Source organism: Anaerobacillus sp. CMMVII (genome assembly GCF_025377685.1).
Taxonomy (GTDB): Bacteria; Bacillota; Bacilli; order Bacillales; family Anaerobacillaceae; genus Anaerobacillus.
In genome coordinates this window covers 57,672-104,236 of the sequence record NZ_JACEHK010000012.1, presented here as the reverse complement: position 1 = coordinate 104,236, position 46,565 = coordinate 57,672, and the positions used below count along the sequence as shown (strand labels likewise).

The window sequence follows — 46,565 nt, the reverse complement described above, 5'->3', positions numbered from 1 at the left end:
GTCATCTATTCCGAGCATAGATAAAATATACTGTGCGTCATCATTAAAAAAATCGTAATCAGGGTCTTCTTCGTCTTGGCCCATTAACAAATGTTGCTTCACATTTAAATATGGAATTAAGCAATCTTCACTTGTTAAAAAGCCAATATGCTTTAGACGCCAGTCAGTTCTTCTTTCAATTAATAACAGATTTTCACCAAACACCTCAATTGTTCCATGATTAGGTGGTGTCATGGCAGCAATCATTTTAATAAGGTTGTTCTACCGCTTCCGTACTCCCCACTTATATAGACAACCTCACCTTCATGCACATGCAATGATAAGTCATTAAATAATACATTTTTTTTCGATCCTGTTATATATTTTTTGGATACATTTTTTGCAGTTATCACATACACGGACATCACCCCTCTCGATAGTAAATAATATGATTTCTAAACTACTCCCATAACTATATTTAATCATTATTTAGGATGAAAATAAATATGAAGTGTTATAAAAGTATGAATATTATAAGAAAAGTAGGAGGTGGTGCTACGGAAAAAATGCTTTGATACAATACTTTATTTGTTGCGCATTAAGCACTCCTCAGTATATGATTTAAATAAAATACTGTTTGGAAAACTGTGTTACTGTTACGATTTATTATGGTCTATTGAAATGGTAAATAATAGAGCAAGGCGAATACTATTTTACGCCGTTAGCTCGTTTGTAAGTAAGTAGGAGGTAAGCAATGTTAGATGAATTAATTTCTCGATATAGTTGGTTTACTGAGTGGCAGTGGGAGGATATCGGGATTGCATTTGGAATTTTAATTATTTTTCATGTGTTTCGGAAATCTTCACGAAGTACATATATAAACTTTTACTACGTATGGCAAAAAAAACGCCAACTGATATCTTAACGAATATTTTTGTTGCTTTTGAAAGTCCATTACGATTATTTTTTGTTGGAATAGGTTTTTATCTTGCTTTTATGTACCTGCCATTTGAAGAAAAGTCAAACGAGGTCATTATACAAATATATCGCACGTTCATTATTTTCCTAATTGGATATGGTTTGTTTAATTTATCTGCCACTACATCAGTGATTTTTCAAAAAGTTGGAGCTAAGTTAGATTTAGAAGTAGATGAAATTTTGTTACCATTTCTATCAAAGCTTGTTAGAGTTATAATTGTTGCCTTAATAATTAGCATCATTGCAGGTGAGTGGGGCTATGATGTGAATGGGTTTATAGCCGGATTAGGTCTAGGCGGTCTGGCATTTGCTCTAGCAGCAAAAGATGCGATTGCAAACCTTTTTGGTGGTGTCATTATTATTACTGAAAAACCTTTTTCGATTGGAGACTGGATTAAAACGCCAAGTGTAGAAGGCACTGTCGAGGATATTACATTTAGAAGTACAAAGGTTCGTACATTTGCTCAAGCAGTTGTTACGGTTCCAAATTCAACACTCTCAAATGAACCAATTACCAATTGGACTAAAATGGGTAAACGGAGGATTTCTTTTCATTTAGGTGTCACTTACACAACATCAAAAGAAAAGCTAGAAGTCTGCTCGAAAAAAATAGAAGACATGCTCAGAAATCATCCAGATATTGATCAGGAAACAATTTTTGTTCGTTTTGATCTTTTTAGTGAAAGTAGTTTAGATGTCTTTATTTATTTCTTTACGAAAACCACACTATGGGGTGAGTTCTTAGCTGTGAAAGAAGATGTAAATTTTAAGATAATGGAAATTCTTGAAGAAGAATCTGTTTCTGTGGCCTTTCCAAGTCGAAGTATTTATATTGAAAAAGAAGCAAGTTTTAATTAGATGAAAGGTTCTTACAATTACTAGCCAATCATTCGTATATTTAAATCTTTTCTAAAGATTGTTGCGGTTGATAGCGAAAAACTCTGCTCTTCAGTCCTTTACGTAAAAGAAAAATTAGCCGTTGTGATCATTCATTCAACGGCTTACTTTTTTAAGGAGACGTTCTAGACGACCTAAAAAGTAACATTGTTTACGATAAATAATCATGTAAACTAACTTGAAGATTATGTTCTCTGGATTCTTTTCTAACTAAAACACATACAACAGAAAAGACCTTACATACTTAAGAATGGCTCTTTTCTAAAAGATTGTTGCTATTAGCTTTTGCTTTTAGGTCGTAACCAAGCGAATGCTTGGTTCTTCACGCTTTGCCTGAAGCTTTTGGGTATAAATTAGCCATTGGGACAAATAAATTTGTCCCAAAAAGCTTATTTATTCTCAAAAGACGACCTAAAAGCTACAATGTTTACGAAAAGAGCCTTAAGAATTAACTGATAATAATAATCAATCAATGATTTTTTTTTTACAAGTGACTAACTCAACCATCTATGGTTGGGGAGGATAATTATACTATTTTAACTATGAAAATGGATTTTAATAAAAAATACAAGTTTACATTGAAGGTTTTATTTGTAGGTAATAGAATAGAATTGTATGGGTTTATGTTAAACTAGATTACAATAATTATTAATTTATTTGAGTATAATTAAGGGTTTTTTATATAGGCAAGGGAAAAGTGGAGGGATAATCGATGTCTTCTTTTGAAGTAGTTGTTTATATTAGTCAAGGCTGTCCATATTGTGAAAAGGTAAGAACTCAACTAAACGATTGGGGGATAGAATACGAAGTTCGTAACGTATCATTACATAAAGAGTATTTTAATGAGCTGAGAGCAAAGAAGGTTTTGGAACTCCTGCTACATATGTAAATGGTAAGCTTATTTTAGGTTTTCAAGAGAAAAAATTCAAAAAAGCCTTTGGGTTTGAGGAAGATGAAGAAAAACTAGAAGATTCGAACACAGGCGGAAATAGTGTAGATGAAGTTTTTGTAAAAATGAGTTCAGATATCCTAAATAAGGTTTATGATCTTGTGATCGTCGGTGGAGGAATAGCAGGAGCTTCTGCAGCAATTTATGCTGCTAGAGCTAAACTATCCACTCTGGTCATTGATAAGGTTCAAAATGTAGGAACCTTGTCGGTAACAGATAAGATTGCGAATTATCCTGGCTTAAGAGAAAGTGTTACCGGGTTAGAATTATTAACTAGAATGCAAGTTCAAGCGAAATCTTTTGGTGCGATATTCGCTCAATCAAACATTCTTACGGTTGATTTTACAAAGGAAACAAAAGAGATTACAGTAACAGAGGGAATCGTAAAGGCGAAATCGGTCTTTATTGCCGTTGGTGCTAAAACTCCGACTAATATGATTAAAGGTGAAGAAGCGTTTTTGGGACGTGGTGTTAGTTATTGCTCAACATATGACCCAGCATTTTATCATGATAAGCTTGTGGTCATTATTGGAGATACCGATAAAGTTATTGAAGAAACAGCTACTCTATCGAAGTTCTGTAAAGAAGTACGGCTCCTAGTACCTAGAACACTTCATGTTGAAGCTGGTTTAGCTATTCTAGAAGAAAAAAGAAATGTAGTCATCTTACTAGAGCATTCAATTAAGGAAATAAAAGGTACCAATTTATTAGAAAAAATTGTCGTTTTGAACGAAAATCATGAAGAATTAGAATGGGATATTGATGGTCTGATTTTAAATGTTGGTCGAATGAAACCAGAAACCGATTTTCTTAAGAATTCAGTTCAGCGTGATGAGGAAGGTTACATTATAGTTGACGAACATTTACGTACAAATGTGCCTGGAGTTTTTGCCGGTGGTGACTCAAGACATTCACAAATAAAACAACCAGTTATATCGGCAGCAGATGGTGCAATAGCTGCTCTCGCTGCGGACGGATATATCAATCGTAAGCCACAATCCTAACGAGAGGAAGTCGTTTCACCAGTTTATAAGAAAGTCTCTTTTCGTAAGCAATATGGCTATTTTATAAAAAGGTAATTTGAATTGTAAATTAGAAAAGATGCCAATCACATAATTAAAATGCAGGCGTTTAATAGGTGCAAGAAAAAGTCAGTTTCTTTTTGAAACTGGCTTTTTTTATATGTTGTTTCTCAAAGAATTTGCTTTGACATTCATACACGAACTAGTTTGGGTTGGAAGAGCATTTGCTTGGCGGGGCCAAGCAGGGAAAAGCACACTGCTTTCTTTTAGTAATCAATAAAATTATGTTATTTTAAATTTTACAAATTTTTTCCTTTAAAGTAGTTGCAAATATGTAAACCCTGTTATAGTATAGTGTATATAAAAAATAACTGTAATAAAACAGTTTATACTACAAATAAACAGGAGATGAGTAAACATGGTTAATTATCAAGAGGAACTTAGAAAACTGGAGACGAGTTGGGACACAGATGAAAGATGGGTAGGAATTAAGAGGAACTACACAGCTGCAGATGTCATAAAGTTAAGAGGATCTGTGCAAATTGAACATACTTTAGCTCGTCGTGGTGCGGAGCGTCTATGGAAACAATTACAATCAATGGATTTTGTAGCAGCACTAGGAGCATTAACTGGAAACCAAGCAATTCAGCAAGCAAAAGCTGGTTTACAGGCTGTTTACTTAAGTGGATGGCAGGTAGCTGCTGACGCGAATCTTGCAGGCCAGATGTACCCGGATCAAAGCTTGTATCCAGCCAATAGCGTGCCGATGGTTGTTAAAAGAATTAATCAAGCATTACAACGAGCTGACCAAATACAGCATATGGAGGGAAATGGAGATATTGATTATTTACTTCCGATCGTCGCAGATGCCGAAGCAGGTTTTGGTGGACAATTGAATGTATTTGAACTGATGAAAGGGATGATTGAAGCAGGTGCTGCTGGAGTTCACTTTGAAGACCAACTTGCATCGGAGAAAAAGTGTGGTCATCTTGGAGGTAAGGTTTTAATTCCAACACAGACAGCGATCCGTAATTTGACAGCTGCTAGACTTGCCGCAGATGTTTCGGGAGTTCCGACATTAATTATTGCGAGAACTGATGCTGATGCTGCCGATTTAATAACAAGCGATGTTGATCCTTATGATCGTCAATTTATTACAGGAGAAAGAACACCAGAAGGATTTTTCCGCACAATGGCAGGTATTGAACAAGCGATTTCGCGAGGTTTAGCTTATGCCCCATATGCAGACTTAGTTTGGTGTGAAACTTCAAAACCTAGTCTTGAAGAGGCAAAGGCATTTGCTGATGCAATTCATGCGGAGTTTCCTGGAAAAATGTTGGCTTACAACTGTTCACCATCATTTAATTGGAAGGCGAACTTGGACGAAGAGACAATTGAACATTATCAGGTTGAATTAGGGAAAATGGGCTACAAATTTCAATTTGTAACTTTAGCAGGTTTTCATGCACTTAACCATAGTATGTTTGAGTTAGCTCACGCTTATAAAACACGAGGAATGGGGGCATATTCTGAGTTGCAACAAGCTGAATTTGCTAGTGAACCAAAGGGTTACACAGCAACACGCCATCAACGCGAGGTCGGGACTGGCTACTTTGATGAAGTTTCTCAGGCAGTTTCAGGTGGTACCTCCTCAACGACAGCTCTAAAGGGTTCTACTGAAGCAGCACAATTCTAATTTCTTTATCTAAACGTTACGTCACCTCAGGCGTAACGTTTTTTTTCTAGTATTCTCTGAAAAATAATGAATTGCTTGCATATCTCTTGTCACTTCGACAACTTTTTGTTAGAGTAAAGTATAATTTGTATATATTAATACATATTTAAAAAGAGTAAATGTACATAAGTATAGGAGGACTAATAATGAAAATGATGGATGCAAACGAAATTATCTCATTTATTTCAAACAGTGTGAAATCCACACCTGTAAAGGTTTACGTAAAAGGGGATCTTGAAGGGATTAACTTTGGTGAGAACACAAAAACGTTTATTTCTGGTCCTACTGGAACATTGTTTGGTGAGTGGGCTGATATTGAAGCAGCTTTGAAAGCAAATGAAGAAAAGATTGAAGACTATGTCGTTGAAAATGATCGTCGTAACTCGGCCATTCCGTTATTAGATATGAAGCATATTAAAGCTCGAATTGAGCCAGGTGCAGTTATCCGTGATCAAGTTGAAATTGGTGACAATGCAGTAATCATGATGGGTGCTTCAATTAATATTGGTTCTGTCATCGGTGAAGGTACAATGATCGATATGAACGTAGTATTAGGTGGAAGAGCTACTGTAGGTAAAAACTGCCACATTGGTGCAGGTTCTGTGTTAGCTGGTGTTATTGAGCCACCTTCAGCTAAACCAGTAGTTGTAGAAGATGATGTAGTTGTTGGAGCGAACGCAGTTATTTTAGAGGGAGTAACAGTTGGTAAAGGAGCAGTTGTAGCTGCTGGAGCAATTGTTACAGAAGATGTACCACCGAACACGGTTGTAGCAGGAGTTCCTGCTCGTGTAATTAAAGAGATTGATGAAAAAACAAAAGGAAAGACAGAAATTAAGCAAGAATTACGCCGTTTAAACGAAGATAGATAAATTTCTTTAGTGCTGAAAAATGCCTGCTAGCCTGTTATCGGTAGTAGGCATTTTCTTTATACTACCCTGTAAATCCACTTACGTATATAAGAATTGGCTGTTTCTAATAGGCTGTTTTCGCAAAGTTTGTTGCTTTCGTAAAAATCCCAAAAGTCCGATTTTTATACAAAAATACTAAGATTTTACAACTTATTTAGTAAGTATTTCTTACTCAATTTATTGAGTGATATCTTCATCTAAGGGATTTTTCCAACTATTTTACGTTAAAAAGCCACAATGTTTACGAAAAGAGCCTTCTAATAAGATGATAAATGTAGCAGTCGATTAAGAAGCCCTAATAATGCTACAATAGAATATAGATTCTAAACCAAAAAAGAGGTACTTATTATGGAATATTCTCAGTTTATTGAAGTTAGAAGACAATTGCATCAAATTCCTGAGCTTGGTTTTGAAGAATATAAGACACAGGAATATTTACTTAACTTTATTAAAAATTTACCGCAACAGTACTTACAAATAACCACCTGGAAGACAGGTGTTTTTGTTAAGGTAATCGGTTATAATCCTTCAAAAGTAGTCGGCTATCGTGCTGATATTGATGGGTTACCGATGAAAGAAGAAACTAACTTATCCTTTGAATCAAAGCATGAAGGTAGAATGCATGGTTGCGGTCATGATTTTCATATGAGTATTGCGTTAGGGATACTTTCTCATTTTGCCTCATTTCAACCTAAGGAAACTTTGTTGTTTATTTTTCAACCAGCTGAGGAAGGGCCGGGTGGCGCACAACCGATGCTCGAAAGTACCTATTTAAAAGAAAATCGACCAAATATGATGGTAGCCTTGCATATTGCTCCAGAATATCCAGTTGGTACAGTTGCAACAAGAAAAGGACTACTATTTGCTAATACATCAGAATTGTTTATTGATCTATTAGGTAGAGGGGGGCATGCCGCTTATCCACATACAGCAAATGATATGGTCTTAGCTGCTAGCCATTTTGTCACCCAACTTCAATCTATTGTTGCGAGAAATATAGATCCTCTTGACTCTGCCGTTGTAACAATTGGGAAAATTACAGGTGGTACAAAACAAAATATTATTGCAGAGCGAGCTAGAGTGGAAGGTACAATTCGAACATTATCTATGGACTCTATGGAGAAAATTAAAGCTCGTATCTTAGCACTTGCTCATGGAATTGAAGTGGGATTTGAATGCAAACTATCGATTGACTTTGGAGCTAATTATTGTCAAGTTTATAATGATGAAAAAATGACAGAACCATTTATGAATTTTGTTAAAAATCGAGCAAATTGTAACCTTATTGAATGCAAGGAAGCGATGACTGGTGAAGACTTTGGGTATTTCCTAAGAGAAATTCCAGGCTTTATGTTTTGGCTTGGTGTTGATTCAGAAAATGGACTTCATTCAAATTATTTAAATCCAAATGAAGAGGCTATTCCATTCGCTATTGAACTTCTAATCGATTATTTAAAATCACTTTAAGTGGTTGTACTATAGCTATTTCATTCCTTCTGCTTTTCTTATTGTAGGCAGAATAATCTTCCATTTAGTTGGACAAATTATCTTTGTAGAGAAATGTATCTTTACATATTTAATGGATGATTTGGAAGGAGGAACTTTTATGGCTAAGATTGGTGTCGAACAATCTTTAACAGATGTTCAAGAAGCGTTGCAATCTAGAGGTTACGATGTTGTACAATTAAAGCAGGAAAATGATGCTGCGGGGTGCGACTGCTGCGTAATTACAGGTCAAGACCAAAATATGATGGGCATTCAAAATGTTGTGACGAAAGGCTCCGTTATTAATGCTCACGGCTTAACGGCAGAAGAAGTTTGTCAACAAGTTGAGACAAAAGTTCAATAAGTATAAGTATTTTCAAATGGACAAGGAAAAGTTAGCCCTATCTTTCTAAGGAAAGGGCTAACTTTTTTACATTACGCTGTTTTCGTAAAGTTTGTTGCTTGCCTTTAAGGCAATAATCTTTGAAAAAAAGTCTTTTCTATTGGTCATTAAATGTTTCAAGCAAATAGCTAGCTGAGATAGATTTGAAAGGAATTGCATCACTTTCATAACAGAACATTACTTTTCTTATTTTTTCTCAATATACACTTGATGTGGGAAAGGAATTTCTATACCATGGCGATCAAGTGCTTCTTTCAATGCTTTTCGAAGCTTTCTTTCAATTTCCCATTGCACCATATTTTCGGTTTTAGCAATAATACGAATCACGACATCAGAGTCACCAAGACTTTGTACGCCAACTACATTAGGCCCTTCTTTTATCGCAGGTTCTTGTTGTGCGATGGAATCACAAGCTGCTTGTAAAACCATGATTGCTTGATCGATATTTTCATCGTAGGCTATACTAATATCCACTAACGCTCTCATATTTCCACGGGAATGATTACTAACATTTTTAATTTCTCGATTAGGAATAAAATGCAATGTGCCATCAAATCCTCGAAGTCGAGTTGTACGTAAACCGACTTCTTCTACTATGCCGTCTAATCCTGCCATCGTTACGTAGTCGTCCACTTCAATTTGTTTCTCAAGTAAGATAAAGAAACCTGTAACTACGTCACTTACTAAACCTTGAGCCCCAAAACCAATAGCAAGACCGATAATACCTGCACCAGCAATCAATGGTGCTATTTCATAATCGAAGATGCCGATAACAATCGTTAATAGAAAGAAGATTAGAAAATAGGTAAATACATTAAGTGCCAGCTTTTCTAAAGTTTTTGTTCGACCAGGATGCATTCCTCTTTGTTCTTGTAACTTTTTAAAAGAACTATAAATAATCCTAGTTCCTATGTTCTTAACGATCATATATAACAAAAATATTCCTAATAACTGTATTACGATAACTGAAACACCTACTATTAGCTCGCTCCAATCGTAGGTTTCAAGCCATTCAAAGTACATGATATCTCCACTCCTTTTTATTATAAGTATTTCCTTTGAGCAAAAGAAACTAAACATAAACAAGAGTCTATCATAATTAGTATCATTCTTAAACTAATATGGTATAAATGAAAAACTTTTCTTTAATAAGTGTTATGATTCGTTAATTTCGTTTCGGTGAGGGTATAATATTCATTAGTTACTATTATAAAAGGATGAATTTACTAATTACGTTGACTGTTAATATTAATTCTTTTATAGTCGTAATTACAACATAAAGATAAAACCCACTACATGGGTAATAATTTAGGAGGTTTTACATATGAGTGACAAAAGAATGGTAGCAAAGCAAGCACCTAGATTTGAAATGGACGCAGTAATGCCTAATAAGGAGTTTGGTAAAGTTAGTCTAGAGGAAAATATGAAAAACGACAAATGGACTGTTCTTTTCTTCTATCCAATGGATTTCACTTTCGTATGCCCAACAGAAATAACAGCAGTTAGTGACCGTTTCGATGAGTTTGAAGATTTGGACACCGAAGTAATAGGTGTATCTACAGATACTATTCATACACATTTAGCATGGATCAACACTGACAGAAATTCTAATGGGTTAGGAGAGCTAAAGTATCCTTTAGCAGCGGATACTAACCATGTTGTCTCCAGAGAATATGGTGTACTAATCGAAGATGCTGGAATTGCTCTACGTGGGTTATTCATTATTAGCCCAGAAGGAGAGTTAATGTATTCAGTAGTTAACCACAATAATATTGGTCGCGATGTTGATGAGACCTTGCGTGTGCTTCAAGCACTTCAAACTGGTGGGTTATGTCCAGCAAACTGGAAGCCCGGCCAAGAAACACTTTAATTAGAGATTTAATGAAAGGTCTAGCAAATTGTTAGACCTTTTCTTACACTATTTAGGAGTTGATGTTATGAAGTTAAGATCACAAATGCCTGAACTAACTGGTGCTACTGAGTGGTTAAATGGTGAAGTAACAAGAGAAGACTTAGTTGGGGAGAAACCAACATTATTTCACTTTTGGTCTATAAGTTGTCATCTATGTAAAGAAGCAATGCATAGTGTCAACGAGTTTCGAGATCAATATAAGGACCAATTAAATGTCATTGCGGTCCATATGCCACGTTCAGAAAAAGACCTTGATATGGAAGAAATAAAAAAAGTAGCTCATGAACATGACATTACACAACCGATCTATATTGATAGTGCTCATAAACTGACAGATGCTTTTGAAAATAAATATGTACCTTCATACTATGTATTTGATAGTGAAGGACAACTTCGTCATTTTCAAGCTGGTGGTGGAGGAATGAAGATGCTTACTAAGCGTGTGAATCGTGTGCTAGGGATAAAAGAAGAATAATAGTTTAGAGTGTATAGTTGAAAGTTTTTTCTGTAAAGCTGCGAAGCATTACTTTTAAACAACTCAACACTCAACACTTTAAACTCTCAACTTAAAAAAAGTCACCTATTTCTGGATTATTTTGTATATATAGAAAGAGGTGATTTTTTTATGAATATAAATGATAAACGAAATAGTTTAGTTAGACATCCAAGCAAAAGGTATCGAAGAAGGGCAATTTCAGAAATTCGTAATATTGCCATTCACCACAGCGCAACAACATCTGGTAGTGCAGAGGCATTCGCCAGATATCATGTTAATTCACTTGACTGGCCTGGTATTGCCTACCATTATGTTGTCAATAAAGATGGCTCGATAGACCTTTGTCATGATCCTGAGGTAGTGAGTTATCATGTTGGTAATAGTAATGGCAGAGCCTTAGGGATTTGTATGGTCGGTGACTTTCGAACTCAAACTCTCGAAAGAGCGCAAAGGAATGCAACGCTTAAGTTGGTGAGGAAGTTATTGAATGATTTTAATCTATCAGTTGAGGATGTTTGGGGGCATATTGAGTTTCCGGGGTATGCTTGGAAACCATGTCCTTCTATTAGTATGGAACAATTTAGAGCGTCACTTAGAGAAGGTAGGGCTATTCCTACTAGTTCACCTATTGTTATTCCTTCACAACCAACGAATCGAACAATTTTGAGCCAAGGCGACCGTGGAGATGATGTAAGAGCAATTCAACAAAGACTAAATAATTTAGGATTTGAACCAGGTCCTATCGATGGGATATTTGGGCCGTTAACTGTCGATGCAGTACAGAGATTTCAACGAAGTGCTCGAATAGTTGTAGATGGAGTAGTTGGTCCTGAAACAAGAAGAGCATTAGACAATTTTAATGCTTCAGGAGAACAGATTGAGCATGGAGCACCTTCAGATGAGCCTGATGCACGTGAGGAGCAATTTAGTGGTGAAACTCGTAGAATGTTGCGTTTGATGCAACCGATGATGCGTGGGCAAGATGTTGCTGAAGTTCAAGAAAAGGTTGGTGCATTAATAGATGGGATATATGGGCCGGGTACAGAAAATAGAGTCATGGAGTTTCAACGGAGAAACAATTTAGCTGTTGATGGGATCGTAGGTCCGATTACTTGGAGAGCTCTTGATCGGCTGGCAGGTAACCAACCAACATATGAGAGGTTATTATCAGTTCAAAGTCCAATGCTGCGTGGTGAGGATGTCAAACATGTTCAACGAGCGTTAAATGTTCAGGTTGACGGGATTTATGGTCCTAACACAGAACGAGCTGTTAGAGACTTTCAAAGAAGATCGGGAATAAGAATTGATGGTATTGTTGGACAGCAAACTTGGAACCGATTGTTTTAAATTAAGTTTTCCCTTCAATTTTAAACTTCAATTACTATAACATTTTAAATATTATGATATGATAATAACAAGATAAGCTAATTGGAAGTTTTTCAATGAATGGGGGAAATACGGCTCTATGAAAAAACAGTTTGCGGTTATTGGATTAGGTAGATTTGGTGGAAGTATTTGTAAATCATTAAGCGATCAAGGGATGGAAGTTCTTGCGATAGATACAGACGAAGATAAAGTTAATAACTTTTCCTCCATAGTTACTCATGCTGTAGTTGCCGATGGGGCTGATGAAGGTGCTTTACGAAGTCTTGGTATCCGAAATTTTGATCATGTTATCGTAGCAATTGGTGATAATATACAAGCAAGTATCCTGACAACACTAATTCTAGATGAACTTGGAGTCAAGCATATAACAGTAAAAGCTCAGAATGATTATCATGAGAAAGTGTTAAACAAAATTGGGGCCCATAAAGTGGTTCACCCAGAGAGAGATATGGGGATCCGTATTGCCCATAATATTGTCTCAAAAAATGTCCTAGATTATCTAGAGTTATCGAAGGATTATAGTATTGTTGAGCTAATTGCAGGAGAGAAGATGAACAATAAATCATTGGTTGAGTTAAATATTCGAGCCAAATACGGAGTAAACATCATGGCGATTAAAAGAGAAGGTATCATTAATGTCTCTCCTTATGGGACAGAGAAAGTTTTAAGTGGCGATATCCTAATTGTCATCGGAGCCGTGGTTGATATAAATAAATTAGAAGATGCCCTATTTGATAAAGATTAAAACTACAAAAAAAGACGACAAGGATTTTTAGCCCTTTCGTCTTTTTTTGGCTTTAAAATATTATAGGCTCTATCTAATAAATCACCAACAAGGAAGGGAGTTCAAATGTATTATACTTCCATAATAATTGGTAAGATCATTGGTTTACGCTTCGTTTTTTCATATAGAAACGGTCCTAATACATCGGTAATTTCATTTTTAATTTCAGACCATTGAGATGTTTTACGGTCCATTATTGCCTGAAGATGTTTTGCGAGTAAAGCTTGAGCATCATTTATTAAGTCCCCAGATTCGCGCATGTAGACGAAACCTCTTGAAATAATATCAGGTCCTGCTGTTACCTTAAATTCTTTCATATTCAAGCTAACGACAACGACAACCAGTCCTTCTTCAGATAAAATTCTTCGATCGCGTAAAACTATGTTACCAATGTCACCAATACCATTCCCATCGACATATACAGATCCGGAAGGCACTTTACCCGCTATAGCGGCTTCGTCTTGACCTAAAGCTAAAACTTCTCCATTATCCATCACAAAACAATTTTCCTCCGGAACATCACAATCAACAGCAAGTCGTACATGCATTTTTAACATTCTATACTCGCCGTGAATTGGCAGGAAGTACTTTGGTTTCATTAGACGAAGCATCAGCTTTTGCTCTTCCTGACCGCCGTGACCAGAAGTATGAATGTCGCTTAAAGAACCGTGAATTACTTCTGCTCCAGCGCGATATAATTGATTTATTGTTTTGCTTACACTTAGTGTGTTTCCTGGAATAGGTGACGAAGAGAAAACAACAGTATCTCCAGGGATAATTTGTATTTGACGGTGAGTGCCAAATGCAATTCTGGATAATGCAGCCATTGGTTCACCTTGGCTTCCAGTACACAATATAGTAACTTCATTTGCTGGTAATTTATTTAACTGATTATGTTCTATAAAGGTACCTTTGGGTGCTTTTATATAACCTAATTCCTGCCCAATAGTAATTGCATTTTCCATACTTCTTCCGAAAACGGCTACTTTACGGTTATTAGTAACAGCTGATTCGACAACTTGTTGAAGACGGTGAATATTTGATGCAAAGGTAGCAAATATTAATCTACCATCAACTTTGCGGAAGATGCTATCGATGCTTTCTCCAACTTTACGTTCTGACATTGTAAAGCCAGGGACTTCACTATTAGTACTGTCAGACAAAAGGCAAAGTACCCCTTCTTGTCCAATTAGAGCCATCTTCGTTAAGTTTGCCGGCTCTCCAACAGGTGTAAAATCAAATTTGAAATCGCCAGTATGAACGACATTACCAGGAGGAGTTTTTACAACTATCCCGTATGAATCAGGGATACTGTGGGTTGTCCTAAAAAATGATACCGATACTTTTTGGAATTTTATGATGTCCTCTTCTTTGATCTCATACATCTTTGTTTTTCTTAATAAACCATGCTCCTCTAATTTCCCTTTTAATAAGCCAAGCGCTAATTTCCCTCCGTAGATTGGAATGTTAACTTGTCTTAGTAGGTAGGGAACACCACCTATATGATCCTCATGTCCATGGGTTATAAATAATCCTTTGATTTTATCGACATTTTTGACTAAATAAGTGTAGTCAGGGATTACATAATCAATTCCAAGTAACTCATCCTCTGGAAATTTTATCCCGGCATCAATTAAAATAATTTCATCTTGGAATTGCACTGCATATGTGTTTTTTCCGATTTCGCCCAGTCCACCTAGAGCAAAAACGGCAGTTTGATTGTTTTTTACCTGCTTCATAATTTTACACATTCTCCACTTTAAAATTTTCGTTCTGTTTTTCGTATTCTAAGTAATCCCCATCTACTGGTAAAACGAATTCAATATTATATGGCCTTTGGGCTAACATTTGCCTTACTTCCATTTCAGAACTAGCTTCAACGTAAAGGGATTGTGTTTTTTCTCTTACTGGAACTTCAATAAGTCTTTCTTGGTATAGTACTTTGTAAATCATTTAAACCTCTCCTTAAAAATCGTTAATTTATCTTTCATTATTATAAATGATACTGGTTATTTTTTCATGTTTTTCTTTTTGAATGCTAAAATCAATAATTTTGGTGTAGTTTCTCAGAAACTTTACTCAATCATTTAATTGGATAAGCTTATAATTATGAAGAAAGAAAACAATGATAATTAGCATCATACATTATTTTTCATTAGATAACAAATTTAGGTAGAAAAAAGAATAGTATTACGATTCTAATAGCCGTTTTTGTGGTAGAAGATCCCGACATTTTTTCAATAATTTTTCACGCCATCTTTTTAACACTATTGTAGCCTCCTTTATAACCGAAAGTTTTCTTTGAGTTAGTATGTGTTAGATAGGAGAACTCATGAATGGAAAAAACTGAAGAACATAATTTTTTATGATTTTTAAGTCACTTAAAAGTTTAGGTTTTAAAAATACGCTCTTTTCTAAAGGCTCTTTTCTAAAACATTGTTGCTTTTTAAAATCCATAGATGAAGATATCACCGAATACAATAAGTAAGAAAAGAGCAGTGCTTACTTAATAAGTTGTGAAATCTTAGTATTTTTGTGTAAAAATCCGACTTTTGGGATTTTTACGAAAGCAACAAACTTTACCAAAACAGCCTTTCTAAAAGATTGTTGCTATTAGCTTTTAGGTCGTAACCAAGCGTGAAGCTTTCGAGAATAAATAAGCATGGGGAAAAATAAATTATTCCCAAAAGCTTATTTATTCTCAAAAGACGACCAAAAAATAAAAACGATGAAACATAGTAGTTTTTAACCGCTATATATTTTCAATAGCTAGCAATAAAAAATAAAAAAAGAGATAGACATTTTTGTCTATCTCTTACTGTTATTTTACTTAAATGCTTCTGGGACAGGTTGCTTAAATGGGTCCTTTGCTTCTTCAATTCTATCGTAAAACATAACACCATTTAAGTGGTCGATTTCATGTTGAAAAACGATTGCTGGAAGTCCGCGTAGACGGATCGAAATTCCTTCCCCATCAATAGTTGTACCTTGAACAGTAATTCTTGCATATCGTGGTACGAGACCAGGAACATCTCTATCGACAGATAAACACCCTTCGCCATTTTCTAATTCTGTCATCTCTACTGAATGACTAACAATTTTAGGGTTGAATAAAGCATACTCATATAAATTTTCGTTTTGGTCTGTAACTAAAACCGCGATCATTCGTTTTGACACATTTATCTGTGGTGCGGCAATTCCAACGCCTGGTCTGAGGTTAAATTTCTCTGCAATTTCCGGGTTTTGGCTATTATGTAAAAAGTCCATCATTTTTTTTAGAGTTTCTTTGTCTTCGTGAGACGCTGGTATAGAAACTTCTTCAGCAATTTTTCGTAAGGTTGGATGACCTTCTTTTATGACGTCTTTCATAGTAATCATTTACACACAACTCCTTACAATTCCCTAGGTATTTTTTATTAGTAAATATATTTAATGTTAATACTATACTATTCATTGGAAAAAAAAGAAAGAAAACGAGAGCAGAAGACTCTCGTTCTTTCATAAGATAATACTAAGCTCTAGGATACCAAGCTGCACCTACAATGATTAATAAAATGAACAGTACTACGATTAAAGCGAAGCCTGCTCCACCTCTGTGTACTGGTGCTGCAACTGGAGCTCCATAGCCCATACCACATGGGTCCCAACATCCGTGTCCGTACATATTAAATTCCTCCTCATAAAAGTTTAATCGCTTTTTGCTTGCGATTTAATAATATGCTATGCAGTTAAAATATCTCTGGTTGGATGTTTACCCAATTTTACGATAGTTTTTTATATAAAAAAACATGTAATAAACAAAGGTAAAGGAAATATATATAAGATAGGGATTGTCCATTTAACTGTTGTCAAACGTTATTATTTAGTATAATGTTTTAAGGAACACCCTAAATGGAAAAGTTTTGATAAAGGGGGAAATTAGAGATGTTTACATTTAAAAAAATTAGACTTGGGAGCATACTAATCCTTTTTTTAGTAGTGGTTGGCTGTACAAAAGTTAATCCGGCCGAAGAGATCTATCATCATTTAGAAAAAGCTGTTAGTCTAGAAGCTCCATTTGAAGAACAGCAAGAGCCGCTATCAAAAGCAGAAAATGATGAATATGAATTATACGACCAAATTTTAGGGTTAGCTGATTTAGATGAAATTAAAGCGTTAGCAACTCAAGCTGAGGAAATAGCTGTCACAAGAAAATCAATGATCGAAAAAGAACGAGAGAGTATTGATGAGGCATATAACGAATTTTTGCTAATTACTACTATTTTAGAAACCATCGAGGATGAGGATTTAAAGAAGGCTGCAGAGGAATTAGTAACCATAATGGAAAACAGGTATGAAACCTATATTGAATTATATAATGAATATAAATTTGCGATTGAGTTGGATCTAGAGCTTTATAATTTAATTCAAAAAGAAGATCTAACTATCGATGAACTTGAAACACAACATGATAAAGTAAATGCTTCTTATGAAAGGTTAATAGTCACAAAGATTTGTTTAACCAGTTCACAATCCAATATAATGACCTCAAACGAAATTTTTACGAGCTTGCAGAACTTGAAGTAGTCTATAATTAAGGCTTTATTCGTAAATATTTGGGTTTATGGTAAATAATTCAATATTTTTAAGGGGATTTTTTTAGTCAATTTCGAGAAAATTTATTTTTTCGATTTTACTATAAGGAATTTCCTTTTTTATTTTTATTTTTTTTGTAAATTTTACTTGCCCAGGAAAATATAACAGCTTTATGTGTATTAACACTGTGAGAATGTTGTTATACTAAGGGATTTCAGCTATTTATAATACAGTTATAAAATAATATTATAACAGACGTAATCGTAATTGGTCTTTTATTTGATTTTAAAAACAGGTAAAGCCTATTAAAACAGGATTAATTCGTTGACAACTAATTTAGACTTATTGTAAACTAAGCTCAGAAGGAAATAGTTGTACCATAAAGAAAATTTCAAAACTGATACAGATCGTTAAAAAGGAAAGCGTTCTTAAAAAAAATCGTTAGAACTGATTATTTTGCTAATTAACGGTTGTATTGACTTGAAATATGGGCAACCTAAACTAGAGTTTATTCCGTAAATTATTATTTCTTTTTATATGAAAGGAAGAGGTGAACGTACGATGATGAAAAGTAAAACGTTAGAGCAAGTTGAAAATCAGTTTGAGACCTTCCAAATTTTAAATGAAGAAGGGGAAGTAGTGAATGAGGCAGCAATGCCGAATTTAAGTGACGAACAATTACAAGAATTAATGAGACGTATGGTTTATACAAGAATTTGGGATCAGCGTGCAATTTCTTTGAATCGACAAGGTCGTTTAGGGTTTTATGCACCAGTTGCTGGTCAAGAAGCTTCAATGCTTGGATCACATTTCGCATTAGAGAAACAAGATTGGATCTTACCGGGATATCGTGATATTCCTCAAATAGTTTTCCATGGTGTTACTTTAGAACAGGCGTTTTTATGGTCTCGTGGACATTTTAAAGGTGGACAAATGCCCGACGGTGTAAATGTATTGATGCCGCAAATTATCATTGGTGCTCAAATTATTCAAGCTGCAGGTGTAGCACTAGGACTAAAACGTAAAAATACAAATACTGTCGCGATTACTTATACGGGTGATGGTGGAGCTTCTCAAGGTGACTTCTATGAAGGAATAAACTTTGCAGGTGCATTTGCGGCTCCAGCAATTTTTGTAGTTCAAAATAACCGCTTTGCGATTTCTACTCCAGTAGAAAAGCAATCTGCAGCGAAAACAATTGCGCAAAAAGCCGTTGCAGCAGGTATTCATGGTGTTCAAGTTGATGGAATGGACGTCTTAGCCGTTTATGCAGCAACTCTAGAAGCTCGTGAACGTGGTTTAAGAGGTGATGGACCAACATTAATCGAAACTCTAACGTATCGTTATGGCCCGCATACGATGGCAGGCGATGACCCAACTCGTTACCGTACTTCTGACCTAGATGATGAGTGGGAAAAGAAAGATCCGTTAGTACGATTCCGTAAATTCTTAGAAAAGAAAAGCTTATGGTCTGAAGCACAAGAAAATGAAGTAGTAGAACAAGCGAAAGAAGATATTAAAGTAGCTATTAAGAAGGCAGACGGAGCACCAAAGCAAAAAGTGACTGACTTAATCGGATTTATGTACGAAACGCTTCCACAAAACCTTCAAGAGCAAATGGAAGAATACAAAGCAAAGGAGTCGAAATAAACTATGGCACAAATGACAATGATTCAAGCAATTACAGATGCCATGCGTGTAGAACTTAAACGCGATGAAAATATCCTACTTTTCGGGGAAGACGTTGGGAAGAATGGTGGAGTTTTCCGTGCAACAGAAGGTCTACAAGCTGAATTTGGAGAAGATCGAGTTTTTGATACTCCACTAGCTGAGTCGGGAATTGGTGGACTTGCAATTGGTCTTGGTTTAACAGGTTTCCGTCCAATTATGGAAGTTCAATTCTTTGGTTTCGTATTTGAAGTTTTCGACTCAATTGCTGCTCAAATGGCTAGGATGCGTTACCGTTCAGGTGGAAAATATCATTCACCAGTAACTATTCGCTCACCATTTGGTGGTGGAGTAAAAACACCAGAACTACATGCGGACAGCTTAGAGGGGTTAATGGCACAGACACCTGGTGTAAAAGTAGTTATACCCGCAACACCTTATGATGCAAAAGGTTTACTAATCTCAGCAATCCGTGATAATGATCCAGTTGTCTTTCTAGAGCACATGAAGCTTTATCGTTCTTTCCGTGGCGAAGTTCCAGAAGGTGAATACACAATTGAACTAGGGAAGGCTGATGTGAAACGCGAAGGGAAAGACATCTCTATTATTACTTATGGCGCAATGGTTCACTCTTCTCTTAAAGCTGCAGAAGAATTGGCCAAAGAGGGTATTGAGGCAGAAGTAATTGATTTACGTACTATTAGCCCTATCGATATCGATACAATCCTTGCTTCTGTAGAAAAAACAAATCGTGCGATTGTTGTACAAGAAGCTCAAATACAAGCTGGGATTGCAGCGAATGTAGTAGCTGAAATTACTGAAAGAGCAATCCTAAGCTTGGAAGCACCTGTACTTCGTGTAGCTGCACCTGATACTGTATTCCCATTCGCTTCTGCAGAAGACGTTTGGTTACCAGGGTACAAAGAAATCGTAGAAAAAGCGAAAAAAGTTATTAATTTCTAAGGGGAAAAGAAGCGCTTTTGCTTCTTTTTCGGACTATACACATAAATGAAAAGATAAGATAGGGAGGCGTTTTAAGTGGCTTTTGAATTTAAACTTCCTGATATCGGTGAAGGTATCCACGAAGGTGAAATCGTTAAATGGTTTGTTAAACCTGGTGACGAAGTAAAAGAAGATGACATTCTACTTGAGGTTCAAAATGACAAAGCAGTTGTTGAAATCCCATCACCAGTTGAGGGGAAAGTTTTGGAACTGAAAGTTTCTGAGGGAACGGTTGCAATCGTAGGTGATGTTCTACTAACAATTGATTATGATGGTGAAATTCCTGCTTCAGCTCATGGACATCATGACGAAGAAGAAGCAACTCCAGTGCCGGTAGTGACTGAAGATGTAGCTATAGAAGAAGCGGTAATTGAGGTTGATGAATCTCGAAGAATTATTGCAATGCCGTCAGTTAGAAAGTATGCACGTGAAAAAGGGATTGACATTCGTAAAGTTAATGGAACAGGTGATAACGGCCGCATCCTAAAAGGTGATGTTGATAATTTTGGTACGATTTCAGTAGAAGAAACGAAAGTGGAAGAAACTACTAAGGCGACAGAAGTAGCACAAACTGCTCCTATAACATCAGCTGCCTCAGAGAAAAAGTCTGTTAAGCCTTATGAGGCTGTTCATGGTGAATTAGAGACTCGTGAGAAAATGAGTGGAATTCGTAGAGCGATTTCAAATGCTATGGTGAATTCTAAGCATACTGCTCCACATGTAACGTTAATGGATGAAGTGGATGTAACGGATCTTGTTTCACATCGTAAAAAGTTTAAGGATGTTGCTTCGGCAAAAGGTATTAAGTTAACCTACTTACCTTATGTTGTTAAAGCACTTACTTCTGCTTTACGTGAATACCCAACTTTAAATGCTTCTATTGATGATGTCAATGAAGAGGTTGTTTACAAGCACTACTTTAATATCGGTATTGCAGCAGATACTGAAAAAGGATTACTAGTCCCTGTAGTAAAAGATGCTGATCGTAAGTCAATCTTTAAAATTTCAGCTGAAATTAATGAATTAGCAACGAGTGCCCGTGAAGGTAAATTATCACCTGATAAAATGAAGGGTGGTTCTTGTACAATTACGAATATTGGATCAGCTGGTGGACAATGGTTCACTCCTGTAATTAATCATCCTGAGGTTGCAATTTTAGGTATTGGTCGAATTGCTGAAAAGCCTGTAGTAAAAAATGGTGAAATCGTGGTAGCACCAGTGCTTGCCTTATCTTTAAGTTTTGATCACCGCTTAATTGATGGAGCAACTGCACAAAATGCGTTAAATCATATCAAACGCTTACTGAACGATCCACAATTATTAGTTATGGAGGCGTAAAAAATGGTAGTAGGAGATTTTGCGGTAGAGGTAGATACACTTGTTATTGGGGCAGGTCCTGGTGGATACGTGGCAGCTATCCGCGCTGCTCAACTAGGACAAAAGGTAACAATCGTTGAAAAAGAAAACTTAGGTGGAGTTTGCTTAAACGTAGGTTGTATTCCGTCAAAGGCTTTAATTGCAGCGGGACATAAATATCATGATGCAACTAATTCAGAAGAAATTGGAATTACAGTTGGAAATGTAAGTTTAGATTTTTCTAAAGTACAAAAATGGAAAGCATCCGTTGTTAATAAACTTACGAGTGGGGTTGAAGGTTTATTAAAAGGCAACAAAGTAGACATCGTAAAAGGTGAGGCTTACTTTGTTGATGAGAGCACAGTACGTATTATGGATGAGAAGTCTTCACAAACGTATAAGTTTAATAATTGTATTATTGCTACAGGCTCAAGACCGATTGAATTACCAGCTTTTAAGTGGAGCAAACGTGTAATTTCTTCTACTGGAGCATTGGCTTTAAAAGAAGTTCCTAAAAAAATGATTGTAATAGGTGGCGGCTACATTGGTGTTGAGTTAGGTTCTGCTTATGCTAACCTAGGAACTGAATTAACAATTCTAGAAGGTGGTAAACAAGTATTACCTGGTTTTGAGAAGCAGATGAGCCAATTAGTAACTAAGCGTTTAAAGAAAAATGGAGCGGACATTCACACGAATGCACTAGCTCAAGGTGTTGAAGAAACTGCTGATGGAGTAAAAGTAACGGCTGAAATTAAAGGTGAAGTTAAAACATTTGAAGCAGACTACGTACTTGTTACAGTAGGGCGCCGTCCTAATACAGAAGAGCTTGGTTTAGAGCAAGTTGGAATTGAGATGACAGAACGTGGCCTAGTGAAGGTAGATAAACAATGTAAAACGAGTGTGAAAGGAATTTACGCTATCGGAGATATTGTAGATGGACCTGCGCTTGCTCATAAAGCATCTTACGAAGGGAAAGTTGCTGCTGAAGTGATTTCTGGTCATCCTGCAGAGGTTGATTACTTAGCTATTCCAGCAGTTGTGTTCTCTGGACCTGAACTTGCTTCAGTTGGTTTGACAGAAGCTGAAGCAAAAGAAGCTGGTTATGAAGTTGTTGTTTCTAAGTTCCCGTTTGCAGCCAATGGTCGAGCGTTATCATTAAATGAAACAGACGGCTTCATGAAAATGGTTACTCGAAAAGAAGATGGTTTAGTACTTGGGGTTCAAATAGCTGGTTTAAATGCCTCTGATATGATATCTGAAGCTTGTGTTGCAATAGAAGCTGGTATGACAGCAGAAGATATTGCAATGACCATTCATGCACATCCATCGTTAGGAGAGATTACGATGGAAACAGCAGAAGTTGCAATTGGAATGCCAATTCATATTGTAAAATAAAGCTGGACTGAAATTAGATAAAAAACTGAGAGGGTGACTTTATAGTCATCCTCTCAGTCTATTTTTTGCACGAGTGCCTTCTCGAGTAATTCTAGGATTTCAATTTTTTTTAACGGTCCTTCCACTCTGATGGTTATATACTCATTATGTATAACAAGTAAAGTAGGGTACTCTTGGATATTGTAATGTCGAATTAGATCTCGGTCTGATGAGTGTATAATATTAAAAGACCTTATTTTTTCAGGGTATCTTCTTTTAACATCCAAAAGAGCATCGTAATAATTTCCTTCAGCACTAATGAAATGATCATCTGAAAAAAGCAATGTGATGTTTTCGTCTTTTTTTTGCAGAAATGGATAGTTCGTAATGACTTCTTCGTTGTTGGTGCAGCTTATTAAGAAGATTAGGAAGATCGGTATTAAAGAAATCGCTACTCTCATTTTCAACACAAGACCATTCACATCCTTTTTCAGCGGATATATACAAACCTTTCTAAACATAGTTTACCACGGAGATAAGAGATTTTTTTGTTCGTAATGAAACTGTTACATAATTGAAAAGATAATCACTAAATAGGTCTAGTTAGAGGGTTGTTTTCGTACTAAATGAGCCGTTCGGAAGAATTGTTATTTTCCAAACGGCTCATTTTTTCATTGAATTTAATCATATTGAATTTGCTTTGCGAAAATATACGCAGGATAATTTTTATTGGCTTCAGAGAAAGTTTGTTCTTCAATGGTGTCTTTTTGTAAAATAGATAAACTCTCTAGTATGGATAAAAGTTCATAAAGGAGAGCCTCTTTTTGTGTGCAGTTTTTGTTTTCTTTCACTTCGTTTTTTAATAGGTAGTAAAGTTCTTGTTGGGAAACGGTGATATTTTCTTCACTTGCGTATAATATATTTGTACATAGTTTATTTATGAAATTAACTGAATGAAGTACTATTTTTTTTTCACTGTTAGAAAGTTTTTGCTCTAGACTAATGTAACTCAGGTTTCCAACATGAAAAAGAATTTTCTGTAGTTGAGCTAACTTTTTCTGCAGGTAATGAAAGGACCTTTCTTCTAACTCATTGCTTTTTCGGTACTGCCATTCTGCTTCTTGATATTCAGTCAGTTGAAATGCTTTTTCAAGCTCTTGATGTAGTTTACGTTGTGTTAAATAGATGTCATTCTTTTTTTTCTCGATAACTTCTGGTACTAGTTCATCTAAATGCTCTGCCGTATGACAATAAAGTTCATTAACTTTGTCAACAAGTAATGGTCCGAACTTAGGTGGTAATACAGCAAAATTTACTAAAGTGGAAATAATTATTCCTAGTGATGTGCCGGATAATCTAAATATGAATTCACCAATTATACTTTCATTGCCGCCGGGAATCATTGCCACAGCAGTAAGGGTAGCTACTAACGTTCCGTTATCTAATTTTAAGTGGTGGCAAAAAAGAATTGTAAAGATGCTTACAAGTGCGAAGGTAATAGCTGCATGTCCGAGAAATAAATCAAAAAACAATGCAAAAACAGCACCTATTGCGGCTGCAGGTAGACGAATTAGTCCTCTTTTGAGCGAATCGGCTGCCGTTGGTTCGGTTGTTACAATCGCCGTAATAACAGCAAAAATAACAGGTAATCCAAGTTTAATGCATACTAATGCAGTGATGAATACTGCGATTCCGGTTTTAATCACTCTTCGACCAACAAATTTTAAAGGGTTCATATTTTTCACCTATCAAGTTATCATTATGTAGAGTATTTGTTGAAATTGGAAATAGTATGCAAATAATGCGAAGGTACATAAAGACGACCTAAAAGCCACAAAGTTTACGAAAAGAGCCTTTCTAAAAATGTGTTAAAGTTAACATACTAAAAAAAAATAAACTAGGGTGATATTGATGAAGAAAATAACGATCGTGCTCATGGTCATATTCATTCCACTTTTATCTGCTTGTTTTAATGAGAATGGTGAACAAGTGGAAATTGAACAAGAAGTCAGGCAAAAGGACATAGACGCATTCCAACCTGATACTGAAGAAGAGGAAGTTAGTGTCATAGAGGAAGAAGTTCAAGAAGAGCTAAAAGAGGCGGAGGTTCCTCGTTATCTATTACAAAGTGATCATACTATTAAACCTGCAGATGATTTCGGGAATGAGCAGGTTGTTCTCTTAACGATTGATGATGCTCCGAATCGCTATTCGGTGGAGATGGCTACCTTATTGAAAGAGAAAAATATAAATGCTATCTTCTTTGTAAATGGTCACTTTATTAATAATGAGGCTGGTAGAGAGAAGTTAAAAGCGATCTATGAAATGGGTTTTGAAATAGGGAATCATACGATGTACCATCCTAACTTACGGGGATTATCAGAAGAAAAACAAAGGCAAGAGATAGTAGAATTAAATGACTTAATAGAAGAAATTACTGGAGAAAGACCACGTTTCTTTAGAGCTCCGTTTGGAGTCAATACTGATGTGTCTCGTCGAGTAGTTACAGAAGAAGGTATGCAATGGATGAACTGGACTTATGGTTATGATTTTGAAAAAGATTATATGCAAAAAGATGCATTAGCAGAGATAATGGTTAATACGAATTTGCTTAGACCTGGAGCTAATCTACTTATGCACGATCATGAGTGGACTTTAGAGGCATTGCCATTAATTATTGAAGGATTAGTTGAAAAGGGATACGGTTTTGTCGATCCTAAAGCTATTGAGTAATGAAAAAGGTTCTTTAGTAAAACTAACTTTCAATTCAGTAAGTTTGTTTTCAGTTGAAGAGATCTTTTTATTACGCTCTTTTCTAAAAGATTGTTGCTTTTAGCTTTTAGGTCGTAACCAAGCGAATGCTTGGTTTTCCACGCTTTGCGTGAAGCTTTTGAGAATAAATAAGACATTGGGACAAAAAAATTGTCCCCAAAAAGCTTATTTATTCTCAAAAGACGACCTAAAAGCAACATAGTTTACGGAAATAGCCTTTTATTATTAGCCTATATTCCTATATGATTATTCAGTAAATTAGTAAATTATTATGTAATTTGACCGTTTATGAAACCAAATGAGCCAGAGGACAAGTGCACTTGTCCCCTGGCTCATTTAGGTTTCAAAGCTTCAAGCATCCCTTGCCAACATGTAATAGAATTCAATACCTATTTTTATTCACATATAATCAGTCCCTAAAACGAACCAAACATAAAACATTGAAATATTATAGAAGCTCTATATTTTCTATGTGTTTAATGAGGGTATCAGTTGGTGAGAATAGTGAAAAGCAATTTACGAAGGGGGAATGAAAGTGAAAAAGATCCTTGTAGTTATTCTATGCTTTCTTGTACTAACAGCATGTGAAGTTATTAATCAGTATGGCAAACCTGAAAATTTTAAATACTTTAGTGGAAAAACCAGTATGAAAGAAATAGATATAAAACAAATAAATGATCAACAATTCATACCTGTAAATGACTTGATAAGTAGTGTAGACGGTAGTTTTACCTATGATCGATTGCACCGGACCTTGAAGATGGAAATCGATAATCAAGGCTATAAATTGATTTATGGAATACCTGTAATCGAGAGGAATGGAGTTTATTTACCTATTGATACTGTGAAGCTATTAGAATACGAGGGGGAAGTTTACTTACCAGTACATTTTCTAGAAACGGTTCTTGGCCTTGATGTTAGTTTATTAGATGCCAAAGTAAAATTTCCTTGGACAAATGAAACTTTAGTAGTTAGTACTATAGAGTCGATTAGTATTCTCGAAAAAGATTGGACTGTTGGTGAAATGATTGATTATTTATCCTTTCTCCAAAAACCGCTAGAAGATGCAACAGTAAGTACAATTCCGAATCATCTTCCAGGTGCAAAGCGTCCATATCGCAATGGTTTTCACGAAGGTATTGATTGGTATGCGTATGCCTCTGGCCAACATATTTCAATAACTACGCCTGTATTCGGTATGGCAGACGGGGTTGTTGTTAGGGCTGACCATGATTATGTTGAGTATCCATCCAGTGAAGTCAGGGATCAAGATCTAGCTTTAACGGCTCTAGTAGGAGAAACACCAGAATATATTTTCGATCGCTTACGTGGAAAACAGGTTTGGGTGCAGTATGAAAATGGTGTGATGAACCGATTTGCGCACCTATATGCAATACCTGAAAATATTAAGGTAGGAGAAAAGGTTACCAGTTCTACAGTCATCGGTTATGTTGGAAATTCAGGTACGAGTGGTGCTGTTAATAATGATGGAACTCAACTTCACCTGCATCAGGATATACTAGTTTATGGTGAACAGTTTTGGAAACCATTCACGCTTGAAGAAACTCTTCAAATAGTAGTTGGGATCTTTGGAAAATGAACTAAGAGTGAATGGCAATTTTTTTACTTTCTTCTTTATTATTTGTAAGATTTGTTACCTTAACAGTAATTAAAAAGTTTTTATTAAAGTCCTCCTTAGGAATTTTTAAAATTAAGGAGGACTTTTGATTTTCGCCAGCATCGACATGGAGAATATCCTCGAAAAGTACCTCCCAATGGCTCGGGGTATCTGATGTAATTCGAAATTCATGTAAGTCAGAAGCGTAATTTTCGATTTGAATCTCATATGAAAATATTTTGTTTGTTTCCAATTGTACACCTGCTATATTCTCTGAGATTGAAACAGTGAATTGTTTGCTAATAAAACTTAAAGTGACTAAAGCAATAAATAAACTTCCCAAAAGCAAGAGTAGTAATAAATTTACACCTGTAAAAATGCTTTTCCTTGATGGACGGTTTTTGTCAGAGAATAATTTTTGGAAATGTCCATAAGGGCATGTGTTGGCACAAAATTTTTGTTTTAGGGAATGAATAAGAATAAAAAGTATGGCCGTAAAAAATAATAGTAGGTTGCCAACAACTGTTAAGTATTGAAATTGCATAATGGTGTGCGCTAAGTAGGTGGGACTAATAAAATATGCCAAGACCCCATAAGAAGCTAATAAGGAGACAACAAGTGAAATAATCACCATTCCTACTTTTTTAAAACGTGGTTGTTTGATAAGTAAGGGGTGAGAAGAGAGTTTGTAAAGAAATCCAACAACAGTGTTATGTGGACAAATCCAGCTACAAAAATGCCTTTCGTACCATTTTGAAATTGAGACAAAAAAGATGACCAAAAATAGAACAGCAATTAAGTAAATAAAACCTGTCTCAAAAGAGAAAGCTTTCTGAAACAGGTAAAAAGATCCATTAATTAGATCAAGACGGAAAATATCAAAAATTGGAACAAGAAAAAATGCGAATAATGTGATGAATTGGGTTTTCTTTCTCAGTTTTTTCATGCTAGTGCTCCTTTTCTTTCTTATTTTAAAATTATTTCCAACCAATAGACAAAACATGACAGAATTTGCGTGAATGTCATGATATTATCATGAAGATTCTATCTTTATAACATTTAAAAAATGTCTTAAAACGCTGTAATAACTCATGTATTTTAGAGTGTAAAATAACTTCTAGCATTTGAAATTAGTTTTATTTTTGGAGGGATTTCTGGTGAATGAAAAGTCAGATAAACTTGATGAACTAAGACTTGAAGTAGGGATGATTGCCGAACGAGTTTCTACACTTCCTGATTTATATTTAGGCGTTATCAATACAATTGGCGGTCATCTCACAAAAAACTTTGGTGTTGCTATATATATCTGTCAAGATGGTTTCTTTAGTTATTTATTTGGGTTCGGTAATATTTCAGAGAAAAAGATCGTTAAATATGGTGAAGGGATGTTTAGCATTTGTAGTATTAGGGGTAAAGTTACTATACATAATCAAAATAATAAAACGATGGCCTATGCGCCCTTTTATAATGGTCATCAGTTAAATGGGATCCTTTTTGTTGAATGTGAAGAGGCCCAATATATAGTTACCGAAGAGGATATCATTTTTCTTGAGGAAATTTCTAGATTTATTGAAATACGGAGTAAACAATACAACAATACGTCAATTGATAATACTTAGCGTTAATTGATAATTGAATTTTATGCTCTTAAATTTTTATAGGGCATTTCATGTGCCAGCTATGAGTATTTTCCCATTTTTGTTAGGTTTTATGATCTCAGTGTTGTTTTTTTCCTTTAAAACAAATGTTTGACTATTATAATTATTTTAGTTATAATAAAATTCAGAATACTTTTAAAAAGGAGGCGTCGCTAATGAACCTGTTTGAAAGACTTTATGACGAGCAAGAAGATGTTAAGGTACAGTTTATTGGGTTTACTACTGAAAATGCACGATATGATTTCGGAATTATTTACACAAATATGTTCTTTGGAAAGCCTCTTGTTGTCTGCATGCAAACTGGGCGTTCCACATTAATTTGTTCTGAGGAAGCGGAAAATTGGGAGCATGTAAAGAAAGTATTTCAAATTAATTGCGATAAAGAAGCGCAGGATCTTGCTTTGTTTTTTGCTCGTAAATTACCAACTATGAGTTTTGAATCACAATACTAAATGTAGATGTTTGAAGAAGCCAAAAATGTTTGGCTTCTTTTTTCTTTTAGACTAAATGTGTTATACAATTTGTTGTTGACAGAACTAATGTGACATATTATTATTAATATAAGGACGTTGAAGCGCTTTCAAAAACTAAAAGGAGTGAATTGAATGGGTGTTATCGTTTGTCAAACTTGTGGGAAAGTAATCGAGCATTTTGAGGCTGAGAAGGTATCTACATTATATGGAACATGCTGTAATGATTGTAATAAAAACCAACAGTGCAAAAAATAATCTAATTAATATATAGCCAGGGTAGACAATAAAACTTGTCTACCCTTTTTTTTATGGCAAGAAAGCATACCGGTGTTTGTAATTAATGTCTAGTTCCAGGCACCATGCCACGAGAGGTTTGTAATTTTTGACGATTACAGGTTAATGTTCCAAAAGAACGCTGAAAAAGCGTAATAGTACTAAAAAACTCACAGTAGCCTGTGAGTCTTTAAATAGTATGTCACATTAAATAATTGCTTTGTGTTCTTTAATGACCCGAATGTTTTTAAATGTTTCGTCTTCAGGGCCTTGAACTGGTAATCCGACGTCAATATTTTCTTGAATATACTCAATATTATCTTCAGTGATAATCTCACCAGGGATAAAAATAGGTATTCCAGGAGGATAAACCATGACAAACTCGGCTATTATTCTTCCAGCAGATTCTTTAAACGGAATTACTTCTGTTTCAGAATAAAAGGCATCTCTAGGTAATAAGCCTAATGTTGGAATGTCAGGAACATGAACAGATATAAACTTCTTTTCTTCAACTTGTTTTCCACCTAGAAACTTAGCAGCTAACTCACTTAACGCTTCAATTAGGATTCCAGTGGTTTCAGTATTATCACCAATTGAAACGATACAAAGAATGTTGTAAAGATCTGATAATTCAACTTCTATATTGTAATTTTCTCTTAGCCAAACTTCTACGTCATATCCGGTAATCCCCAAACTTCTAACAGAAATAATCATTTTAGTTGGGTCAAAGTCAAACGTTGCTTTTGTTCCAAGGATTTCTGGACCCACACAGTAAAGGCCTTCAATATTATTAATCTTTTGTCTTGTTTCATTTGCCAATTTTATTGTGCGATCAATTAGATCGTATCCTTTTGTTGCTAATTGTTTTCTAGCAACGTCAAGCGAAGCTAATAGTAAATAAGAAGTAGATGTTGTTGTTAACATGCTAATAATTGACTGTACTCGCTTTGGGGAAACTAAGTTTCCTTTGACATTTAAGACAGAGCTTTGGGTCATTGATCCACCAAGCTTATGAACACTTGTAGCTGCCATATCTGCACCAGCTTGCATAGCAGACATCGGCAATTCGTCATGAAAATGTATATGAACTCCATGAGCCTCATCAACAAGGACAGGAACTCCATGACTGTGAGCTAATTCTACAATTTTTTCTAAATTAGCCGAAATCCCAAAATAAGTTGGGTTGATAACTAATACCCCTTTAGCGTCAGGATGCGCTTTTAACGCTTTTTCAACTGCCTCTAGTGTAATTCCGTGGCTAATCCCTAAATTGGGGTCAATGACTGGATGAATAAAAATTGGTATTGCTCCAGAAAAGATAATCGCCGACATAATTGATTTATGGACGTTTCTAGGAACGATGATTTTATCTCCAGGACCGCAGACACTCATGATCATCGTCATGATGGCGCCGCTTGTACCCTGAACAGAAAAGAATGTATGATCTGCTCCAAACGCTTCTGCAGCTAAATGTTGAGCCTCTTTGATCATTCCGTGTGGATGATGTAAATCATCAAGTGGACCAATGTTAATCAAATCAATTGATAAAGCATTTTCTCCTATAAAGTTACGAAACTCAGGATCCATTCCCGTTCCTTTTTTATGACCTGGAATATGAAACTGAACCGGATTTTTTTTTGCATGTTCGATTAATCCGGTAAATAATGGAGTTTTTTCTTGGGACATAATTGTCAATTCACCTCATAACGAAAATTATATATTTTAACGTCGGTAATTAAACGGGCCGTTCTAATATACTTTTTTAAAAGCTAGTTTTATTAAATTCTTCAAAACAAAAATGAGTATATCAAATAAGCATAAAAATTCAAAGTAAAAAATGAATAATTCCTTTTAAAAGGAGTTTTCTACGTTTTCATAGAAAATATTAGTGAAATATTTGTATAGTTATACCGATGGTTAAAGAACTAGTGAAATGGGGGAGTAAAATTGCAAACAAGAGTAACTCAGCTTTTAAAAACAAAGTATCCAATTATTCAGGGAGGTCTAGCCTACTTAGCCTATTCTGATTTAGCTGCTGCAGTATCAAATGCTGGAGGACTGGGACAAATTACTGCAATGTCATTAGCGTCACCAGAGGAACTTAGAGCGGAAATTCGTAAGGTGAAAGAAAAAACGTCAAATCCATTTGGTGTAAACTTTGCAATTGGTCAACACGGTAGACCATTTGAAAACATGGTAAAAGTTGCCATTGAGGAGGAGGTTCCTGTTGTTTCAATGACTGGTGGAAACCCGGCTCCTATTTTTGAACAATTGCGTGGGCATAACATAAAGAAGATTGTGTTAGTAGCTGCAAAAAGGCAAGCGGTCAAAGCGGAAGAATTAGGTGCGGATGCAGTTATGGTTGTCGGTCAAGAGGGTGGCGGACATTTAGGGAGAAACGATACGAGTACACTAGTCTTAATTCCACAAGTTGTTGATGCGGTAACGATTCCTGTCATTGCTTCAGGTGGTATTGGTGATGGTAGAGGTTTGATGGCTGCGCTTGCTTTAGGTGCGGAAGGAATTGAGATGGGGACTCGTTTTGTCGCAACGAAAGAGTGTATTCATGCCCATGAAGACTATAAACAAAAGCTTGTTCAGTTGACCGAAAATGATACTGTAGTTATTAAAAGGAGCTTAGGTGCTCCTGCTCGGGCATTGAAGAATAGTTGGACAGATCAAATTCTCTCTCTTGAACAAAATGGAGCAACCTATGAAGATTTAAAAACGTATATAAGTGGTGAAGCAAATAAAAAATATATATATCAAGGTATTGAAAGTGAAGGTTTTGGTTGGGCTGGACAGGTAATCGGTTTAATTAATGATATACCATCAGTCGACGAGTTATTTCAAAGAATGATGGTAGAAGTAAAAGGTATTCAGAAAAGATGGAACCAAATAGAACGTTAAGCTTGTATTTGGAGAAATCTATAAGTTAATGTAATAATTAATACTTTAGAACGATATAAAAGGAAACTCATCTTAATTAAAGGCTCTTTTTGTAACCATTGAGGCTTCATGGAATTCATTCAATACCTTCTTTTGTTAGAAAAGATGCCCCGAGCCCTTGATATATCATGTTATTATTAGCTATTTTTTAGTATATTCTATGAGAAAACAGCCTATTTTGAACAAGAATTGTTTTAGTGTAAACATCTAGGGAGGAAACAACAGAATGAATTTTAATATTCCAATTTCACTCGATTGGACAAAAGAAGAGGTAATAGCGGTCGTTCAATTTTTCCACGGTGTCGAGAAAGCTTATGAAAATGGAGTTGAGAGAGAAGAATTTCTAAGATTATACAAAGACTTTAAAACTATTGTCCCAAGTAAAAGTGAGGAAAAGCAGCTTTTTAAGGAATTTGAAAAAGAATCTAACTATATTTGCTACAATGTTGTTAAGGAAGCATTAAATAAGGATGCTGTAAGTAAAAAAATTAAGCTTGGTTGATACCAAAGCTTAATTTTTTTATTTAAAGATAAGAATTTACAAAATTACATGGTAATAACTGTCTAGCTCCACCAAACAGCCCCAAAGAAAGTTCACTTTCGTCGATAAATTATGTAAATAGGTTGTAGTATCATTATAAGATAAAGGAAAGTGAACTTTCAAAGCAAAATCAAAAATATGGTAGCACCTCGAGGTCAAATAACCTAGGAAAAAGTGTGCTCTTTCACTTTTTCCCACTTTAAAAGTGAAAGAGCACACTTTTTTCTCGAAGAACATTTGCATGACGGGGCTTAAATGGGCGCTTGCGCTTTTCTTAAAAGATAAGAAAGCATATGCGTTTTTAGTACTTGGTGTCTAGCTTCAGGCGCCATCTGCTCCTGCGGGTACTCGTCGCAAAGGTACAATGGAGCTGCCTCAGGGATGTTCTTGGCTCGAGGTCAAATAACCTGCCAGATATAAAAGTGAAAAGCGCACTTTTAATCTGACAGAACATTTGCTTGTCGCCGATAGGCGGGCGCCTTGCGCTTTTCTTAGTTAAAACGACATTTTATATAATGGCATTAAGGATTCCATTGTTGTTCGAGCAAATTGCGTAAATTGATAGCCATTAGTCAAAATTGGATCATTTTCTTGGATATGACGTCCAACAAGAAACTCAGCTTTCTTTACATCGCGAAATCTTATCAGCATATTTTCTAAGTCGGATTTGTTAATCTCGGACACCTTACTTGCTGCTTTTTTCATATGATCTTGTGAAATCACGAAGTCTTTAGGAATTGTTTCATAAACCTCGTCTAAATTACTCAAAAAAGCTTCCGCAATGTGGTTTTTGTTAGGCGCCTCATAAATTAACGCAAACCATATGAAGACATGGTCATCAAACAATCCAACTTGAAAATGAGGGTGTTTTTTATAGCCACGTTTATCATGGCAAATGGCAAGCCAAGTATCTTTCGGTGGATTTACAGTTCTTCGTGCGTGTTTTGCGATATGTAAAAACATCTCATTGCCACTAACTGCGGAAAGATCATCACATAAAGTGTCTCCAATTTCCTTAAACTTTGGCTGAATTCGTCCTTTAATAGCGGCCATGCGTTCATCTAACCCATCAATTGTAAATGTATCAAAATCATTTTTTGTAAATCCTGAAAACATATAAATCAAATCCTCTCAGTAATAATTTGACACCATTTTACCATAGCCGTCAAAATATATCATTTAGATAGCATCATATAAGTATTTCTATTACTGCAATTTTAAATGATTAAATCAAATGAAAGAGTCTCGTTATTGAATAGAAGGTGTAAAAAGGCTTATGCCTAGTTTCATTTTTATAAATACGTGGAAAGTTGATTAATAAGATATTTATTGATCTAATTTGTTAGAAATGGTCTCAATACTTCTCGAAGAAAAATGAAAATCAAGAAACATTCTAATGGACACTTTCATATGTTATAATAAATAAAGATTAAATATCAGAAAATTCCGTAAACTCTTGTCTCCTCAATTCTTTCTAAATAAATGAATTTCATAATTCCCTTAACTGAGCTATATAAATCGAACTGTAGCACGCAACTACATTTAGAACCTAGTAGTGGAAATAACGAATTATGAATTTCATAGTTACTAATTTAGGGATATGAATACTAATAAAAAAGGAGTGTAGGTTACCATGGAACAAGTTATTCAGACCTTTAAGAAAACAGATGGTGAAAAAAGAATTGCTGTTCTGCGATTGGAAATCGATTATGAGTTGGCAACTCTACACGATGCAATGGTTGCCAAAGATTATGGATTGATAGCTAATTGTAAAAAGAAACTTGAAAAATTTCGTCAAGAGCTAGTTCGACTAGAAGTTTAAATATGTTCTAATTCTTTAAGGGTGACACGCTTGGCAATGCCTAGCATGTCATCCTTTTTCTGGATATCAAAAATATCCTAACGAAACTACTCTTTCAAAAAGGCTGTTTTCGTAAACTTTGTGGCTTTTAGGTCGTAACCAAGCATGCGCTTGGTTACGACCTAAAAGCTAATAGCAACAATCTTTTAGAAAAGGGGTTCAAAAAAGAAAACCAAAGATAAAAAAAGGTTTTGAAAAATGATTAGCGTTTGGTTGGGGCTGATTCCTTTATAAATGATCTTGGTTTATGTCATAATAAAAAACAATAGAACAAACAAAAGGAGTTAGGTAATGAGTAACCATGATTGGCATTCCATAGCAAATAGAGCACAAAGTTTAGTCAAAGAAGCTGCTCGTTTAATAAGAGACTCACTAAAAGAAAAGCGAATCGTTGAGTATAAGTCGAATCCAAATGATTTGGTTACAGAAATGGATAGGAGAATTGAAGCTTTTTTTACTGAGGAGATAACGAGAGAATTTTCAACCCATTTAATCTTAGGTGAAGAAGGAACTGGAAAAGATCTAAAAGATCTTAATGGGATTGTTTGGATTATTGACCCTATTGATGGTACAACAAATTTTGTCCATCAACAACGTCATTTTGCTATTTCTGTTGGTATTTATGAAAATGGAGTAGGGATGGTAGGAATTATTTACGATGTGATGGCTGACGAGCTGTATACAGCTATAAAAGGTGAGGGTGCTTTTCTTAATGGGCGAAAATTACCTAAATTAAAGAAAGCGGATGTAAAAGAAGCACTGATTGCAGTAAATTCAGGTTGGATTATTAAGGATGAACGTTTAATACCACTTATTCGAGATTGTCGTGGCACCCGTGCGTATGGGGCTGCAGCGATAGAAATGGCTTCAGTCGCAGCCAATCGTACCGATGCGTATATTAGTCTGAATTTATCGCCATGGGACTTTGCTGCAGGTGCAATTATTATTAAAGAAGTTGGAGCAAGAGTGACTACATTAGAAGGAGCAGACCTAAATTTATTAAAACCTAGTACGATTTGTGTTGCTAAAGAAGGCTTGTACGAGCAATTACAAAATCACTATTTTAATTAGGTTGGTTTCGCTTAAAATGTTTGCTAGGAGTTTTTTAGGTCGTAGCTAGCGAATGCTTGGTGTTCCACACTTTGAGTAAACCCATTGAGAAGAAGAATGAGCCAATAGACAAATGAATTTGTTTATATGGCTCATTCTTCTAGGTATACTTTTAAAACAGCTAAGTTACGAAAAGACTTTTTTTAAAAGGATTAAACCTGCTAATTAAGGCAGCTAACAAATGGGAATTTGTCTTCTTCCTCATTTTTTGTCGAAAATCAAAAGGATGTTTAAATCCATTCTGTATTGTCAATACAGCTATTCATAGTGATTAGGCTTGATTAGCTCTTTTTTTTCGTAAAGTGAATCCAATACCACAGCAAATGGTTGTCAACAAAATGGATAAACTAAAAACAAGGATACTTCTTAAAGAAATAGAAATACCGATCCCAACAATAGAAAAGGTAGTTACAATTGCTAAAATTAAAAAAATGAACTGTTCTTTTTTCACGTAAATCCCTCCTCACTTAAGTGTACAAGGTTTCTTAAAAAATTTAAACTGTTTTAAATCAGTTATTATTGGAAACGCTTGCAAACAATACGAAGTTTAAAAATAGTATTCCTTTTAGAAATTTGTGCTATAATAGAGCAGTTGTAAAGAAATTCGGTAAAAAACATTCATATATTAAGGAGAGACACATAGATGAAGCAACGAGAAAATATTCGAAACATCGCAATTATTGCTCACGTTGACCATGGAAAAACAACTCTTGTTGATCAGTTGTTACACCAGTCTGGGACGTTTCGAACAAATGAACATGTAGAAGAAAGAGCTATGGATTCTAATGCCATCGAAAAAGAAAGAGGTATTACAATCTTAGCAAAAAATACGGCAATTCAGTACGGCGAAACAAGAATAAATATCTTAGATACTCCTGGACATGCTGACTTTGGTGGCGAAGTTGAACGGATTATGAAAATGGTTGATGGGGTTTTACTTGTTGTAGATTCATACGAAGGTTGTATGCCACAAACCCGTTTCGTATTAAAAAAGGCTTTAGAACAAAGTTTAAAGCCGATTGTTGTCGTAAATAAAATCGATAAGCCATCAGCTAGACCTTTAGAAGTTGTAGACGAAGTGGTTGATTTATTAATTGACTTAGGTGCTGACGAAGAGCAATTAGAATTCCCAGTAATTTATGCTTCTGCAATTAACGGTACTGCAAGTGTTGATCCAGATCCAGCAAACCAACAAGAAAATATGAATGATTTATTTTCGATGATCATTGAAAACATTCCGGCTCCAATTGATAATAGTGATGAAGGTCTTCAATTCCAAGTAACGATGTTAGATTACAACGATTACCTGGGAAGAGTTGGTATTGGTCGTGTTTTCCGTGGAAGTATTGAAGTTGGACAACCAGTTGCTTTAATGAAGCTTGATGGCTCTGTAAAGCAATTTCGCGTGACAAAGCTATTTGGTTTCTTAGGTTTAAAACGTGTCGAGATTCAAAAAGCTATTTCTGGTGACATTATTGCGATCTCTGGTATGGAAGAGATTAATGTTGGTGAAACAGTTTGTCCACTAGATAAGCAAGAGCCACTTCCTATCTTAAGAATTGATGAGCCTACCTTACAAATGACATTCTCAGTAAACAATAGTCCGTTTGCTGGTCGCGAAGGTAAATTTGTTACAAGTAGAAAAATCGAAGAACGACTTCGTGCTCAACTTGAAACAGATGTAAGTCTACGCGTAGAGAACACGGATTCACCTGATGCTTGGGTTGTGTCAGGACGTGGTGAGCTTCATTTATCAATTTTAATTGAGAACATGAGACGTGAAGGATTTGAGCTACAAGTGTCAAAACCTGAAGTTATTGTTAAAGAAATCGATGGTGTTCGATCTGAACCAGTTGAACGTGTGATGATTGATGTTCCAGAAGAGTTTACAGGTACAATCATGGAATCTGTTGGTGAGCGTAAAGGTGAAATGCTAAATATGGTCAATAACGGAAATGGTCAAGTCCGCTTGGAATTTTTAGTCCCAGCTCGTGGTTTGATTGGCTATACAACAGAGTTTATGACACAAACAAGAGGTTATGGAATTATTAATCATACCTTTGATAGCTATCAACCAATGCTCACTGGACGAGTTGGTGGAAGGCGTCAAGGTGTTCTAGTGTCAATGGAAAATGGAAAAGCAAGTCAGTACGGGATCATGCAAGTTGAGGACCGTGGGATTATCTTCGTAGACCCAGGTGCTGAAGTATATGAAGGTATGATTGTTGGCGAACATACTCGTGAAAATGATATAACCGTTAATATTACTAAGGTTAAGCAAATGACAAATATGCGATCTGCTAATAAAGATCAAACAGTAACTATGAAAAAGCCTAAAATAATGACATTAGAAGAGTCATTAGAATACCTAAATGATGATGAATTGTGTGAAATTACACCTACATCAATTCGTTTAAGAAAGAAAATCTTAGACAAAAACGAGCGAGAGCGTATTGAGAAGAAAAAGAAGATAGCAACTCAAGGCTAATATTTGCACGAAGGAGGACTTAGTATGGGTAGTACTGAAGAGAAGATTGTTACGCCAAACTTTTCATCTTTAGCTGAAGCACTAGGCGCTGGAAATCCTGAACAATTTTTCTTTGCATTTACGATGCTCTATTTAATTGTAGTTGTCCTAACCGTGATTGTATTTAATTTAGGATTTGCAAGGAAGCTTCCAATTTTAAAAACAGCAATTGTCTACATTGCGCTACTCTTTGGATCGATATTTACAACAATTTTGGCACTTAGACTTCCTGTTGTGGAATCATTGTTAATTGCCACTTTTGTATTAGGTGCTTATAAATATCGTCTTTATAAGGAGAAACGTGAAAAAGTAGTTAACAGTTAAGTGTATTGATTTTTGAGAGGTAGAAAAAAAGCTGATTAATCGGTTAAATCCGATTAGTCAGCTTTCTTTTTTTTTCAAAGCCTTACTTACACCACTTTACACTCTAACTGCTTACCAATCATCCTCATTTTGTTCTGGTTTATTAATACGGAATTTTCCTGTCGCTAGTCTTTCTTTTGTCCGCTCAGTAATGCGATCATGACATGTTTGACATGTATACGTATGTATCGGTCTGTTTCTTAAACGTTTTGCTAAAAATGACTCATTTTCAATCGATTCAATTTTATCACAAATTACACATTTTACTCTCAATCTTCTCACCTCATTACTTTCAGTGGCAGCTAGTCCATACATGCATTATAGTTGAAATAACATCTATTGTGAAGTGGGAGTCATCAAAACAAGTACCTCATCAATTTTCTTGGCACTATTTGATCTTTAGAGAGAAGGTCTTTTATGGAAGACTTCATTTTTCTGTAAGGTTGTTTTCTCATATGTTGCTTTTAGATCGTCTTTTGAGAATAAATAAGCCATTGGGAAAAATTAATTTGTCCCAAGAAGCTTATTTATTCTCAAAAGCTTCACGCAAAGCGTGAAGAACTAAGCATTTGCTTGGTTACGAACTAAAAGCTAATAGCAAATATCTTTTAGAAAGGCTGTTTTCTCAAAGATTGTTGTTTTTAATTAGCTAGTAATGACAAGATATATCAAGTCTCAGATGCATCTTTTCTAACTTGTGATGGATGTAAACACACAAATAGGGACTATTTGTTTAAAATTAGTGTATAAAAACACAATGTTTACGAAAAAAGCGTTACGAAAAGAGCCGATTTGGAAAAGAAGAGTATATACTGCAACATTTCAAGCCGTTATGGTTTTAACATTAGGTAAAAAAAGGTATAGTATAACTGTAGCATAAATTTGCTTTATATCTAATTGAGAAAACATAAGAGGTTTGCATTTATTGTGTTTTCAAAAAACAATTATAGGAGGTTATTTCTTTGGCAAATCAAGTAGAAGCGGTATTAACAGATGAGTTATTTCAAATCCTTCAAAAAGAACGGTTTGTTACAATTGCAACTGTAGATTATGAAACTAAAGGTCCTAACGTAAGTGCAATCTCTTGGGTTTTAGCTCCTACGAAGGATAAAATTTACTTTGCAGTAGATAATCGTTCGCGAATTATCCAAAACATTAACCAAAACGCACTAGTTGTCTTAAACATCATTGGAAATGAATCTACATATTCGATTAGTGGAACAGCTAATGTAAAAGTGGAAAAAATGGATGAAGTTCCTTTGAAATTAGCTCTTGTAGAAATTCAAATAAAAGAAGTGCGTGATGTCATGTTTTATGGTTCAAAAATTTCTGTAGAGCCACAATACGAAAAAACATATGATAAGGAAGCAGCCGAGAAGCTTGATAACCAGGTAATGACTGCTATGAAAAAAGCTTAGTCATTTGACTAAGCTTTTTTTATGAATTTGATTAGTATTTTCGGCTATTAATTAAATACACTCTTACTAAATGGTTTCTCTACTCACCATGCTCATTTCGAAGTTGCTGTCTCTTTTCTCTTTCAGTGCCATCCTCCTCGGGGTGCCCACCTAATTTCTCATCTTCCATATTTCTCTTTCCTTGCTTCTCTTGAATATTTTTAAGTTCGCTGTTTTGCCCCTCACTTAACTTTTCTTTATTAGCATCAGTTGGTTCTGGTTCTGACTTTCGATGCTCTGCTCCAGGTATTACCGGAATAAGCCGCCCAACAATTCCCGCTAACTCATTCATGATCCCAGAAATAGGGTGTCCTGCATTAATATCTTTTCTCATTTCTTTGAGCCTGGAATTTATATCAGGATCGGCTGTGATGAAAGCATATGCCCCATGGGGGTCGTTACTCAAAGTTTCGGCTACCTCGTATTTTACGACACCAACATCAGAACGAGTCAAATCTGCTTTTACATCAATTCCGACAACGGCTAAATCTCCTATAACAATTGCAGTGGCGCTATTGACATTTGGAACTCTCTCTGTAAGGTGTACTAGATGTTCAGCGACTTCTTCTGCTGTTTTTGTTTCTTTCTCACGGGGATCTTTTGCTTGCTCGGCAATGTCTAAGGATCTTTGAGTTCCTTGTTCAGTGTCTTCAGCTGTGTTCGGCTGGCAAGCAAATAAAAGTGAGATAGCAAATACGTATATACAAATTTGAATAGGTTTCATAATCATTCAATCCTTTCAAAGTAAATATTTATAATTATTGTTCGTTTCTTCGTCTATCTTTATTCGGTTGTACATACATTTATAGTAAATTCATTTCTCACCAATGGTTTAAAATCTATTCTCACATCATCATTAGGTAGCTAGTATTGGCCTGGAAAACAAGGTCTTTGGGGCTTCTTTTCTGTTTTTTTACTTTATAGAACAAAATATTTTTCTGGGAGCTACGATTTAATGAATTTCATAATTCATTATTTTTCGCTACTAAGTCCTAATTGTAGTAGCGCTGAAACCATTCTCAACTACATTTAGATTGATATACTTGGTTAAGGTTATAATGAAATTCGCTTGGTTAAGTAAAAACGACACATGTTTTTAATTTGAATGAAGAAAACACTACGAAAGGCTGTTTTCGTAAACTTTGAGCCATGCATTCGCTTGGTTACGACCTAAAAGCTAATAGCAACAATTTATTAGAAAAGAGCGATACGAAAAGAACTATTTAGCCCCTTGTAAAAATGTTTTTGCTAAAATTTAGGCCACGCTATCTCATTTTTATTTTCAGTGCATAACTTAATAGAAAGACACCATTCCCAATTCACTTAGTCAAGGAGGCGTGACGTTGAATAAAATCTACGTCTTAGATACGAACGTATTACTGCAAGATCCATTGGCAATTTTTGCATTTGAAGAAAATGAAGTAGTAATTCCTGCAATTGTATTGGAAGAAGTTGACTCCAAAAAGCGTTATATGGACGAGATAGGTCGAAATGCAAGACAGGTTGCAAAAATAATGGATCAATTCCGAGAAAAAGGGAAGTTACACGAGAAAGTATTATTAGAAAATGGTGGTCAACTACGAGTAGAATTGAACCATCGTTCTTTTGAAAAGATGAAGGATATGTTTGACGAAAAAAGCAATGACAATCGTATTATCGCAGTCGCTTTGAATTTATTATTAGAAGAGAAAATTAAGGAAAATGGAAGGCGAGTCATCTTAGTCTCAAAAGATGCCCTCATGCGCGTAAAAGCCGATGCTATTGGAATTCAAGCAGAAGACTTTTTAAGTGATAGGGTCATTACTTCTGATCATATTTATTCAGGATATCTTGAGGTACTTGTTAGTGTCGAAGTTTTAAATAAGTTCTACAAGGATCAGAAGATTTCAATTAAAGAATTAAAAAATTACCAGAGATTATATCCTAACCAGTTTGTAATCTTAAAAGATGAATTAGGAAGCTCAGCTTCTGCAATAGGAAAAGTAGATACTAATTGTAGAGACATTATTCCGTTAATAAGGGACTTGGACCATGTATGGGGTATAAAGCCTCGTAATGTACAACAAAGGATGGCCTTTGATTTATTACTTCGAGATGATCTTCCATTAGTAACCTTAGTTGGGAAGGCAGGAACAGGAAAAACACTGCTTTCACTTGCAGCTGGATTGCTTCAAACAGAAGATTTCCACAAATACAAAAAACTATTAGTAGCAAGGCCGGTTGTGCCTGTTGGAAAAGACCTCGGTTATTTACCGGGCGAAAAAGAAGAAAAACTCAGACCATGGATGCAACCTATTTATGATAACTTAGAGTTTTTATTTAATACGAAAAAGCCAGGGGAGTTAGATCAAATCTTAGCAGGTATGGCTTCAATACAAGTTGAAGCATTAACATATATTCGGGGCAGAAGTATCCCAGAGCAATTTATTATTATCGATGAAGCACAAAACCTAACGAAGCATGAAGTGAAAACAATATTAACAAGAGTTGGTGAAGGAAGTAAAATAGTTCTAATGGGTGACCCACAACAAATTGATCATCCGTATTTAGATGAATATAATAATGGACTTACCTATGTCGTCGAAAAATTTAAAGCTGAAAAAATTAGCGGTCATGTGAAATTAGAAAAAGGTGAGAGATCAGGTTTAGCACAATTAGCTGCTGACCTACTATAACAGTGCAGAGTTTAGAGTATAAAGTTGAGTATCTAAAGAGTTCGAAACTTTACGCTTTAGACCTCCAGCTAAGACTAACATCATAAATTGGTGATTAGTCTTTTTTTTTTAGGCTCTTTTTGTAAACATTGTGGCATTTTAACGTAAAATAATTGGAAAAATTCCTTAGATGAAGATATCACTCAATAAATTGAGTAAGAAAAGAGCGCTACTTGCTAAATAAGTTGTGAAATCTTAGTTTTTTTTCGAAAGCAACAAACTTTGCGAAAACAGTCTTTTTTATTTCCTTCATGAATTGCTAGGTACTGGCTATTCTAATATTATAGAAGAGAGAAGGAGTGTGTCGAGATGGAAGATTTTTCGTTTAATGAGGATTTGAACGAGATGGTGTTAGAAGCCAAAAAGTATTCCAAATATGGATCTGTTGCTGATTATATACCAGCTTTAGGCGAGGCCAATCCAGAAACACTATCAATAGCGATATATCGAGGGAAAGGAGATTGTATTGCTGCTGGAGGGATTTATGAAAAGTTCACTTTGCAAAGTATATCAAAAGTAATCACGTTAGCAGTTGCCTTAATGGATCATGGCGAAGATTATGTATTCTCAAAAGTAGGAATGGAGCCAACTGGTGATCCATTTAATTCAATTGCTAAATTAGAAACAAATATTCCCTCAAAACCATTAAATCCGATGATAAATGCAGGTGCTTTAGCTGTAACGAATATGATTATTGGCCAATCTATTGATGAAAAACTTGGAAGGATATTAGGCTTGATCCATGAAATGACATCTAACTCTGAAATTACTTTTTGTGAGCGAGTAGCAAAATCAGAATTAGATACAGCATTTTTAAATCGCTCTTTATGTTATTTCATGAAACAACATGGTGTTATTCAAAGTAGTGTCGAGGACCTTCTTGATTTATATACGAAGCAATGTGCAATTCAAGTTGATTGTACAGATCTAGCAAAGTTGGGTTACGTAATAGCGAATGAAGGTAGAAATCCTGAGACTGGACGACAAGTTATTCCTTTACATATAACAAGAATTATTAAAACCTTTATGGTTACATGCGGGATGTATAATTCTTCAGGAGAATTTGCGATTCGCGTGGGAATTCCTGCAAAAAGTGGAGTTTCAGGAGCTATAATGGGTTCATTGCCACATGGACTAGGAATTGGAATTTATGGACCGGCTTTAGATGATCGAGGAAATAGTGTTGCGGGAATGAAGCTTTTAGAGAGCTTATCTAGCAGGTATAATCTAAGTATATTTTAAGAGTGTTATGTGAACAAATATTTTATTATTACTATAGAAATACTTCTAAAATATTGCATTTTTTTACTATAAAAGCTATCATAGTGACATAAGGGACAGTGAAACGACTCGGTATGGGAGGGAATAAACATGTCTAAAGAAGCTATAACAGGACATTCTGAAAAAGCGTACGCCCTTCTAAAAGCGGATGCAAATAAAATCTTAAAGCTTATTGAAGTTCAAATGACGAACTTAACTATGCCACAATGCCCTCTTTATGAAGAGGTTTTAGATACACAAATGTTTGGTTTGTCGCGAGAAATTGATTTTGCGATTCGCCTTGAACTAATTGAGGAAGAGTTAGGAAAACAATTGTTATTTGAACTTGAACGCGAATTAGCAACGCTTCACGAAGCGTCAATGAAGAGGCCTTGATTGAGAAGATGACTCTACAACAACCGTTTTTCTTTGGGAAAACGGTTGTTGTTTATAGAGTTGTCTTTTTTTGTAGGCAATAAAATTATAAAGATGACATCGGAACTGTAGGGGGATAAGATGATTTTTCTCTTTATCGTTATTTGTTTTTTTACAATTTTACCAATTACCTTAATCCTTCATGAGTTAGGGCATTTTTTTTGTGCGATCGGGTGTAATGCAAAGAAAATTACAGTTACTATAGGTACTGGGTTTTTAGTTAAAAATTTTAAGTGTAACAATACGAATTTCTTCTTTCGTATTTTACCATTAGGAGGAAATACTAGTTATGAATTAGCTGAAACGGCTAAATGTAGACAAGTAATTATATCGCTAGGTGGTCCTTTATTAAATGGAATGGTTGCTTGTTTATTAATTTTACCTGGAATTGGCTATGGTGATGAGTACCTAACTTTATGGTTTCAATGGTTGGCTTTTTTAAATTTTTGGATGTTTATTATCAATGTAACTCCATTTAAGATGGGAAGATATCATTCCGATGGTTGGCTCATTTTGAATGCATGGAAGGTAACTAATTAAAAATGAAAAATTCAAATTATTCATCAATTTGTTATTTAACTCCATGAAAAAAGTGATATGATAAAAAGTAAGTTATCTGACCTGTCATCAGTTCATCAGATGTTTGTTAGTTTTATAGGACTATATGTTGTATTTGCAGTCAATAAGGAGGGATTTTATGAATAAGATGACTAAAATTAAAAAAGTATTAGTAGCAAATCGCGGTGAGATTGCAATTCGTATTTTTCGAGCTTGCACTGAATTACATATCCGTACAGTTGCAATCTATTCAAAGGAAGATACAGGGGCTTATCATCGTTACAAGGCTGATGAGGCTTATTTAATTGGTGAAGGTAAAAAACCGATCGATGCATATTTAGATATTGATGGAATTATAGAATTGGCAAAACGAAACAATGTCGACGCCATCCATCCTGGATACGGTTTTCTGTCGGAAAACATTCACTTTGCAAGACGCTGTGAAGAAGAGGGGATCATTTTTATTGGTCCTAAATCAGAACACCTACATATGTTTGGTGATAAAGTTCAGGCAAGAACCCAAGCGATTAAAGCTGGCCTCCCCGTAATCCCTGGCAGTGATGGGCCGGTTGAAACAATTGAAGCTGTGGAAACTTTCGCCAAGCAATTTGGTTTTCCATTTATTATTAAAGCCTCTCTTGGTGGTGGTGGACGTGGGATGAGAATTGTACGTTCAAAAGAAGAGCTTCAAGAAGCGTATGCCAGAGCGAAGTCTGAAGCGAAATCCGCATTTGGAAATGACGAAGTATATATTGAAAAATTTATTGAAAATCCTAAGCATATTGAAGTACAAATTTTAGGAGACCAGAGTGGGAATATTATTCATTTATATGATCGAGATTGCTCTGTACAACGTCGCCATCAAAAAGTCGTTGAAATTGCACCAAGTGTTTCTTTAACAGATGATGTTCGTGAAGAGATTTGCCTTGCAGCTGTTCAGTTAATGGAGAAGGTAAACTACATTAATGCGGGTACAGTTGAATTTTTAGTTACTGATTCTGGGGATTTTTACTTTATTGAAGTAAATCCGCGTGTACAAGTTGAGCACACCATTACCGAGATGGTAACAGGGGTCGATATTGTTCAA

General features: G+C 35.4%; 48 protein-coding genes and 1 pseudogene (1 of these 49 only partly in view). 34 read left to right on the top strand and 15 right to left on the bottom strand.

Annotated features, from left to right (window positions below):
• Together H1D32_RS16565 and H1D32_RS16560 are read right to left on the bottom strand one after the other, a co-directional pair.
• Window positions 1-246, bottom strand: a pseudogene (locus H1D32_RS16565) (ABC transporter); the annotation flags it as partial.
• Entirely contained in the window at window positions 243-398 is a 156-nt protein-coding gene (locus H1D32_RS16560; RefSeq protein ID WP_261179384.1) for a P-loop NTPase family protein, read from the bottom strand. The pseudogene H1D32_RS16565 and the gene H1D32_RS16560, both read right to left, overlap by 4 nt.
• Window positions 399-733: 335 nt before the next feature.
• Between H1D32_RS16560 and H1D32_RS25055 the strand changes: the two genes are divergently transcribed.
• The 8 genes from H1D32_RS25055 (at window position 734) to H1D32_RS16525 (ending at window position 8,317) form a co-directional block, all read left to right on the top strand.
• A complete protein-coding gene (locus H1D32_RS25055; protein ID WP_314733433.1) occupies window positions 734-904 on the top strand; it encodes a hypothetical protein in 171 nt (56 codons plus the stop codon).
• Window positions 874-1,815, top strand: a complete 942-nt coding sequence (locus H1D32_RS16555) for a mechanosensitive ion channel family protein (RefSeq protein ID WP_314733432.1) — start codon at window positions 874-876, stop codon at window positions 1,813-1,815. Before H1D32_RS25055 ends, H1D32_RS16555 begins: the two co-directional genes overlap by 31 nt.
• A gap of 751 nt (window positions 1,816-2,566) precedes the next feature.
• Complete coding sequence (locus H1D32_RS16550) at window positions 2,567-2,743, top strand: glutaredoxin family protein (RefSeq protein ID WP_261179383.1); 177 nt, start codon at window positions 2,567-2,569, stop codon at window positions 2,741-2,743.
• A gap of 125 nt (window positions 2,744-2,868) precedes the next feature.
• A complete protein-coding gene (locus H1D32_RS16545; protein ID WP_261179382.1) occupies window positions 2,869-3,807 on the top strand; it encodes an NAD(P)/FAD-dependent oxidoreductase in 939 nt (312 codons plus the stop codon).
• A 436-nt stretch (window positions 3,808-4,243) separates the two neighbouring features.
• Window positions 4,244-5,521 carry an isocitrate lyase gene (gene aceA / locus H1D32_RS16540; RefSeq protein ID WP_261179381.1) on the top strand — a complete coding sequence of 426 codons (1,278 nt, stop codon included), beginning with the start codon at window positions 4,244-4,246 and terminating at the stop codon, window positions 5,519-5,521.
• Between the two features lie 185 nt (window positions 5,522-5,706).
• Window positions 5,707-6,429: a 2,3,4,5-tetrahydropyridine-2,6-dicarboxylate N-acetyltransferase gene (gene dapD, locus H1D32_RS16535; RefSeq protein ID WP_261179380.1), complete on the top strand. Its 723-nt coding sequence runs from the start codon at window positions 5,707-5,709 to the stop codon at window positions 6,427-6,429.
• 387 nt (window positions 6,430-6,816) lie between these two features.
• Window positions 6,817-7,935: an N-acetyldiaminopimelate deacetylase gene (locus H1D32_RS16530; protein WP_261179379.1), complete on the top strand. Its 1,119-nt coding sequence runs from the start codon at window positions 6,817-6,819 to the stop codon at window positions 7,933-7,935.
• 139 nt (window positions 7,936-8,074) lie between these two features.
• Entirely contained in the window at window positions 8,075-8,317 is a 243-nt protein-coding gene (locus H1D32_RS16525; protein ID WP_261179378.1) for a YkuS family protein, read from the top strand.
• A 225-nt stretch (window positions 8,318-8,542) separates the two neighbouring features.
• On the opposite strand, the gene H1D32_RS16520 is transcribed toward H1D32_RS16525, so the two are convergent.
• A complete protein-coding gene (locus H1D32_RS16520) occupies window positions 8,543-9,379 on the bottom strand; it encodes a mechanosensitive ion channel family protein (RefSeq protein ID WP_261179377.1) in 837 nt (278 codons plus the stop codon).
• Window positions 9,380-9,680: 301 nt separating this feature from the next.
• Between H1D32_RS16520 and H1D32_RS16515 the strand changes: the two genes are divergently transcribed.
• The 4 genes from H1D32_RS16515 (at window position 9,681) to H1D32_RS16500 (ending at window position 12,895) form a co-directional block, all read left to right on the top strand.
• Window positions 9,681-10,226, top strand: coding sequence for a peroxiredoxin (locus H1D32_RS16515; RefSeq protein WP_261179376.1), 546 nt, complete (start codon window positions 9,681-9,683; stop codon window positions 10,224-10,226).
• A 67-nt stretch (window positions 10,227-10,293) separates the two neighbouring features.
• The gene (locus H1D32_RS16510; protein WP_261179375.1) at window positions 10,294-10,743 is read left to right on the top strand and encodes a redoxin domain-containing protein; all 450 of its coding nucleotides are present in this window, start codon (window positions 10,294-10,296) and stop codon (window positions 10,741-10,743) included.
• A 150-nt stretch (window positions 10,744-10,893) separates the two neighbouring features.
• Window positions 10,894-12,111, top strand: a complete 1,218-nt coding sequence (locus H1D32_RS16505; protein ID WP_261179374.1) for a peptidoglycan recognition protein family protein — start codon at window positions 10,894-10,896, stop codon at window positions 12,109-12,111.
• A 118-nt stretch (window positions 12,112-12,229) separates the two neighbouring features.
• Window positions 12,230-12,895: a potassium channel family protein gene (locus H1D32_RS16500; protein ID WP_261179373.1), complete on the top strand. Its 666-nt coding sequence runs from the start codon at window positions 12,230-12,232 to the stop codon at window positions 12,893-12,895.
• Between the two features lie 110 nt (window positions 12,896-13,005).
• Here H1D32_RS16500 and rnjA read toward each other — a convergent pair whose 3' ends face one another.
• The 4 genes from rnjA to H1D32_RS16480 form a co-directional block, all read right to left on the bottom strand.
• Window positions 13,006-14,673 (bottom strand): ribonuclease J1, encoded by a 1,668-nt coding sequence (gene rnjA / locus H1D32_RS16495; RefSeq protein WP_261179372.1) that lies wholly within the window; start codon window positions 14,671-14,673, stop codon window positions 13,006-13,008.
• Between the two features lie 4 nt (window positions 14,674-14,677).
• The gene (locus H1D32_RS16490) at window positions 14,678-14,887 is read right to left on the bottom strand and encodes a DNA-dependent RNA polymerase subunit epsilon (RefSeq protein WP_261179371.1); all 210 of its coding nucleotides are present in this window, start codon (window positions 14,885-14,887) and stop codon (window positions 14,678-14,680) included.
• 873 nt (window positions 14,888-15,760) lie between these two features.
• Window positions 15,761-16,312 carry a peptide deformylase gene (gene def, locus H1D32_RS16485; protein WP_261179370.1) on the bottom strand — a complete coding sequence of 184 codons (552 nt, stop codon included), beginning with the start codon at window positions 16,310-16,312 and terminating at the stop codon, window positions 15,761-15,763.
• Between the two features lie 133 nt (window positions 16,313-16,445).
• Window positions 16,446-16,598, bottom strand: coding sequence for a YjcZ family sporulation protein (locus H1D32_RS16480; RefSeq protein WP_314733431.1), 153 nt, complete (start codon window positions 16,596-16,598; stop codon window positions 16,446-16,448).
• Window positions 16,599-16,858: 260 nt separating this feature from the next.
• Here H1D32_RS16480 and H1D32_RS16475 point away from each other — a divergent pair, with 260 nt between their 5' ends.
• The 5 genes from H1D32_RS16475 to lpdA all read left to right on the top strand — a co-directional run bounded on the left by H1D32_RS16475 (window position 16,859) and on the right by lpdA (window position 22,930).
• A complete protein-coding gene (locus tag H1D32_RS16475; RefSeq protein ID WP_261179369.1) occupies window positions 16,859-17,500 on the top strand; it encodes a YkyA family protein in 642 nt (213 codons plus the stop codon).
• 573 nt (window positions 17,501-18,073) lie between these two features.
• Window positions 18,074-19,159, top strand: a complete 1,086-nt coding sequence (gene pdhA / locus H1D32_RS16470; protein ID WP_314733435.1) for a pyruvate dehydrogenase (acetyl-transferring) E1 component subunit alpha — start codon at window positions 18,074-18,076, stop codon at window positions 19,157-19,159.
• Window positions 19,160-19,162: 3 nt separating this feature from the next.
• Window positions 19,163-20,140, top strand: a complete 978-nt coding sequence (locus H1D32_RS16465; protein WP_261179367.1) for an alpha-ketoacid dehydrogenase subunit beta — start codon at window positions 19,163-19,165, stop codon at window positions 20,138-20,140.
• 75 nt (window positions 20,141-20,215) lie between these two features.
• The gene (locus H1D32_RS16460) at window positions 20,216-21,517 is read left to right on the top strand and encodes a dihydrolipoamide acetyltransferase family protein (protein ID WP_261179366.1); all 1,302 of its coding nucleotides are present in this window, start codon (window positions 20,216-20,218) and stop codon (window positions 21,515-21,517) included.
• Window positions 21,518-21,520: 3 nt separating this feature from the next.
• Window positions 21,521-22,930 (top strand): dihydrolipoyl dehydrogenase, encoded by a 1,410-nt coding sequence (gene lpdA / locus H1D32_RS16455; RefSeq protein ID WP_261179365.1) that lies wholly within the window; start codon window positions 21,521-21,523, stop codon window positions 22,928-22,930.
• A gap of 53 nt (window positions 22,931-22,983) precedes the next feature.
• Here the strand turns inward: lpdA and H1D32_RS16450 are convergent, their stop codons facing one another.
• Together H1D32_RS16450 and H1D32_RS16445 are read right to left on the bottom strand one after the other, a co-directional pair.
• Complete coding sequence (locus H1D32_RS16450) at window positions 22,984-23,430, bottom strand: hypothetical protein (protein WP_261179364.1); 447 nt, start codon at window positions 23,428-23,430, stop codon at window positions 22,984-22,986.
• Between the two features lie 159 nt (window positions 23,431-23,589).
• A complete protein-coding gene (locus H1D32_RS16445; RefSeq protein ID WP_261179363.1) occupies window positions 23,590-24,645 on the bottom strand; it encodes an FUSC family protein in 1,056 nt (351 codons plus the stop codon).
• Between the two features lie 175 nt (window positions 24,646-24,820).
• Here H1D32_RS16445 and H1D32_RS16440 point away from each other — a divergent pair, with 175 nt between their 5' ends.
• Together H1D32_RS16440 and H1D32_RS16435 are read left to right on the top strand one after the other, a co-directional pair.
• Window positions 24,821-25,642: a polysaccharide deacetylase family protein gene (locus H1D32_RS16440; RefSeq protein ID WP_261179362.1), complete on the top strand. Its 822-nt coding sequence runs from the start codon at window positions 24,821-24,823 to the stop codon at window positions 25,640-25,642.
• A gap of 568 nt (window positions 25,643-26,210) precedes the next feature.
• Window positions 26,211-27,281, top strand: a complete 1,071-nt coding sequence (locus H1D32_RS16435; protein ID WP_396126226.1) for a peptidoglycan DD-metalloendopeptidase family protein — start codon at window positions 26,211-26,213, stop codon at window positions 27,279-27,281.
• Between the two features lies 1 nt (window position 27,282).
• On the opposite strand, the gene H1D32_RS16430 is transcribed toward H1D32_RS16435, so the two are convergent.
• Window positions 27,283-28,245 carry a 4Fe-4S binding protein gene (locus H1D32_RS16430; protein WP_261179360.1) on the bottom strand — a complete coding sequence of 321 codons (963 nt, stop codon included), beginning with the start codon at window positions 28,243-28,245 and terminating at the stop codon, window positions 27,283-27,285.
• A 211-nt stretch (window positions 28,246-28,456) separates the two neighbouring features.
• Between H1D32_RS16430 and H1D32_RS16425 the strand changes: the two genes are divergently transcribed.
• The 3 genes from H1D32_RS16425 (at window position 28,457) to H1D32_RS16415 (ending at window position 29,685) form a co-directional block, all read left to right on the top strand.
• Complete coding sequence (locus H1D32_RS16425; protein WP_261179359.1) at window positions 28,457-28,918, top strand: hypothetical protein; 462 nt, start codon at window positions 28,457-28,459, stop codon at window positions 28,916-28,918.
• Window positions 28,919-29,118: 200 nt separating this feature from the next.
• A complete protein-coding gene (locus H1D32_RS16420; protein ID WP_261179389.1) occupies window positions 29,119-29,409 on the top strand; it encodes a DUF3055 domain-containing protein in 291 nt (96 codons plus the stop codon).
• 153 nt (window positions 29,410-29,562) lie between these two features.
• Window positions 29,563-29,685, top strand: coding sequence for a GapA-binding peptide SR1P (locus H1D32_RS16415; protein ID WP_261179358.1), 123 nt, complete (start codon window positions 29,563-29,565; stop codon window positions 29,683-29,685).
• Window positions 29,686-29,910: 225 nt separating this feature from the next.
• On the opposite strand, the gene H1D32_RS16410 is transcribed toward H1D32_RS16415, so the two are convergent.
• Entirely contained in the window at window positions 29,911-31,389 is a 1,479-nt protein-coding gene (locus tag H1D32_RS16410; protein ID WP_261179357.1) for an aminotransferase class I/II-fold pyridoxal phosphate-dependent enzyme, read from the bottom strand.
• Between the two features lie 261 nt (window positions 31,390-31,650).
• Between H1D32_RS16410 and H1D32_RS16405 the strand changes: the two genes are divergently transcribed.
• Window positions 31,651-32,613: an NAD(P)H-dependent flavin oxidoreductase gene (locus H1D32_RS16405; protein WP_261179356.1), complete on the top strand. Its 963-nt coding sequence runs from the start codon at window positions 31,651-31,653 to the stop codon at window positions 32,611-32,613.
• A 265-nt stretch (window positions 32,614-32,878) separates the two neighbouring features.
• Window positions 32,879-33,154, top strand: a complete 276-nt coding sequence (locus H1D32_RS16400) for a UPF0223 family protein (RefSeq protein ID WP_261179355.1) — start codon at window positions 32,879-32,881, stop codon at window positions 33,152-33,154.
• A 534-nt stretch (window positions 33,155-33,688) separates the two neighbouring features.
• On the opposite strand, the gene H1D32_RS16395 is transcribed toward H1D32_RS16400, so the two are convergent.
• The gene (locus H1D32_RS16395; RefSeq protein WP_261179354.1) at window positions 33,689-34,309 is read right to left on the bottom strand and encodes a YktB family protein; all 621 of its coding nucleotides are present in this window, start codon (window positions 34,307-34,309) and stop codon (window positions 33,689-33,691) included.
• A gap of 517 nt (window positions 34,310-34,826) precedes the next feature.
• Here H1D32_RS16395 and H1D32_RS16390 point away from each other — a divergent pair.
• Both H1D32_RS16390 and H1D32_RS16385 read left to right on the top strand, forming a co-directional pair.
• A complete protein-coding gene (locus H1D32_RS16390) occupies window positions 34,827-35,015 on the top strand; it encodes a hypothetical protein (RefSeq protein WP_261179353.1) in 189 nt (62 codons plus the stop codon).
• A 330-nt stretch (window positions 35,016-35,345) separates the two neighbouring features.
• Window positions 35,346-36,125, top strand: a complete 780-nt coding sequence (locus H1D32_RS16385) for an inositol monophosphatase family protein (RefSeq protein ID WP_261179352.1) — start codon at window positions 35,346-35,348, stop codon at window positions 36,123-36,125.
• 310 nt (window positions 36,126-36,435) lie between these two features.
• On the opposite strand, the gene H1D32_RS16380 is transcribed toward H1D32_RS16385, so the two are convergent.
• A complete protein-coding gene (locus H1D32_RS16380; protein WP_261179351.1) occupies window positions 36,436-36,615 on the bottom strand; it encodes a YlaF family protein in 180 nt (59 codons plus the stop codon).
• Window positions 36,616-36,807: 192 nt separating this feature from the next.
• Between H1D32_RS16380 and typA the strand changes: the two genes are divergently transcribed.
• Together typA and H1D32_RS16370 are read left to right on the top strand one after the other, a co-directional pair.
• Window positions 36,808-38,652, top strand: coding sequence for a translational GTPase TypA (typA, locus tag H1D32_RS16375; protein ID WP_261179350.1), 1,845 nt, complete (start codon window positions 36,808-36,810; stop codon window positions 38,650-38,652).
• A gap of 24 nt (window positions 38,653-38,676) precedes the next feature.
• The gene (locus tag H1D32_RS16370) at window positions 38,677-39,015 is read left to right on the top strand and encodes a YlaH-like family protein (RefSeq protein WP_261179349.1); all 339 of its coding nucleotides are present in this window, start codon (window positions 38,677-38,679) and stop codon (window positions 39,013-39,015) included.
• A gap of 111 nt (window positions 39,016-39,126) precedes the next feature.
• Here H1D32_RS16370 and H1D32_RS16365 read toward each other — a convergent pair whose 3' ends face one another.
• Window positions 39,127-39,327, bottom strand: coding sequence for a YlaI family protein (locus tag H1D32_RS16365; RefSeq protein ID WP_261179348.1), 201 nt, complete (start codon window positions 39,325-39,327; stop codon window positions 39,127-39,129).
• Between the two features lie 689 nt (window positions 39,328-40,016).
• Here H1D32_RS16365 and H1D32_RS16360 point away from each other — a divergent pair.
• Window positions 40,017-40,472, top strand: a complete 456-nt coding sequence (locus H1D32_RS16360; protein WP_261179347.1) for a pyridoxamine 5'-phosphate oxidase family protein — start codon at window positions 40,017-40,019, stop codon at window positions 40,470-40,472.
• A gap of 79 nt (window positions 40,473-40,551) precedes the next feature.
• On the opposite strand, the gene H1D32_RS16355 is transcribed toward H1D32_RS16360, so the two are convergent.
• Window positions 40,552-41,235 (bottom strand): YhcN/YlaJ family sporulation lipoprotein, encoded by a 684-nt coding sequence (locus H1D32_RS16355; protein WP_261179346.1) that lies wholly within the window; start codon window positions 41,233-41,235, stop codon window positions 40,552-40,554.
• A gap of 619 nt (window positions 41,236-41,854) precedes the next feature.
• On the opposite strand from H1D32_RS16355, the gene H1D32_RS16350 reads away from it, so the two are divergent.
• From H1D32_RS16350 to pyc, 5 genes are all read left to right on the top strand, one after another.
• Complete coding sequence (locus H1D32_RS16350; RefSeq protein ID WP_261179345.1) at window positions 41,855-43,186, top strand: PhoH family protein; 1,332 nt, start codon at window positions 41,855-41,857, stop codon at window positions 43,184-43,186.
• Window positions 43,187-43,534: 348 nt separating this feature from the next.
• Window positions 43,535-44,467, top strand: a complete 933-nt coding sequence (glsA, locus tag H1D32_RS16345) for a glutaminase A (protein WP_261179344.1) — start codon at window positions 43,535-43,537, stop codon at window positions 44,465-44,467.
• 129 nt (window positions 44,468-44,596) lie between these two features.
• On the top strand, window positions 44,597-44,881 hold the full coding sequence (locus H1D32_RS16340) for an Fpa/YlaN family protein (RefSeq protein WP_261179343.1): 285 nt from the start codon (window positions 44,597-44,599) through the stop codon (window positions 44,879-44,881).
• 120 nt (window positions 44,882-45,001) lie between these two features.
• Entirely contained in the window at window positions 45,002-45,460 is a 459-nt protein-coding gene (locus tag H1D32_RS16335) for a site-2 protease family protein (protein ID WP_261179342.1), read from the top strand.
• A gap of 157 nt (window positions 45,461-45,617) precedes the next feature.
• A protein-coding gene (gene pyc, locus H1D32_RS16330; RefSeq protein ID WP_261179341.1) for a pyruvate carboxylase crosses the window boundary here: on the top strand, window positions 45,618-46,565 show its beginning. 2,502 nt of this gene lie beyond the right edge of the window; only the first 948 of its 3,450 coding nucleotides appear in the window; its start codon is at window positions 45,618-45,620; the stop codon falls past the right edge of the window.

Coding starts and splice junctions, on each gene's coding strand:
- H1D32_RS16555 (WP_314733432.1), top strand. CDS start 874: ATGGCAAAAAAAACGCCAACTGATATCTTAACGAATATTTTTGTTGCT.
- rnjA (WP_261179372.1), bottom strand. CDS start 14,673: ATGAAGCAGGTAAAAAACAATCAAACTGCCGTTTTTGCTCTAGGTGGA.
- H1D32_RS16510 (WP_261179375.1), top strand. CDS start 10,294: ATGAAGTTAAGATCACAAATGCCTGAACTAACTGGTGCTACTGAGTGG.
- H1D32_RS16515 (WP_261179376.1), top strand. CDS start 9,681: ATGAGTGACAAAAGAATGGTAGCAAAGCAAGCACCTAGATTTGAAATG.
- H1D32_RS16340 (WP_261179343.1), top strand. CDS start 44,597: ATGTCTAAAGAAGCTATAACAGGACATTCTGAAAAAGCGTACGCCCTT.
- H1D32_RS16490 (WP_261179371.1), bottom strand. CDS start 14,887: ATGATTTACAAAGTACTATACCAAGAAAGACTTATTGAAGTTCCAGTA.
- H1D32_RS16480 (WP_314733431.1), bottom strand. CDS start 16,598: ATGTACGGACACGGATGTTGGGACCCATGTGGTATGGGCTATGGAGCT.
- H1D32_RS16385 (WP_261179352.1), top strand. CDS start 35,346: ATGAGTAACCATGATTGGCATTCCATAGCAAATAGAGCACAAAGTTTA.
- def (WP_261179370.1), bottom strand. CDS start 16,312: ATGATTACTATGAAAGACGTCATAAAAGAAGGTCATCCAACCTTACGA.
- typA (WP_261179350.1), top strand. CDS start 36,808: ATGAAGCAACGAGAAAATATTCGAAACATCGCAATTATTGCTCACGTT.
- glsA (WP_261179344.1), top strand. CDS start 43,535: ATGGAAGATTTTTCGTTTAATGAGGATTTGAACGAGATGGTGTTAGAA.
- aceA (WP_261179381.1), top strand. CDS start 4,244: ATGGTTAATTATCAAGAGGAACTTAGAAAACTGGAGACGAGTTGGGAC.
- H1D32_RS16445 (WP_261179363.1), bottom strand. CDS start 24,645: ATGAACCCTTTAAAATTTGTTGGTCGAAGAGTGATTAAAACCGGAATC.
- H1D32_RS16390 (WP_261179353.1), top strand. CDS start 34,827: ATGGAACAAGTTATTCAGACCTTTAAGAAAACAGATGGTGAAAAAAGA.
- H1D32_RS16450 (WP_261179364.1), bottom strand. CDS start 23,430: ATGTTTAGAAAGGTTTGTATATATCCGCTGAAAAAGGATGTGAATGGT.
- H1D32_RS16440 (WP_261179362.1), top strand. CDS start 24,821: ATGAAGAAAATAACGATCGTGCTCATGGTCATATTCATTCCACTTTTA.
- H1D32_RS16410 (WP_261179357.1), bottom strand. CDS start 31,389: ATGTCCCAAGAAAAAACTCCATTATTTACCGGATTAATCGAACATGCA.
- H1D32_RS16525 (WP_261179378.1), top strand. CDS start 8,075: ATGGCTAAGATTGGTGTCGAACAATCTTTAACAGATGTTCAAGAAGCG.
- H1D32_RS16430 (WP_261179360.1), bottom strand. CDS start 28,245: ATGAAAAAACTGAGAAAGAAAACCCAATTCATCACATTATTCGCATTT.
- H1D32_RS16475 (WP_261179369.1), top strand. CDS start 16,859: ATGTTTACATTTAAAAAAATTAGACTTGGGAGCATACTAATCCTTTTT.
- H1D32_RS16465 (WP_261179367.1), top strand. CDS start 19,163: ATGGCACAAATGACAATGATTCAAGCAATTACAGATGCCATGCGTGTA.
- H1D32_RS16370 (WP_261179349.1), top strand. CDS start 38,677: ATGGGTAGTACTGAAGAGAAGATTGTTACGCCAAACTTTTCATCTTTA.
- H1D32_RS16355 (WP_261179346.1), bottom strand. CDS start 41,235: ATGAAACCTATTCAAATTTGTATATACGTATTTGCTATCTCACTTTTA.
- H1D32_RS16505 (WP_261179374.1), top strand. CDS start 10,894: ATGAATATAAATGATAAACGAAATAGTTTAGTTAGACATCCAAGCAAA.
- H1D32_RS16500 (WP_261179373.1), top strand. CDS start 12,230: ATGAAAAAACAGTTTGCGGTTATTGGATTAGGTAGATTTGGTGGAAGT.
- H1D32_RS16520 (WP_261179377.1), bottom strand. CDS start 9,379: ATGTACTTTGAATGGCTTGAAACCTACGATTGGAGCGAGCTAATAGTA.
- H1D32_RS16395 (WP_261179354.1), bottom strand. CDS start 34,309: ATGTTTTCAGGATTTACAAAAAATGATTTTGATACATTTACAATTGAT.
- H1D32_RS16400 (WP_261179355.1), top strand. CDS start 32,879: ATGAATTTTAATATTCCAATTTCACTCGATTGGACAAAAGAAGAGGTA.
- H1D32_RS16335 (WP_261179342.1), top strand. CDS start 45,002: ATGATTTTTCTCTTTATCGTTATTTGTTTTTTTACAATTTTACCAATT.
- H1D32_RS25055 (WP_314733433.1), top strand. CDS start 734: ATGTTAGATGAATTAATTTCTCGATATAGTTGGTTTACTGAGTGGCAG.
- lpdA (WP_261179365.1), top strand. CDS start 21,521: ATGGTAGTAGGAGATTTTGCGGTAGAGGTAGATACACTTGTTATTGGG.
- H1D32_RS16545 (WP_261179382.1), top strand. CDS start 2,869: ATGAGTTCAGATATCCTAAATAAGGTTTATGATCTTGTGATCGTCGGT.
- H1D32_RS16550 (WP_261179383.1), top strand. CDS start 2,567: ATGTCTTCTTTTGAAGTAGTTGTTTATATTAGTCAAGGCTGTCCATAT.
- pdhA (WP_314733435.1), top strand. CDS start 18,074: ATGAAAAGTAAAACGTTAGAGCAAGTTGAAAATCAGTTTGAGACCTTC.
- dapD (WP_261179380.1), top strand. CDS start 5,707: ATGAAAATGATGGATGCAAACGAAATTATCTCATTTATTTCAAACAGT.
- H1D32_RS16435 (WP_396126226.1), top strand. CDS start 26,211: ATGAAAGTGAAAAAGATCCTTGTAGTTATTCTATGCTTTCTTGTACTA.
- H1D32_RS16530 (WP_261179379.1), top strand. CDS start 6,817: ATGGAATATTCTCAGTTTATTGAAGTTAGAAGACAATTGCATCAAATT.
- H1D32_RS16415 (WP_261179358.1), top strand. CDS start 29,563: ATGGGTGTTATCGTTTGTCAAACTTGTGGGAAAGTAATCGAGCATTTT.